Below are 55,943 nucleotides of genomic sequence, written 5' to 3' on the forward strand. Positions count from 1 at the left end.
GCCTACCAGGAGTCCCTCTACCAGCCCGAACAAGGCAACTGGCTGGACGTACGCATCGGCGCCGAGGAGGACTTCTTCACCAGTTGGTGCCACGGCAGCGCGGGGATCGGCATGGGCATGCTCGATCTCCACCGGCGTACGGGCGATCCGGCCCACCTCGATATGGCCCAGCGCGCCGCGCGCGCGTGCGCCGCCGAGGGCTTCGGCTGGAGCCACACCCTGTGCCACGGCGACCTCGGCCTCTGGGAGTTCCTCACGTCCCTGGGCTTCGGCAACGCCGACGACCTCGACGGCGAGATCCTCACCGGCCTCGAACAGCGCGGTCCGGTGGGGGGTTTGGCCCGCGAAGCGTTCTCCCCGAGCCTCATGTCCGGCCTCGCGGGAGTCCTGCACACCCTTCTGCGTATGCACCCCGAGGCCACCCTGCCGAATCCCCTCCTGCTGGACTGAAGGGGTTCGACAGCGGTGCGACGGCTCAGCCGATGTTGTTGCCGCAGATGTTGATGGGGATGTGGATGGGAATCTGGATCAGGTTTCCGGAGAGGAAGCCGGGGGAGTCGGAAACGGATCCCTCGGCGTGGGCGCCGGGGTCGTCGTGGGTGCACCCCGCCCCGCCGTCGTCGTCGTCGAAGTGGTGGCGGTCGCCGTAACCGTGGCCCGGCCCGTGGTCTGCCATGGCGGGCGCGGCGGAGCCGAGGGCGAGAGAAGTGCCGACAACCGCGGCGAGCAGGTACCTCTTGGTGTTGGTCATATGGACATGAAAACCGGTGGAGTCAAATCTCGCGCGCCGTGGGATCGCAGGTTCACTCGCTTGCCCGAAGCCGCTCGTCCGTAGCGGGGGGCAATAGCAAAGGCAAGGAGGTCACCGCCTCCTTGCCACTCTCAATGTATAGCGCACCAGGGGGCTTGCGGCAAGGCCCCCGTCATGCCGCAGAATCACTGGACGAAGCCAGGACCTGCGGAAATGGGAAAACTTTGATGATCGACGTGGTCATTGTCGGCGGTGGACCGACTGGCCTGATGCTCGCCGGTGAACTGCGACTGCACGGCGTGCAGGTGGTCGTGCTGGAGAGGTTGGCCGAGCCGACCAAGCAGTCCCGCGGGCAGGGCCTGCACGCGCGCAGCGTCGAGCTGATGGACCAGCGCGGCCTGTTGGACCGGTTCTCGGCGGTCAGTGAGAAGTTCCAGGTCGGCGGTCTCTTCGGCGGCATCGTGAAGCCGTGGCCGGACCGGTTGGACACGGCTCACGCGTACGGCCTCGCCCACCCGCAGCCCGTCACCGAGCGGCTGCTCAACGAGCGCGCCCTCGAACTCGGTACCGAGATCCGGCGCGGCTGCGAAGTGGTCGGGCTGAGCCAGGACGAAGAGGGAGTGACCGTCGAGCTGGCGGACGGCACGCACCTGCGCTCGCGCTACCTCGTCGGATGCGACGGCGGCCGCAGTACGGTGCGCAAGCTGCTCGGCGTCGATTTCCCCGGCGAGCCCGCCAGGGTCGAGACGCTGTTGGGCCAGATGGAGGTGACCGAGGATCAGGCGACGATCGCCGCCGTCGTCAAGGAAGTCAACAAGACCCAACTGCGATTCGGCGTCACCGCCCCCGACGAGCACGGGGTGTGCCGCGTTGTCCTGCCCGCCGACGGGGTGGCCGAGGACCGTACGACCGAGCCGACTCTCGACGAGTTCAAGCAGCAGCTGCGCGCCTACGCGGGCACCGACTTCGGTGTGCACTCGCCGCGCTGGCTGTCCCGGTTCGGCGACGCCACCAGGCAGGCCGAGCGCTACCGGGTCGGCCGGGCGTTCCTGGCCGGCGACGCGGCGCACATCCACCCGCCGACCGGCGGGCAGGGGATGAACCTCGGCCTGCAGGACGCCTTCAACCTCGGCTGGAAGCTGGCCGCCGCGGTCAACGGGTGGGCGCCGGAGGGGCTCCTCGACAGCTACCACGCCGAACGGCACCCGGTGGGCGCCGCCGTGCTGGACAACACCCGTGCGCAGATCACGCTGATGGGAACCGACCCGGGCCCGTCCGCGCTGCGCGAGCTGTTCTCGAAGCTGATGGACTTCGAGGAGGTGAACCGGTACGTGACCGGGATGATCACCGCGGTAGAGATCCGCTACGACCTTGGCGAGGGCCACGAACTGCTCGGCCGACGGCTGCGGGACGTGAAGCTGAAGCAGGGGCGCCTGTACGAGCTGATGCACGGCGGTCGCGGACTGCTGCTCGACCAGACCGGCAGGCTCTCGGCGGCGGGCTGGGCGGACCGGGTCGACCACGTCGTCGACGTCAGCGAGGAACTGGACGTGCCCGCCGTGCTGCTGCGGCCGGACGGCCATGTGGTGTGGGTCGGTGACGACCAGCAGGATCTGCTCGGCCAGTTGGGCAAGTGGTTCGGCGCCGCCGTCGGCTGAGCAGACCCTGCCCGGTGACCGGGACGCCGTTTTGCGCGGCGTCGGCCGGCCGGGGTGCGCGGTGTTGGCTCCGCGCGCCCCGGCCGGTCCGGTTACGGCAGGAAGTACATCGGGTTGGGGACCTTGTACGTCCTGTCGGCGTGGCCGCCCGCGAGGTCGGTGTACTGGTCGCCGAGGTTGGCGACGATGCGGTAGCCGAGGCTCTCGATGTGCTTGCGGGTGCCTGCCTTGTAGTCGACCGTGGAGCACGTCCAGGTGGGCTTGCCGCAGCTCAGGTAGGCCGGCGGGTTGGCCTTGTCCTTGAGGAAGAAGTGCGCGCTGTCGACCGGGACGGCGTAGCCCGCCTTGGTGAGGTTGGTGGCGCTCGCGTCGCGCTGCGAGGTGTCGCGGCCGGTGAGGAAGAAGACCGTGACACCCTTCTTGGCCGCGTAGTTGACCAGGTCGGGCATGCCGAACACGGCAATGGACCGCGCGCTCTGGACGTACGTGTTGAAGGCGGTGGCGTTGTACGCGAAGCCGTTCTTCTTCTCGTAGTCGTAGGTCAGCAGTGTCGTGTCGTCGACGTCGAGGACGATGGCGGGCTTACGGCCGTCCCGCCCCGGGTGCTCGGCGGCATGCGATATCTGGCGCTTGGCGCGTGCCTCGATCGCGGCGACCTGCTTGGCGTAGTTGCTGGTCGGGGAGGCCTGGTAGGCCCCGGTGGAGTCGGGAGCCCCGCCGTAATAGGCGTTGATCTTGTCCTCGACCTTGGTGATGTTGGGGATCTCCTTGTCGCTCTTCGGCGTGCTGTTCCCTGCGGTGGCCGCGCCGGCGCCGTAGAAGGCGGCGCCGGTGACGGCCAGGGCGGCGACGGTTGCTGCGGTTTTGGTGACAGTGCGCATGGGCAAGATCTACGCGCATCACATGCCGTCCCGCCAGGGTGTTTGATCAATTCTTTACCGCGAGGCGGTGCAAGAGTGATCACACCCCGCTGAGCGACAGCTTCGCGGCGAAGCCGAGGAAGAGGACGCCTGCCGCCGAGGTCGCGCCCGCCGACAGCCGCTTGCGGCGGCGGAAGGCGGCGGCCAGCCGGGTGCCGCTGAATATCAGCGTGGACAGATAGAGGAAGCTCGTCAGCTGGAGCAGCGTGCCGAGCACCAGGAACGACAGCGCCGGATAGGCGTACCCCGGGTCCACGAACTGCACGAAGAAGGAGATCAGGAACAAGATCGCCTTCGGGTTGAAGAGGCTGAGCATCAGCGCGCGCCGGTAGGGCCGCTCGACGGTGGCCTCCTGCTCGGGGGCGTCGGCCGCAGCGGGGCCGGCCGCGGTGTGGCGGTTGCGCCACATGCCGAGGGCCTGGCGCAGCATGCCGATCGCCATCCAGCAGAGATACCCGGCGCCGGCGTATTTGACGACATCGAACAGCAGCGGCGTCGTCTGGAGCAGAGACGCCGCGCCGAGCGCGGAGAGCGTCATCAGCACCGTGTCCCCGGTCCACACCCCTGCCGCGGCGACGTATCCCGTCCGCACACCGCGCCGGGCGGCGACGGAGAGTACGTACAGGGAGTTGGGCCCCGGCGCCAAAATGATCAGCACCAGGCCCACGAGGTATGTCGGAAGATCGGTTACACCCAGCATGCGGGGGAGTGTCGCACAAAAGTGCGAGATGGGGCCCGTGTGTTTCACGATGCGGCACGGGCGCCATCGCGTGGCGAGGTCGCGCGCATTCGCGCTGTTGCGTGGTCAGGTCGCGTACGCCCGCGCAACGCGGCGGAGGGGTTCGGTATGTCCGCCAGGGAGAGCTCGGAACAAGATCTGAAAGTTCTATTGCGCAATTTATCTTTCACATCTAGGTTCGGTACATGCGACCGAAGCGCGAGCCCGAGCAGATCACCGACCTGTCCCGGTTGAAGGCGTTCACCAACCCGCTGCGCATGCAGCTCTACCGGCTGCTGTACGCCGCGGGCACCGCGACCGCCTCCCAGCTCGCCGACCAGGTCGACCAGGCGCCTTCGCTGGTCAGTTACCACCTGCGCAAGCTGGCCGAGCACGGCTTCGTGACCGAGGCGAGCGGCCGCAGCGCCGACGGACGGGAGCGGTGGTGGCAGGTGGCCTCCGAGGAGGGCTGGGGCTTTCGCGACTCGGACTTCGCGGACACACCCGAAGGGGCAGCCGCCGTGGGCGCGGTGACCCGAGGCATCTTCGACACTCGCGTCGCCCAGTACCGCGCGTATCTCGACCGGACGGCCGCCTGGGGCAAGACGTGGACCGACGCGGCCTTCAGCTCCGAGTGGCTGGTCGATCTGACTCCGGCCGAACTCGCCGAGATGAACGACGAGCTCGAAGCGGTGACCCGGCGCTGGCGGGACCGGGGCAGAGCCGCCAAGGCGGCCGACGACATCGAAGGCCGCGAACACGTGTCCGTGCACCTCTACGGCTTCCCGTTCCGGCCCTGACCCAGCCGCACCTTCACTCACTGGAGCCCGCCATGGCCACCGCAGACACAGCCCTGCCCGAAAGCGCCACCGCGCCGGCCCACCGCGACGGCAACGTGCTGCGCTGGCTCGCCGCGTACACCGCCTCCCTCATCGGCGACAGCGTGTACTTCATCGCCCTGGGCTGGTCCGCCCAGAAAGCCGCAGGCCCCACCGAAGTCGGCCTCGTCATGGCCGCCGGGGCGCTGCCGCGAGCGGTACTCATGCTCGGCGGAGGCGTGGTGGCCGACCGCTTCGACCCCCGCCGGGTCATTCTCGGCAGCGACGCGCTGCGCTGTCTCCTCATCCTGGCGGTGGCCGGCTGCATCGCACTGTCCGCGCCGGCCCTGTGGATCCTGGTCGCGGTGGCGCTCGTCTTCGGTGCCATAGACGCACTGTTCGTACCCGCGATCGGGGCCCTCCCGCCACGGACCACCAGCCCCGAGCAACTGGCCCGGGTCACCGGTATGCGCTCGCTGTCGATGCGGCTCAGCCAGATCACGGGCCCGCCGATCGCCGGGCTGGCCATGGGGCTCGGAGGCGTCGCGGCCGCCTTCACCGTCGCGGGCCTGCTCTTCGCGCTGTCCCTGCCGCTCCTGCTGACGGTCCGGATGCGGCCCCTCGGGGCGCGTCACGAGGAGCGGCCCGAACTCGGCACCGCACGCGAGGACTTGCTCGACGGACTGCGCTACATCCGCCGCCACCGCCTCATCGGGCCACTCGTCGCCGCCGGCGCCCTGTGCGAGCTGGGCCTCACCGGCACCCTCAACGTCGGCATGGTGCTCCTCAACGCCGAGCGCGGCTGGGGGCCTTCCGGCTACGGCTGGATCGTCAGCAGCTTCGGCGCGGGAGCGGCGGCCAGCGCCGCGCTGCTCGCCGTCGCCGGCTGGCTGCCCCGCGCGGGTCTGATGCTGGCCGGAACCCTGCTCGTGGGCTGCGCGGGAGCGGCCGCCATCGCGCTGGTGCCGACCCTGTGGATGGCGGTGGTACTGGCCGGGGTCATCGGGCTGAGCGCGGGCGTCTTCGGCAGCCTGGACAACGCGCTGATACAGACAGCGGCGGACCCCGCCTATCTCGGCCGGGTCACGTCCGTCGTCATGGTCACCATGGTCGGGCTGGCGCCCCTCAGCTACCCGCTGGTCGGCGCCGCCGTCGGAGCCTGGGGCGCGGCCCCGGTGTTCGTCGGCTGCGGCGCCTTCGCCAGTCTGGGCGCGGTCATCGCCCTGGCCTCCGACGCGGTACGGCGCGCCGAACTGCCGCGTCAGCGGGCAGGTTTGACCACGTAGGCGTTCAGGTGGCGGTGCGCCGGAAGGTCGCGCGGTAGTCCCTCGGGCGTCGTCCGGTGTGTTTGGCGAAGAGGGCGGCGAAGGTCGCGGAGTCCTGGTAGCCGACCGCGGTGGAGATACCGGCGACGGTTCGGTCCGTGGTCTCCAGCAGATGACGGGCACGGCGGACGCGTGACGACTGCAGATATTCGAGCGGACTCTGGCCGGTCTCGTCGGCGAAGCGCCGCAGCAGCGTACGGGTGCTGACGTTGAAGGTGTCCGACAGCGCGGTGAGGTCGTATCGGGCGGCAAGGGTCTGGTCGAGGCGTCGCATCACGCGGTGGGAGAACTCGTTGCCGGGCCGCGGAAGCAGCCGTGCGTCGACGTAGGGGGTCTGGGACGATCGTGCGTCGTCGACGAGCGCGACCCGCGCGGTCGTCCGTGCCACGTCGGCGCCGCTGTGCCGACGGATCAGTTCCAGCGCGAAGTCGTACATCGCGCTGAAGGCCGCCGTCGTCGTCACCCCCTCGTCGGTGACGACCAGATGGTCGGGCCGGACATCGGCGTCCGGACAGCGGCGGGCCAATTCGTCCGCGAAGAGCCATGACGTGGTGGCCCGGCGCCGGTCGAGGAGTCCCGCCTCGGCGAGCAGGAACGCACCGACACAGATCGACACCACGGCGTTGCCCGCGGCGGTGTGTGACCGGATCGCCGCGATCTCGGGGGCGAGGAGGGCGAGCCTGGCGTCCATGTCCAGGCCCGGCACTAGCTCGAATCCGGGTACGACAAGGACGTCGACCTCGCGCAGGGGAGAGACGGCCAAGGCCGCGCCGCCCGAGGCAGTGACGCGACGGCGGGGCGAAATGATCGACACCTCGTACCCCGCGTGGTCCGGACCGGCGACGTGTGTGGCCATGGTCAGGAGATCGGGCACGCCGAACACCTCGGACGCGAAACAGCCCGGATAGGCCAGGACACCCACACGCAATGCGCTCACGCTCGCCTCCCACTGTCGGCCCATGGCGAGATTACCCTCACACATGGCGATCTGGCCCCTCATGGTGTGCGGTGGCATGAGGGCACGCTGTCCCCATGAGCGCTGCCAACGGCCGTCCTGACGACGCCATCACGGATTTCTCCCGCCGACTCGTGGACGTGGACGGGACGGTCAAGACGGTGTACGTCGCCGGTACCGGGCCGGCGGTCGTGCTGATGCCGGAGATGCCCGGCATCAGCCCCGACGTCCTTCGGCTGGCGCGGTGGGTGCGGGAGGCGGGCTTCACCGTCTACGTCCCCTCGCTCTTCGGGACCGACGGCGCCTACCCCACGGCCGAGGGCGGGAGTGAGGTCGTCCGCCGCGCGTGCGTCAGTGCCGAGTTCCGTGCGTTCGCCGGGGGCGGCACCAGCCCCGTCACCGCGTGGCTGCGCGGGCTCGCGCGCCAGGCACACGCCGAATGCGGCGGCCCGGGAGTCGGAGCGATCGGACTGTGCTTCACCGGCAACTTCGCCCTCACCATGGCACTTGAGCCGGCCGTCATCGCGCCCGTGGTCAACCACCCGTCCCTGCCGCTGGACGATCCCGCCGGACTTGAGATCAGCGACGAGGACGCGCGTGCGGTCCGCGACCGCATCGAGTGCGACGGACTGAAGGTTCTCGCCTACCGCTTCGACGACGACCGCTGGTGCACCGGCCAGCGCTTCGCCGCCTACCGCAAGCTTCTGGGCGACGCCTTCGACGGCCGCGTCCTCACGGGCAGTTCCGCCAACACCGACCCACCGCCGTTCTTCGCCGACGTGGTCGGGTCCCCCCACAGCGTGGTCACCGCCCACCTCGTGGACGAGGACGGACACCCCACCCTCAAGGCCAGGGACGAGATCCTCGCATTCCTGACCGACCGACTGAGCCGACACACCCCGTGACACCGGGGCAAGTCGTGGCGCGGCGGCTACGGGAATTCCTCGATACCGCCCGGCCCGGACGCGCCACGGGGGTGCGGGTCCGGGCCGGGCAGCTTCGTCGTCCGCGGTGGGCGCGGCAGCTGACGACATGTGAGTCGGGGCGGTACGGACGTATGCGTCGGGGCGATACGGACGTGCTTTACGGCTGAGTGATCACCCGGGGGTCCGCGTCGGACGGGTCCACCGGGTCCGTCGGTGTGGACGGTCGTTCGCTGATGCCCGGGGCGCGGGCGGGCGGCGCGGGAGCCGGGGCCAGCGGGCCGCCGGGCAGCACCAGCAGGCACACAGCCACCACGGCGGCAGCCGCACCAAGCGCAGTGAAAGCGACCCTGCGCACCCGGCGCACTCCCCAACTGCGCCCCTGCGGGGGTGCCTCGTGCTTCAGGTCGTGGTGGGTGACGAGCGACGCGCGGGCGGCAAGTGCGGCGCGCACCCGGTCCTCGGCCGCGGACCGGGGGTCTTCGGCAAGCGGCTTCATCGGTCCGCCTCCAGCTTCTTCTCCAGGACGTCCAGCGCACGGCTGGCGGTGGACTTCACCGTGCCCCGCGCCAGGCCGAGCGTGTGGGCGATCTGCGCCTCGGTCAGCTCCGACCAGTAGCGCAGTACCAGCACCTCCCGCTGACGCTGTGTCAACTGTGCCATCGCGTCGAGAACTTGGCGGTGTTCCTCGGCGAGCAGCAACCCCTCGTCGACGGGCGGCCCGTACCCCTGGTGGGGCGGGGTGTACGCGCGGGCGGTACGACGTCTGCGCAGCACGGAGCGGGCCGCGTTGACCACGGCGGTGTGCAGATAGGACGCGGGGTCGTCGAGCCCGTCCAGCGAGGTGCCGTATCTGCGGCAGAGGGCGGCGAAGGCGTCCTGGACGACGTCCTCGGCGGTGTGCAGATCGTCCACCAGGAAGAGCGCCAGCCGCACCATGTCGAGCCGCCGTGCCCGGTACAGCTCGGTGAGCGTGGGCGGCGGATCGTAGTCGTACCGTGTGCCGACTGCCCGCAGACCGTGCCGGCGTACGGGCACGTCCTCGGTCCGGGACATACGGGCGAGCAGCCGGGGCCACCAGGGCAGCGCTGCGGGTATGGCGTACTGCATGGGCCTCGATCCGTTACGGAGGAGCGGGCCGGCCTGCGAAGAGGCCGGCCCGCTTCATGGTGCGCTGCTGCTACTTCCGGACTCCGCTGCCCGGCTGGATCACCCGGGGAGCGTTCTCGGCCGGGGCGGACCCGGCGCCGGGCTTGGCGGCGGGCTTGGCCGCGGCGGCCGACTTGCCCGTCTCAGTGACCTTCGGCGTACCGGCGGCCTTCGAGACGCCGGGCTGCGACGCCGCCTGCGGGGCGGTGTCCCCGGTCGTGGCGACCTTCGGCGCGGCGGGGGCCGGCGTGGCGCCCGAGTCGGCGACGGCCTGCGCGGCGAAGCCGCCGCCCAGCAGCAGCGCTACTCCGGTGACGGCGCCCAGGACCCGGGGGCGGGGACGGTAGTTCCGCTTGGCGTGCGATGACATGGCATTCTCCCGAGGAAGTGAGAAACGTGGTCTGGTACATCAGCTGAAGGGCGCCTTCACCCCACCAGACGTGCGACTTCGCCGGAGGTTGCGACCACATCCGAGAAACTTCGCCGCTGTCTGCCCGTCGGCTTCTGCCGCTGAGGGGGCGTCGGATCCGGGAGGTCGTCCTGGACGTGGCGTCGCGCCGTGCGGGCCGCAGGGGGCTCGCGGCCGGGCGGATCGTGCGGGCTCTCACTCATTCGTATGCCTTGATCCATGCATAGCTGGACAAACAAGATAAAAAGATCTTGTTCCCATGCGGGGGACGGTGCTGGTTCGCAGCGCGCGAGGCGAAGGGCAGTTCCCCGAATGAGACGCTTCCCCGGACGTCGTGCAGGAGCTCAGCGTCGGCCGTGCCGGGTGGTGACCTTCCCGCTGGGCTGCGCCGTCGCCGTCAGCGCGGCCCTGCTCGGGCAGCCGTCCGCGACCGCGTCGGAGCGCCCGTCACCTTCTGCCACCCCGTCATCCCCTGGCATCCCGTCACCTTCTGCCACCCCGTCACCTTCCGCTCCGGCTTCGTCGGCGGCCCCACCGGCGACCACCACCTCGCCCTCGACGACGGCCTCGGCGTCAGCACCAACACCCACACCAACAGCTTCGGCATCCGCATCCGCCTCGCCACCCGTGCCCGCGCCGCCTTCGCCCACGGGCGTACACGGCGCCGGCGCCCAGGCCGATCTGGAGGTCCGGTCCTCCGCCGAGGGCCAGGACCAGGACCAGGACGAGCCGGAGGCTCGGGCCGCGGCCGGATCCGAGCGCGGGGCGGACGGCGTGTTCGACTACGTCATCACCGCCGTCAACCACGGCCCCTCACAGGCCGTCTCCGTAACCGTCACGGACGAGCTGCCCGCCTCGCTCGTCTACGTCTCGTCGCGCGACGGCTGCACGGCGAGCGGCCGCACCGTCCGCTGCGGTCCGCTCCCCCGGCTCGCCGTCGGCGAGTCCCACTCCTGGGCGGTGACCGTGCGGCTGGCCGACGACTACGACGGCGACGGCCAGGACATCGTGAACTCCGCGTCCGTCTCTTCCCCGACCTCCGACCCGCACCCGGAGAACAACACGACCTCGGTGACGGGCCTGCCCGTGCCCCCGGACCGGGGGCGGGCGGACCTGTCCCTGGACAAGACGGCGGTACTGGCCAAGGGTCAGCGCTGGGTCAGGCCCGGCGAGACGTTCGCCTACCGGATCACGGTGGACAACCGGGGTCCCGGTGCCGCCCGCCAGGTGCGGGTGAGCGATCCGCTTCCGGGCGAGCTGAGCTTCGTCGAGTCGGCGGACGGATGCGCCCCGGACGGGGACGGCGCACGGACGGTCGTCTGCCCCGTCCTGGACCGGCTGGAGCCGGGCGCGTCGGTCTCGTACGAGATCACGGTGAAGGTCGCCAAGTCGCTGCCCCGGCACCTGCGGCAGATCGACAACATCGCGTCCGTCACCTCCGCGACCAGGGACCCCGACGAGAGCAACAACCAGAACGCCGAGAACACCACCGGCCCCGACGGCGGCCCGCTCCACATCAAGCCGTGGCCGGATCCCGATCACTCGGACGGTGAGCTGCCCGACACCGGCAGCGACGTGCCGGACCGGCTGGGCTGGCTGGCCGGTTCGGCGGTCGCCGCCGGAGCCGTCCTGGTGGCAGCGGCACGCCGCCGCGTGACGTGCCGGGGGCGGAAGCGGTGACGGCCCGGCGGTGCGCCTTCGCACCCCGCCGCGCCCGGCGCACGGGTGCCGTCCTGCTGGCCCTGGCGGTCGTCCTGGGCCTTGGGGCCCTGCTCCAGCCCGCTTCGGCCGTCAACCACGCCCGGGCGCCCAGGGCCCTGAGCTTCCCCGTCCACGAGAGCTTCGACAACGGCAACGACCTGGGCACCGCCACGGGAAGCACCGCCTACGAGAGCGGCTGGCTGCGGCTGACGTCCGCATCCAACAACCAGGCCGGATCCTGGCAGATGAAGGACTCGTTCCCCACCAGTCTCGGGATCGTCGCGGAATTCACCTATGCCACCTACGGCGGCAAGGGCTTCGACGGCAAACGCGGTGACGGGATGGCGTTCTTCCTCGCCGACGGCAGCGCCGCCGCCGGGACGGGCGCCGCCGGCGGGGCACTGGGCTACGCCTGTGCCGGCTCGGTCCTGCGCTGTACGTCCAGCGGTGTGCCCGGCGGCTTCCTGGGGATCGGCCTGGACGAGTTCGGCAACTTCTCGGCCAACTCCACCGGAGCCAGCGGCCCGGGCACCCAGGCCAACAAGATCGTGCTGCGCGGTGGGGGCAGCGGGACCACCGGTTACCGCTTCGGCACGTCCGCCGACGGTCCCGGATCCACCGTGGAGACGGGCAGCCGGACCTCGTACCGCACCGTGCGGATCGCCGTGCAGCCCACCAACGGCAAGCTGCTGGTCTCGGTCTGGTCGGACTCCGGCCCGGGCACCGCGTCGACCAAGCTCATCACCGACTTCGACGTCTCCACCATCACCAACCAGCCGTCACTGCCGTCCACCCTGAGGGTGGGTTTCTCGGGCGGTACGGGCGGCGCGACCAACAACCACGAGGTCGGCGACCTGACCATCAACGTGCCGGCCAACCTCACCGTCGCCAAGTCGGGCAGGCCCGCCACGGTCGCGGCGGGGGCGGGCCCGGTCACGTACACCGTCAAGGTCACCAACAGCGATGCCAACGACGTGACGGGAGCGACCGTCAAGGACCCGGTGCCCGGACTCACCCAGGTGACCTGGAGGTGCACGGCCAGCACCGGCAGCACCTGCGGCAAAGCCTCCGGCGCGGGCGACCTCGACACCACGGCGGACCTCCTGCGCAACGGCACCGTCACGTACACCATCACCGGTACCGCGCCCGCCCAGCCGACCACGCTGCGCAACACGGCGGTGGTGACCGCGCCGGGCAACCGCACCGACACCGACCCCAGTGACAACTCCGCCACGGCCGAGACCACCGTGACCGCACTCGCCGACGTGGCGGTCACCAAGGAAGGTGTGGGGGCGGGGCCGGTACGTCCCGGTGAGGAGTTCGACTACCGGATCACCGCGCGCGACAACGGGCCGTCCGACACACGCAATGTGAAGGCCACCGACACCCTGCCCGCCGGGCTGACCTTCGTCTCGTCCGCCGACGGCTGCACCGCCGCGGGCTTCTTCGTGACCTGTCCCACTGTCGCCGCGCTGGAGGCGGGCTCCGCCGTGTCGTGGACCGTCCGGGTCAAGCTCAGGGCCACCTACCAAGGCGACGGTAGCGACCTGGGCAACGTCGCGAGGATCACCCACGATGTCACGGACCCGGACACCGCCAACAACACGAGCGGCGCCGCGTTTCCGCCGGGCGGGGTCACCCCTCCGGCGGCCGACCTCGTGACGGTGAAGAAGACAACGACCACCGCCCGGGTCGCGCCGGGGGAGACCTACGCGTACACGGTGACGGTCACCAACCGCGGCCCGTCCGTGGCCCGTGCCGTCCGCGTCCAGGACCCCCTGCCGACCCCCTTGACGTTTCTCTCCTCCGCCGACGCCTGTGCGGTGACCGACCGCACGGTCACCTGTGGGCCTGTCGCCACACTCGCCCCCGGTGCCTCGGTGTCCTGGACCTTCAGGGTCCGCCTGGACGCCGCCTACAGCGGCGACGGCACCGACGTGCACAACACCGCGACGGCCGGCGCCGACACGGCCGACCCCGACACCACCAACAACAGCGGCACCGCCACCGTGCCGGGCGGGTCACTCAAACCGCCGACCGCCGACCTGGAATTCGGCAAGCAGGCCGACGACACCCCCGCCTGACGCGGCCCCGCCCGCCCGGGTGGCACACCCCCCCCAACGTCCGTACAGCGGTGTACGGCAACCGGAGCACGAACGGAATCGATGCGAGATGAGAACGAGACGACATCGTCGGCGCCCCTGGGCGGGAGCGGCGCTCGCCGCACTGCTCGGCGCGCTGCCGCAGTGGTCCGGCCAGAGCCCGGCCGCCGCGGCCGACACTCCGCCCGGCGGCCTCATCACCTACACCCTCACGGCGAAGAACAACGGGCCGTCCGTGGCCCGCAACGCCACGGCGACCGACACACTGCCCGACGGCATCTCGTTCGTCTCCTCGGCCGACGGCTGCTCGGCCACCGGACAGACGGTCACCTGCGGCCCCGAAGGGCAGTTGGGTGTGGGACAGACCAAGAAGTGGACCTTCCTCGCCCGGCTGAGTCCCTCCTACGAGGGTGACGGATCGGATCTGGGCAACGCCGCAGTCGGCAAGTCGGACTCCACGGACCCGGATCCGGACAACAACAAGCCCAAGCCGGTGACACCCCCGGGCCCCTTCACACCCCAGTCCGACATCTCCGCGGTCAAGACGGCACTGGGCAGCGGACCGACGATTCCCGGTCAGGAGTACGAGTACGAGATCGACGCGTCCAACGCCGGACCGTCGGACGCCCGCAACGTCACGGCCACCGACACGCTCCCGGACGGCGTCACCTTCGTGTCGTCGGGGGACCCCTGCACGGCTTCCGGCCAGAAGGTGACCTGCGGTCCGCAGGCCAAGCTGGTCCCCGGGGCGACCACCAAGTGGACGTTCAAGGTGAAGCTCAGCGCCGCCTATCAGAGTGACGGCGCGGACCTGCACAACACCGCCACCGCCAGCTCGGATTCCAGGGACCCCGACCCCACGAACAACACCAGCACCGCGATCCTGCCGCCCGGCGGGGTCACGGCACCCCAGGCCGACCTGTGGGCGACGAAGCGGCCCGCGACCACCACCCCCATCGCACCGGGCGAGACCTTCGAGTACGAGGTCACCGCCCACAACGACGGCCCCTCACGCGCGCTGAAGGCGAAGGCGACGGACACCCTGCCCGCGGGGCTGACCTTCGTCGACTCGGCCGACGGCTGCACCGCCACCGGCCGGACCGTCAGCTGCGGCCCGCAGGCGATCCTGGAGCCGGGCGCGTCCAGGACCTGGAAGTTCCGCGTCAGGCTCGACTCCGAGTACACCGGCGACGGCAGCGACATCCGCAACACCGCCACCGTCTCCTCCGACACCAAGGACCCCGTCCCGGCCAACAACACCAGCTCCCCGGCCGGTCTGCCCGGCAGCACGGTCAACCGGCCCACGGCCGACCTGGCGGTGACCAAGACCGCGGTGGGGGACACCCCGCCGGCCCCCGGCACCACCTTCGACTACAAGATCACGGTGACGAACAACGGCCCGTCGGCCGACGCCTACAACGTGAAGCTCACCGACGACCTCCCCGAAGGCCTGTCCTACGTGGCGTCCTCCCCGGCCGGCTGCACGGTCTCCGGCCGCGCGGTCTCGTGCAAGCGCACGACCCCGCTCAAGGTGGGAGAGATCATCGAGTACCTGCTCACCGTGAAGGTCGACCCCGCCTACCACGGGGACGGCAGCGATCTGAAGAACACCGCCAGGGTCACCGCCGACAACATCGACCCGAGCAGCGAGAACGACAGCGACACCGCCACGCCTCCGGGCGGCACGGTCGCCGCGCCCTCCGCCGACCTGGCGATCGTCAAGAAGCCGGTCACGAACACGCCCGTCGCCCCTGGCGAGAGCTTCGAGTACGCGGTGACCGTCACCAACAAGGGCCCCTCCCAGGCGGAACAGGTCCAGGTCACCGACACCCTGCCCACTGCCCTGAGCTTCGTCTCCTCCGACGACACCTGCACCTCGGGCCGTGCCGTCACCTGCGGCCCGCAGGCCGCACTGGCGCCCGGTGCGTCGGTGACCTGGGTGTTCAAGGTGAAGCTCGCCGCCACGTACACGGGTGACGGTTCCGACATCCACAACACGGCCACGGTGTCGTCGGCGACCAAGGACCCGGTCACCGAAAACAACGCGAGCACCACGGGCCCGCCCGGCGGCAAGGTCAACAAGCCCACGGCCGACCTGGAGGTGTCGAAGCAGACACCCTGACCGACCACGGCGAGCGGGGCGGGCCGCACGACGGCCCGCCCCGCGACCGGCCATCGGCGCCCCCTGAAGCGGGGGCGCCGATGGCTCGTTCAGAAGCGCAGGGCCCAGGAGTCGACATAGCCGGTGTTCCCGGCGCGGGCGTCGAACACCCGCAGTCGCCACACCCCGTTGGCGGTCTCCGATGAGGCGTCGATCGCGTAGACCACGGTGAAGTCCGTGACGGCCCAGCCCTCCCATTCGTCCTTGATGGGATACGCGGTGCCGTCGGGGGCGATCACGTCGATCCGCAGGTCGCCGGAGTCCGGATGCTTGATGTCGATCTCGACGTCGAGGTCAGCCGGGGCACGGCCGGACACTCCGCTGACGGTCACGGGGGAGTTGACGGTCGCCAGGTCGGCCACCGGGTAGTCCGTGGTGTTGGCGAAGCGGCTGCCGGGCGGACGCTGTGGTGAACTGCCCACGTACAGCAGCCGGTTGACCGAACCGGCGCCCGGGTCGATGACGGATCCGGTCGTGGCCGAGGCGGTGAGGGCCGCACCGACCTGGGCCGGGGTGGCCGTGCGGTGCTCGGCGAGATGGAGCGCGGCCGCACCGGTGACGTGCGGCGTGGCCATCGAGGTGCCGGACATGGTCGTGTACCAGTCCTCGGACCAGTACGCGGCGGAGGTGATGGAGTCTCCCGGAGCGAACAGGTCCACCAGCGGCCCGTAGTTGGAGTAGGAGGCGCGGTGGTCGTGCTCGCCGACCGCCCCGACCGTCAGCGCGGTCTGGACGCGGGCGGGGGAGCGGCCCGCCGCGTCGATGTCCTGGTTGCCCGCGGCGACGGCGTAGGTGATGCCGGAGGCGATGGAGTTGCGGACGGCGGCATCCAGGACGTCGTCCGGGTCCCCGCCCAGGCTCATGTTCGCCACGGCCGGCTTGACCGCGTTGCGGGTCACCCAGTCGATGCCCGCCACCACCTGCTCGGTGGTGCCCTCGCCCGTGTAGTCGAGCACCCGCACCGCGACGATCTTCGCCTTCTTCGCCACCCCGTAGGTGGTGCCCGCGACCGTACCGGCGACGTGTGTGCCGTGGCCGTGGTCGTCCTGCGCGGTCATGTCGTCGTCGATGGCGTCGTAGCCGTAGGTGGCGCGGCCGCCGAAGTCCTCATGGGCGATGTTCACACCCGTGTCGATGACATACGCGGTCACCCCCTGCCCGGCCGAATCCGGGTACGTGTAGCCCCCGGCCATCGGCAGACGGCGCTGGTCGATGCGGGCCAGGCCCCAGGAAGGGGGATCCGGTTGGGTGGCATCGAGCCGCAGCGTCCGGTTCTGCGCCACCTCGGCGACCGCCGGATCGGCGGCGAGGCGCCGGGCCTGACGCTCCGACAGGTGGGCCGAGTAGCCGTTGAGCGCGGTGTCGTAGGTGCGGCGGATCCTGCCTCCGTACCGCTCGACGACGGCCCGGCCTCCCGGCGTCCGCGAGGCGGCGCGGGAGGGGTTGAGGACGACGAGGTAGCTGTCGGCGACGGCTCCCGGGGCGTCGGCGTACTGAACGACGCCTTCCGGCGGCCCGGCAGCGGATGCCTCCGTGGTCCCGACGAGTACGAGCGCTGCGGCGAGCGCGATCACGGCGCCGCAGCGCTGTCTTAAGCGCGGTGTGATGGCCATCCGGCCAGGGTGGCCGGTGCCGGTCACCCGCACAAGGGCGTGCCACAGCTGCTGGGGACGCTGGTGCGGATGAGGGGTGGGGCCGGCAAAGTGTGCCCGGTTGCGGCCTCCGTCTCAAGGTATCCGGCTGGAACGTGCCACCTGCCGGGTGCGAACCGGGCGTCGGGGGAGCGCCGTTGGAGGCCGTATCGGTTCGCGGAGGCGTTCGGGGCCCGGTTGGTCCGCGGCGTTACCGGCCGCCGCCGCGACCTCGGTGACTGGTCTTGACTGGTCTACCGCCCCGCCGGATCGCGGGTGGTCGGCAGCTGCCACACGTACTCGAACGAGGCGTGAACCATCTTGTAACCGTGTGCCCCGGAGCGGAAGAGGATCATCGGCAGGCCCACCGGGGCCTTGGGGGCGAGGAGGTTGGGTGAGTAGTAGCAGACGTGCGGGAAGATGACCGTCGTGCAGTAGGGGGCGGCCATGGCCAGTCTCAGGTCGACGTGCGGTCCCATCGTGGCCCGCAGGCCGGCGACGGTCACCCTCGTCGACTCGACGTCGCGCTCCAGCTGCGAGGTGTGCTCGGGGCTTCGTCCGACCTCTTCGATCGCGGCCCGGACGGGAACATCGGGGTTGGCCGGATCGCAGACGACCGCCCGGATCCGGACCCGGCCGCCGGTCTCCCGCAGCATCGTCTCGATGTCGCGGTAGAACGGTCCGAGGGGATTGAAGAACACCCGCAGAGAGACGCCCATCATGAGGATCTCGCCGTTCTCGAAGCTGCGGAACTCCTCCGACAGCCGTGTCTGCGCGTTGTCGCGGCGGGGCGATGTCTCGCGGTCCTTGTACACGCGGCTGATCCCGGCGTCGGACAGCTCGTTGAAGATGCGCCACACCTCGTCCCCGAGCCACTTCTCCTTGAGCCGGTCGTAGGAGAAGGACACCAGGATGGGAAAGAGCACGGCCGATCCCAGCGACTCCAGAACCACCGCCGACAGGGCCCACAGCCTGCTCTCGGTGAGGACGCCGACCGCGAGCCCCGAGACCAGTACGGCGAACCCGAGCGCGGCGCAGAGGTAGAGGAACTTCTGGTGCACGACGGACGGAGTCACGCGGGCTTCCCCTTCCCGGTTCCGCGTCCCAGGCGCTGCATCACGATCGTCCCGGGAGTGCCGCCACCCGTCACCTCCCCTATGTCGACGGCCAGAACGCCGTACTCGGCACAGCGGGCCTGGAACGTACGAGCCTGGTCGGGGGAGGCCGAGAGGAGCAGGCCGCCCGAGGTCTGCGGATCACACAGAGAGATGCGCCGCGCCACGGGCAGGTCCGCCCAGTCCACCCGGTCCTCCAGCGCGAAGTAGGTCCGCTCGGCGCTGTTGGCTACGATGCCGTGCTCCTCGGCGAGTTCGACCGCGTGCCGCAGCATCGGTACCGCGTCGGGGAACACCATGGCGGTGCAGGCCGAGGCGACCAGCATGGTGCGCAGATGGCCGATGAGTCCGTAGCCGGTGATGTCGGTGGCGGCGTCGATACCGGTGTCACGGGCCAGTCGACAGGCCGTGCGGTTGGAGGCGAGCATGACGCTCTCGGCCTCCAACACCGCGTCGGCGGAGGCCACTTCGGCCTTCTGTCCGGCGATGACGATGCCGGTGCCGAGCGGTTTGGTGAGGACGAGCCGGTGACCGGGGCGTGCGTTGCTCTGGAGCATGACGTGGCCGGGCTGGGTCGCGCCGATCACGCACAGGCCGAAGACGGGGGATTCGGAGACGATGGAGTGGCCTCCGGCGAGCTGCGTGGAACACTCGGCGAGTGCGCGGACGGCGCCCCGCATGAGCTGCGCCACCGTCTCGTGCGGCAGTTCGGGAGGCCAGCCGAGTATGCCGAGCGCGAGGAACGGTTCGGCGCCCATCGCGTAGATGTCGGACACCGCGTTCATCGCGGCGATGCGGCCCCAGGTCTCCGCGTCCTGTGAGACGGGTGTGCCGAAGTCGGTGGAGAAGGCGAGGGTGAGATCGGTGGTGAGCCTGTAGAGCGCCGCGTCGTCCCGTTGTGTGCCCGGCACGAGGTTGTCCGTGCGGCCGCCGAACGCGGCCGGGCGGGCCCCGAGAGACTCCAGCAGGGCTTCCATCCGGTCGAGGGGGATCTTGCACGCGCATCCCCCCGCCGCGGTCAAGTTGAGCAGGTTCGTCGAAGCCGCCGCACCTGGCATCCCGTCCCCCTTCGATGCCCGCCGTCTGCGCTGTGTGGCGCGCGGTGGTCCCACTATGACGGCGGCACCTGACGGAGACCAGAGCCCGGTACGGACCGCGAAGAGCAGGCCCGCAACGCACGTGTCCCGTACGGCACTTCACGCCTCGCCGGCACCGGTCTCCTCGGGCTTTTTCGGGCCCGAGCATCGAGGAATTACCGCCGATTCGGCGTCGGGAAGGGCGAATTCTGAAAGTAACGCGAAAGAAAATGGCGTGCGCGCCTGGGGCGCTGCTAGCGTCCGAACAGCGGGTTGGAGTCGATGGATTTCGACGCGCCGAATAGGACACTCTTGAAGGCCTGAGGAAAGGGCATGCGCATGCGAAATTCCAGGAACCTTGCCGAGGCGGCGATCGTCGCCGTCGGGATGGCGGGCATGTTGGCCGTCTGCGGACCGACGGCGCAGGCAGCACACGCGGCTCCGACAGGGAATGCTGCTGCGCAGCAGGTCGGCGGTAGTGCCGCGTCGACAGCGACTCAAACCGTGGGGTTCAGCGGAAAGGTCATCGAATTCAAAGACGGTCGCCTCCAGCTCGCCACCGCAAACGGGGATGTGACCTTCGAGCTCACCAAGGGAACGTACCGCTACGGCTCCCTTCAGCCGGGATTCCATGCCTATGTGGCGGCTTACGAGCAGAATGACACCTGGGTGGCAACCTCCATATTCACCTACCCGTAAATAGGCGACCGAACAGTGTTTCCCTCGGTGCTGCCGGTGGCACAGTGGTTCTATGTGTGGCCGTTACGTCTCCACCCGCAGCCCCGAGGACCTGGTCCAGCTCTTCCAGGTCACCGACTGGCATGCCCAGGAGCGGTTGGCGCCGAGCTGGAACGTCGCGCCGACCGACGAGGTGTGGGCCGTCCTGGAGCGCACCGCGCGCGGACATGACGATGCCGCGCCGCACGGCAGGCAGTTGCGGCCACTGCGCTGGGGGCTGGTGCCGTCGTGGGCGAAGGACGTGAAGGTGGGCGCCCGGATGATCAACGCGCGGGTGGAGACCGTGCACGAGAAGCCCGCCTTCCGCCGTGCGTTCCTCAAGCACCGCTGCCTGCTGCCGGCCGACGGCTTCTACGAGTGGGAGCAGGTCAAGGACCACGGCACCGGCAAAGTCCGTAAGCAGCCGTACTTCATCCGTCCCGAGGACGACCAGGTGATGGCGCTCGCCGGGCTGTACGAGTACTGGCGCGATCGCACGGTCAAGCAGGACGACGACCCCGCCGCCTGGTTGGTGACCTGCACGATCATCACCACCGAGGCCACGGACGCGGCCGGCCGCGTGCACCCGCGCATGCCCCTCGCGCTCACCGAGGACCATTACGACGCCTGGCTCGACCCCCACCACCAGGACCCCGACGAACTGCGCGCCCTGCTGACCCAGCCCGCGGGCGGCCACCTGGACGCCCGGCCGGTCTCCCCGGCCGTGAACAACGTACGCAACAACGGCCCCGAACTCCTGGAGGGGGCCGCTCCGTAGATCGACTGGAGTGCGACACCAGTACGGCGAGCCCACGCGAATGCGCCCAGCGGATCGAGGAGTTCCTCCCACGCCGCCCGAGCCCCACCGCCTTCACCCGCCTCCGCGCACGCTACGGCTTTGACGAGGCACTGGTAGGGGTGCCCCCATCGAGGCTCGGGGGACAGCCGTAGTGAATGGGGCGGCTGTTCCGCTTAGCGTCTGACGGTGTGAGACATATACGGAACAGGGTGACGAGATCCCCTTTTGGTAGGAGTCAACCAGCCGCGTCCGCAGGGCCGTTGCCCGGCACCTCAGCCGTCGTGGCGGTCGCCTTGGCCACGGCCGACGCGGCGCACACCGCACGCACTCCCGACCGCAACCCCCCCCCCGCACGCCGAGGAGACTTCGTGATCACCCCCAGCCCCACCCTGCGCCGCACTTCGGCCGTGGGCCTCGCCCTCGCCGCCTGCCTCGGCGCGGTACCCGCCGTGACGGCCACGGCGGCGACGCCCACCGCGTCGAAGTCCGGGGCCTCGCTCGACCGTTACTACGATCAGCGTCTGGGCTGGGGCAGCTGTGCCAAGGGGCCGGGCGACAGTATGGGCCGTGATCTCGACAAGGCCGGTGTGCAGTGCGCGGACGTCACCGTGCCGCTCGACTACGCCGCTCCCCGGGGCCGTACCATCACCGTCGCGATATCCCGGCTCAAGGCCACCGACACCCGCCACCGCATCGGGTCGATCCTGCTCAACAACGGTGGTCCCGGCGGGACGGCGCTTGAGTCCCCGCCGGAGTTCCATGCGTGGATGAAGAAGACCGGCCCGCGGTACGACATCGTCGGCTTCGACCCGCGCTTCGTCGGCCGTAGCACCCCGCTGGACTGCGGCTGGCCCGTCGGTACCAATCTCCTCTCGGCCGGTCTCAGCCGGGCGAGCTTCGAGCGCCAGGTCGCCCTGCAGAAGGATCTGGCCGCCAAGTGCCGTGCCGCCGGCGCCTCCGTGCTGCCGCACGTGACCACACGTAACACGGCCCGCGACATGGACGTCATCCGTGGCGCGCTCGGCGAGAAGAAGATCTCCTACTTCGGTTACTCGTACGGCACCTATCTGGGCACCGTCTACACCCAGATGTTCCCCGGCCGCACCGACCGCATGGTCCTGGACGGCGCCGTCGACCCCCGCAAGTTCGGCCCCCGACTGCTCCAGGCGGCCGTCGGCGAGAACGAGCAGGCGCTCGCCGACTGGGCCACATGGGCTGCCGCCCGCCACGATACCTACGGCCTCGGCCGCACCCGGGCCCAGGTCCTGGCCACCATCGACCACATCATCAAGACCTCCGCACGCGGCCCGCTGACCGTCGGCACGGCGCCCGAGACCTTCCAACTCGACGACACCCACATACCGTTCATCCTGCTCGCCGGGGTCGACAGCGACACCAACACGTCCCGGGCGACCCTCGCCGAGCAGGTGTCCGTGCTGAACAAGGCCGCGGCCGGACAGCCGACCCGGCTGTCGCCGATCTTCGCTGCGACCCTGCGGCTCGCGATGACCGGCGAGCAGTCGCACCACGGCAGTGTGCAGTCCGCGGTCATCTGCGGGGATAGGGCGGCTCCGCGCGACCCCGAGGTCTACTGGCGGGACATCGAGCGCAGCCGTGCCGCATACCCGCGCTTCGGCGCGCTGGCCAACAACATCGGCCCGTGCGCCTTCTGGGACCGGCCCCGCGAGGAGCCCACTCAGGTGAAGCACGACGCCAAGGTGCTGATCGTGTCCGCCACCGGCGACCCGCGCACCGCGCACAAGGGTGCCGTCGCTCTGCACGGCCTGCTGCCGAGCTCCAAGCTCATTACCCTCAAGGGCGCCAACCGGCACGCGATCTACGGCCTCTACGAGAATGCCTGCGTCGACAACAAGGTCAACCAGTACCTGGCCACCGGCAAGCTGCCCGCCAACGACCAGACCTGCTCCAAGCAGGCCGGCCGGCCCTAAGCGGCGGGGCTGACGGAGGGGCTGCCCGTCGCTGACCTCGGGAACGCGTCGTCCGTGAAGCGCTGCAGTGCCGCGCGGATCAGCGTGTTGACCGCGGCGGGCTGCTCCTGGTGAGCCATGTGCCCGGCCTGTTCGATCACATGGAAGGTGCCGTACGGGGTCAGCGCGGCCAGCGTACGGGACACCTCCAGCGGTATCTCGGTGTCGTACCGACCGTGCAGGTAGTCCACCGGGACGGCGATCCCGGTCAGCGCCTCGCGCGGATCGTGGGACATGGCCTCGGTGAACAACTCGTCGATGAAGTGCCCCGATTCGAGGATCTGGCGCACCGTCTGCCGTACGAGCCCGACCGGCGCGGTAGGACCGAACCACTTCGGGACCCAGTTGGCCACGGTTGCCGCACGGTCGGCGGCGAGGGAGGAGATCAGGGAGTGCAGGGCACTGGCCATGCCCTGGCTCGGCCAGTGTCCGGGCCCGCTGATCGACACCACACCGGCGACGTGCTCCGGTGCGCGAAGAGCCGTTTCCAGGGCGAAGGTGGCTCCGAGTGAACTGCCCACCAGCAACGGCTGTTGCAGGCCGAGGTGTTCGATGAGGGCGAGTATGTCTTCTACGTTGGCCCGTGTGGTGTTGCCGGTGGGTGGATGCTCCGAGCGTCCGCATCCCCGCCAGTCCATGGTGATCACGCGGTGGTCGGCGGCCAGGTCGGCGACTTGTGCGTCCCACACCCTGCCGCTGGTGCCCCAGCCGTGCAGGAACAGCACCGGGGCCCCGGCTCCGGTGTCCGTGTGGAAGAGTTCGACCCCGTTGACGGTCACGTACGGCATGAGTGGCTTTCCTCGCTGATTCGCTGATCCGCTGACTCACCACGCGGGAAACGTGGCGTTGTGCGGGCAAGTTCACCGCGCCAGTTCACCGCGTTGCAGAGCGACGACCAAGGTCCGGTTCGCTCGTACACTCATCAAGGATCATGATGAATTCGGGTGGCCGGAGGTAGGTAATGGAGCTGCGTCAGTTGCGGTACTTCGTGGCGGTCGCCGAGGAACTGCACTTCGGCCGGGCCGCCGAGCGTCTGCACATCGTCCAGCCCACTGTCAGCCAGCAGGTCCGGCGCCTGGAGCGCGAACTCCGACTGGACCTGTTCGACCGCACCACACGCAAGGTCACCCTCACCGCCGGGGGCGCCGCGTTCCTGCCTCACGCCCGGGCCGTCCTGACAGCCGAGCGCGCGGGCCTCGACGCCATGGCCGACCACCGCGCCGAGCGGAAGGCCGTCCTGCGTATCGGCACCAGTGTCGGCCTCGGGACCCGCCTCGAACACGTCCTGGCTTCGCTGGCGGAGAGTGCCCCTGACGTCGCCGTCGAACTGACGAGTTCCCCGACGGCCAACCGCCTCCAAGCCGTACGGGACGGTGAGTTGGACGCGGCCTTCGTACGCGGGGCGAGTCGCGGCCAAGGGCTGGACCTCGTCCCGGTCTGGAAGGATCCCCTGGTCGTGGCCCTTCCCGCAGCCCACCCCCTGGCCACCGGCACTGCCGTCCAGGTAGCCGACCTCGCCGCCCTGCCCCTGCGGATCGTGCCTCGTGAGCACAACCCCCACCTGGTGGACTTGGTGGTCGCGGCGTGCAACGACGCCGGGTTCGAGCCCCTTCTCGGCCCTGCCTTCACCACCGACCAGGACACCCTTGCCGCGATCGCCACCGGCGCCCCCAGCTGGACGGTCTTCTACGCCGCCCAGGCCGCCCGCCTCCCCGCCGGGCGCACCGTCTTCCGGCCCTTCGCTCCGCCCATCCCGATGGCCGAGACGTTTCTCGCCGTCCACCCCGCCACACCCGCGCGCCGCCTCACTCCTCTCCTCGCCGCCTGTCATGGATCGGAATTCGCGCGCGGCGGCGCCTGTGTGCGTGATAGGACAGTCGGCGATCATCGGGCTTGATTCCAGGGGGAGTTATGAGCAGCGGTCAGGCAGTCATGAGCGGCGAGCGCGGCGGACCGGTGACCCTCGTCACCGGCGGGGCGAGCGGGATCGGTGCGGCGACCGTGCGGCGGTTGGTCGCGGCCGGGCATCGGGTGGCCGTAACCGGCCGCGACCAGGGACGGCTCGACGGATTCGCCGCCGAACTCGGCGCCGGGGAGGTCGTGTTGCCCATAGCCGCCGACACCACCGACTTCGCGGCGGTCCAAGGTGCCGTCGACGCGACGGTCAAGACGTTCGGGCGCCTCGACCACGTCGTCGCCAACGCGGGGTTCTCCACTCACGACAACCTTGTCGACGGCGACCCCGAGGAGTGGCGAGAGATGCTCCTGGTGAACGTCCTCGGCCCGGCTCTCCTGGTGAAGGCGGCGCTCCCGGAGCTCACGGCCAACGGGGGTCGGATCATCCTGGTGGGCAGCACCGCGGGCATCAAGAACACCCCCGGCAACATGTACTCGGTCAGCAAGACCGCCCTCACCTCCCTCGCCGAGAACACCCGCGTCCTGGTCACCGGTGCCGGAGTCGGGTCACCCTGATCGCCCCCGGCCGGGTCGACACCCCGTTCTGGAGCAGCCACCCGCAGAGAGCCGCGCCCACAGGGCCGGTGATGACCGCGGAGAACGTCGCCGACGCCATCACCTGGGCGCTCGGCCAACCTGCAGGAGTCGACGTGAACACCGTGGTGGTCCGCCCCATCGGGCAGATCCACTGACTCGCGGGCGCACGCGGGGGCCCGTTCGTACAACTCCCGTATCGCACGATGACCTGGGAACCTGAGTCTGGACATCCGAGCCACGGGTGAGGGGGAGTGCTCGACCGGTTCGTGGAGACGCATCGCCTGCGGGGCGACCACCCGGGTGGGGGAGTGCGTTGGTTGGTATCCCCATTGCGGGGCATTCCAAGAGGATGCCCCTGACACCCGTGGGGGCCTGCACGTCAGGAGTTTTCATGACCGACTACGTCATCACCGTGCCGGGCACGTTCGTGCACGGCGTCACAGATGCCCAGCGTTCGGCGGTGGAGCGGAAGCTGCGTCCCCAGGACCCGGCGAACACCGACTTCGGGGAGAGCGAGGAGTTGAGCCTGTTGACCGTCCAGGACGGCAACATGTTCTCCGTCCGGCTCGAAGTGGAGGCCGCCAGCCGCATCGAGGCAGAGGCTAACGCGGTGCGGCTGGTCTCCGCTGCCCTGCGCGACAGCGGATTCACCGAGGAGGATGCCCCCTTGGGGCCTGCCGCGGTCACGGGGATCGACCGCGAATTCTGAACTTTGCCAGGGTGCTTCGCGTAATCGCGGCGTCCGGCCTTCGCGGGATTCCCAACTCGGTCTAGGCGTCTGTGAGTTGCTTGGATGCGGAAGCCTTCGGAATGACGACATGACGACGGACCAAGACGACGGACCAAGACGACGGACCATGACGACGGACTTCGATGCCTTGGGCGCGATGCGGTTGGCACTTGGTGTGGCCCGGGAAGCCGTGGTGCAGCTCAGGGTGTCAGGACAACCTTGCCGGTGGCGGTGCCGGACTCCGCCAGGCGCAGTGCCTCGGCGGCCTGGGCGAGCGGGAGTTGTGCGGCGATGCGGGCGCTCACGTCGCCCCGGGCGACGGCGGCGAACACCTCGGTGAGGTCGGCCCGGAGGCGGGCGCGGAACCGGTCCTTGCCGAGGGCGCGGCCGGCCCAGATGTTGTAGAAGTGGGCCCGGCGGCCGTTGGGCAGGGTGTTCCAGAGCCAGGTGCGGGCGAGGATCTTCAGTACGGGCCACTGCTTGGAGCCGGTGTCGTCGCGGGTGGAGGCGCTGCCGTAGGAGACGAGCGTGCCGCCGGGGGCGAGCAGGCGCCAGGAGTCGATCACGCTGCGCCCGCCGACGTGGTCGAACACCGCGTCCACCCCGCCCGGCGTCAGCTCCCGAACCCGGGAAGCCACGTTGCCCGCACGGTAGTCGACGGGGGTCACGCCGACCTCCCGAAGGGCGTCGTGGTGCCGTGGAGATGCCGTGCCGATCACCTCGGCGCCTGCCGCGCGCGCCAGCTGGACCAGGACGGAGCCCACCCCGCCGCCCGCGCCGTGCACCAGTACGGTCTGCCCGGCGCGAACCCGCGCCCGGCGGTGCAGCATCTGCCAGGCCGTGATGCCGTTGACCACCACGGTTTCCGCCTCCGCCGCCGTGAGGCCGTCCGGGACGAGTACGGCGTCGTCGGCGTCGACGACGACGTGACTGGCCCACCCGCCGACCTTCACCAGCGCGGCCACCCGCCGGCCGGTCAGTCCCGGGTCGACGCCCTCTCCGGTGCTCAGTACGCGGCCCACCAGGTCGTAGCCGGGCACGAACGGGAACGGCGGCTGGTCGTAGTACCGCCCTCGGCGCATCTGCTGCTCGGCGAAGGAGACCCCGCTCGCCTCCATGGCGATCAGGATCTGGCCCCGTCCGGCCTCCGGTACGGCTCCGTGGCGGATCTTGAGGCCCTCCGGAGCCACGATGCCCGGCAGGACGACCTCGGTCAGGCGCTCGCTGGTCATGACGGTCCCTCTCTGTAGACGCTCTGTGGAAGCTGTTGCGTTCGTTAGAAGTTATAACTGGCAGCTTCGGTGAGAGTCAAGAGGGAAAGTGATAGCCTCTAACTAGAGGTTGATGTTGTAGTCGTGAAGCCTGGAGGCGGACGTGGCGGAGTCGGACGCGAGGACACCCCGGGAGCGCTATCGCGCTCAGGTGCGGGAGGAGATCAAGAAACACGCCTGGGAGCAGATCGCCGACGCCGGGGCCTCCGCCCTGTCCCTCAACGCCATCGCCAAACAGATCGGTGTGAGCGGGCCCGCGCTCTACCGGTACTTCGCCAACCGCGACCAGCTGATCACCGAGCTCATCAGGGACGCCTACCGCAGCCTCGCCGACACCTTCCTGGCCCGCGCCACGGCCGGCGCCGACCTCGCCGAACTGGCGCACACCCTGCGCCGGTGGGCCCTGGACGACCCGCAGCGGTACTTCCTCGTCTACGGCACACCCGTGCCCGGATACCAGGCCCCCGAAGACACCACCCGGATCGCCTCCGAGATCATGGCCGTCCTCCTCGACGCCTGCGCCGTCGGCACACCGGAAGGCTCCCCGGCGGCTCCCCTGGACGACCACCTCGCCGAGCACCGGTCCTGGGCGCGCGAACACCAGGCCCCGCCCTCGGCGCTCAGCCGCGCCCTCCTCTTCTGGACCCGCCTCCATGGCGTACTGTCCCTCGAACTCGCGGGCCACTTCAGTGGTATGGGATTCGACCCCGCGGAGCTCTACACCGCCGAGACGCGAGCCCTCACCACCTCTTGACGGCCGAGTGCGGCGGCCCCCCGTCGGCCGCCGCACCACATCCGGGCTCTGTCCTTCACTCGCCCGGTCACTCGCCCAGTCGCTCGCTCAGCTCGAAGGAAATGTGCGGGGACAGGGCGCGGAGGAAGTCGGCCGCGTCGAAGAGCGCGCCGGCGGCGGCGACGCCGACCGTCCTCGTCCGCCCGGCGAGGATGCGGTGCACCGCTTCCACCGCGAGCGGCGCGCTGACGGCGTAGATGTCCCGGCCCCTCGCCACGGCGCGCCGCTCGCGACCGCCGGAGCGCACGACCACATCGACGAGGAAGGTCTGCGCCGACCGGCCCCGCTCATCGACGGCGGCCGGTGCCGGGGAGTCCGGGGCGAGCACGTCCTTGACCGCATCGACCGTCATGTAGGTGCTGAACTCGGAAACGGGCAGATGGGTGGGGGCGGTGACGACATCGGCCGTCAAGAACTCCCCGAAGACGGTCCTGGCGCCCACCGGATCCGGAAAGAGCCAGTCCACAGTGGGTGCGCTGTCGTCGCGGTACTCCATCTTCCCGTTGGCGAAACGCAGGCGCCGACCCCCGCGCCGCGCCCGTGAGACCGCGCCCGCCGCACGCGTCCCCGGCGTCGGGTGCCAACTGTCCAGCGCGTACGCGATGTGCGCCTCGTCGGCCTTCTCCCAGTCGCCCATCGCGGCGGTGGCCAGCAGGTCGCCGAGCCCGCCGTAGAAGGCCATCGCCGGGACGACCACCGCCCCGGCTTCGCGGGCGCGGTCCGCGAAGTGCGCGAACGTATCGACGGTGGCCTCGACTTCGCCCGCCACGTCCAGGTACGGGATACCGGCGCGCAGCGCCGCCTCGACCAGCGGTGCGGCCGTCGTGGCGAAGGGCCCCGCGCAGTTGATCACGGCTGCCGCACCCGCCAGCGCGCGGTCGAGCGCGGCCGGATCGTCGACCGGCGCCGGACGGATGTGCGGCTCGTCCGTGGACACCGCCAGCGACTTGAGCTTGTCGGCGTCGCGGCCGGAGAGGACCGGCACGAAACCGCGCTCCCTCAACTCCGCCACCATGAACCGGCCGGTGTGCCCGTATGCGCCGTACACCACGACCATCTGCCCCGCCACCATGGGTTTCTCCCCGCTTCATGTGCGTAGCCCGAGTCCCGGGCTGATCGACTGCGACCATCCTGGCGCGTTCGCACACTCCGCAGTGAGTGTCTGGAACGACATGACCCATACACTTCCGGACATGAATACTGTCGCGCTGGCCGTCACCGACGGGATGCTGCACTTCGAACTCTCCGTGGCGTACGAGGTCTTCGGCTCCGCCCCGGCCAGTGTGGACGTTCCCTGGTACGACCTCGAAGTCTGCGGGAGCGGCGCCGTGCGGCTCGGCCGGTTCGTGCTGGAGCCCGACCATGGACTGGAGCGGCTGCGCGAGGCCGACACCGTGATCGTCCCCGGCTGGGTCGACGTCGACGTGGAACCGCCCGCCGACCTGGTCGACGCGGTGCGTGCGGCCCACGAGGCGGGCGCGCGCGTGGCGTCCCTGTGCACCGGCGCGTTCGTACTGGCCGCGGCCGGACTCCTTGACGGGCGGCGCGCCACGACGCACTGGGCGCACACCGATGACCTGGCCGCGCGCTGGCCCCTGGCGGAGGTCGACCCGGACGTGCTCTACGTGGACAACGGCAGCGTGCTCACCTCGGCGGGCAAGGCCGCGGCGATGGACCTCTGCCTGCATATGGTCCGCCTCGACCACGGCTCGTCGATCGCCAACGCGGTCGCCCGCCGCCTGGTCGTGCCGCCCCACCGGTCCGGCGGCCAGGCCCAGTTCGTCACCACCGCGGTGCCCGCCCGGGACGACCACCCGCTCACGGCGCTGCTGCCGTGGGTGCTCGAACGGCTCGACCGGCCGCTGACGGTGGAGGACCTGGCGCGCCGTGCGCGGATGAGCTCGCGCAACCTGGGCCGCCACTTCCACGCGGCGACCGGCACCACACCGCTGCAGTGGCTGCTGACCCAGCGGATCCGCCGCGCCCAGGAGCTGCTGGAGAAGACCGACGACAGTGTCACCTCCATCGCGACGGCGACCGGTATGGGCACCGCCACGACGCTGCGGCGCCACTTCAACCGCACGGTGGGTGTGCCCCCCGACGCCTACCGCCGTACCTTCCGCTTGCGTACGGGTTCCCGCTGAGCCGTGCCGGGCCTTTCGGCAGACGGTGTCACAGCCATCCGTGGCGCTGTGCCTGCAGAGCCAGCTGGAAGCGGTTCGCGGCGCCCAGTTGGGCCATCAGGATCTGCAGGCGGCGGAACAGTGTGCGGCGGCTGAGCCCCAACTCGCGGGCGATGACGTCGTCGCTCGCGCCACCCGCGAGGAGCCACAGCAGACGGCGGTCGGCGGGTGGCACACCGCCGGGGCGGGCGGTGCTGCCGTGGAACGGCAGGGCGTTCTGCCAGGACTGCTCGAACAGTGCGATCAGCGCGGACAGCAGGCCGCAGGGCTGTACGACCAGCATGGTGTTGTGCACGTCGGCCTCTTTGATCGACAACGACACGAGCGCGTACGCCTCGTCGATGATCACGAGCTTGACCGGCACCGACGGCAGCACCCTGGCCTGTTCGCCGGCGTTGACGCACGGTTCGATGGCCTCCTTCAGATGGCCCGGGTACTCCAGTGACTCGCGCGAGTACACGACGCGCTGCGTCACACCGCGGGCGAGCGTGGCCAGCGCGTCGTCCGTGGCGCCGGGCAGGGTGAGGTACGGAGGCGACTCAAGCTGCCGGATCTGCTCGCGGGCGCTCGCCCAGGCCTGACGGATCCGGGGGCCGACGGCGTCGCCGGTGACGACCTCGACGAGGTTGTCGTTGTACGCGGCGAGCCGCTGACGCCGGAACGACTCGAACGCGCCCCCGACGGCGATGCGCGACTCCTCGACCTCCGCCGCCCGGTGCCGGGCCAGGATCTCCAGACCGGCGGCCGGCGGAACCGGGGCCACCACGTCCCCGCCCTCCTCGGCGGCACTGGCCAGACCGGCGTCGACCAGCGCGCCGTACGCCGCGGCGAGCTCCGCGCCGTCCAGAGCGGCCGCGGCCGCGATCGCGCTCAGCGGCGCGGGGGCCAGCTCCAGCAGCGCCAGATAGACCTGGCCCGCCGCGTGATCGATGCCCAGAAGCCGCAGGGCCTCGCCGAGTTTCGCGTTCGTCATAGGCCGCATTATCAACGACCGCACGGGAGCTGTGGCCGATCTGTGCCAGTGGCACTCTTCGGCACCGAGTGTGCGCGGCGCGGAGTACCGTCCGCCGAGGAAACGCACCCAGCAGACCCATCCAGAAGAAGGTGTACGCCGTGGCGAAAGGCCGGAAGAACGGTCTCTACTCAGGGATCTCCGAGGAACTGTCCGCGCTGATGCGGACGGGGTGGGCGGACACCGAGCGGCTCGACCTGCGGCCCGACGCGCAGGCCCCGTACGCCGCCGCCCGCCGCGCCGCGCTCTCCGCGCGCTTCCCGGGCGAACGCCTCGTGATCCCCTCGGGAAACCTCAAGACCCGCTCCAACGACGACAGTTACCCCTTCCGGTCGTACACGGGCTACGTCCACATGACCGGAGACCAGGCCCGGGACGGCGCGCTCGTCCTCGAACCCCGAGCGGACGGCGGCCACGACGCCTACTGCTACCAGCTGCCGCGGGACAGCAGGGACGACAACGAGTTCTGGACCGGGGCCACGGCGGAGCTGTGGATGGGCCGACGCCGCTCCCTCGCCGAGTCCGAGGTCGTACTCGGACTGCCCTGCCGCGACGTCCGCACGGCGGCCGACGACCTCGCCGCCGCCTCCGGTGCGCCGACCCGGATCGTCCGCGGCATCGACCCGTCGCTCGAATTCGCGGTCGCCACCGAGGAGGAGCGCGACGACGAACTGGAAGAGGCGCTCAGCGACCTCCGCCTGGTCAAGGACGAGTGGGAGGTGGCCGAGCTCCGCAAGGCCGTGGACTCCACCGTGCGCGGCTTCACCGACGTGATCGGTGAGCTCTCCCGGGCGATCGCGTCGTCCGAGCGGTGGATCGAGGGCACGTTCTTCCGCCGCGCACGCCTGGAGGGCAACGCCGTCGGCTACGGCACGATCTGCGCCGCGGGCGAGCACGCCACGATCATGCACTGGACGGACAACGACGGCCCGGTCCGCCCCGGGGACCTCCTCCTGCTCGACGCCGGCGTGGAGACGCACACCCTCTACACCGCCGACGTCACACGCACGCTTCCCATCAGCGGCACCTTCACGCCGCTGCAGCGCAAGGTCTACGACGCGGTGTACGAGGCCCAGGAAGCCGGCATGGCCGCCGTCAAGCCGGGCGCCGCCTACCGCGACTTCCACGAGGCGTCCCAGCGCCACCTGGCGGCCCGCCTCGTGGAGTGGGGCTTCATCGAAGGCCCGGCGGAGCGCGCGTACGAGCTCGGCCTCCAGCGCCGCTTCACCATGGCGGGCACCGGCCACATGCTCGGTCTGGACGTCCACGACTGCGCACACGCCCGGAACGAGGAGTACGTCGACGGCGCCCTTGAGGCGGGCATGGTGCTCACCGTCGAGCCCGGCCTGTACTTCCAGCCGGACGACCTCACCGTGCCCGAGGAGTGGCGCGGCATCGGTGTCCGGATCGAGGACGACCTGGTCGTCACCGCCGACGGCCACGAGAACCTGTCGGCGGGCCTGCCGCGCTCGGCGGACGAGGTCGAGGAGTGGATGGCCCGCCTCGCGGGCTGACCCTCCGGCTCCGGAGAGGCCGGAGGCCTGCTGAACCAGGGCCTCCCGCACCGTGTTCCAGGAAGGCTCCACGTTTCAGGAAGGCTCCGCGCCGAAACGCCACGCTTCGATGTCGCGGTAGTGGATCGGTCCCGGTCCGCGGCCGACGTTGCTGGCGACCAGGTGCAGGCGTTCGGCCCGCCATGGCCGGCCGACGAACGCGGCGAGTCCGGCGGCGGCCTCCACCACGCTGGACGCGTCGTCGCGGCGTGACCGGGCCAGCGTCAGATGGGGGCGCAGGGGGCGGTCCTCGAAGGCGACACCGCACCCTCTGATCACGTCGCGGACCTCTTTGGTGAGCAGGTGCAACCCTTCGAGGTTCCCCTCGACCCCGCTCCACAGCACCCGCTCGTCGAAGTGCCCGCCACCGCGCAGTGCCAGTCGCAGGGGTTGGTTCACTGCCGCGAGATCCGCGAGCGGCGGCTGGAGGAGCGGGACGGTTGCCACCGGGAGCTCACCGAGGAACGCGAGAGTGATGTGCCAGTCCTCGATGCGGTTCCACCGCAGACGGGGGTACGCGGAGTAGGCGTGCCGCAGTTCTCGCGCCAGCTCTTCCTTCGCGTCGTCGGGCGGAGCGAGCGCTATGAACACGCGCACGGTCGAGGGCTGAATCTGTTCGTTCACGAAGGACTTCGTACACCATCGGCCGCGGGAACGGGGAGCAGGCTCCGCCGTTACCGGGGCCGCCCGCTCGCGGCGCATCGCCGCGGCACGTCGCGGACCGGCTGCGGTCGGCAGCCGTTTCGAAGACCCCTTCCGGACCGTATGCCGCGCGGGCACGGGTCAGGCGGCAGCGGAAGTCACGCTGCCCCGGCCCGCCCGGCGGCTGTCCCAGGTCGTCCCACCCTGTCCCAACCCGTTGTCGGACAGACGGCGCGCTTCCTAGTCTCCCGGGACGACTTCAACGGCACGAGGAGGAACTCCATGCGCAGATCACGCACGGCTCCCGGCGCACGCCGGGGCAAGGTCCGCATCGGTGCGGCCGGTGCGATCGCCGCCGCCGCCCTCGCCACCACGTTCCTGGCGGCACCCGGCGCGAGCGCGGCCGGCGCCAACTGGAGCGGCTGGTCGGGAAGCTGCTTCGGCTGGACGACCTGGGACGCCAACCATGTCACCGGCCACACCTGGGACCACTCGTACGACACCTGCAAGGTCACCATCTACCAGTGGGACAGCGCCCACCCGAACCAGGGTTCTTCGAGCTCCGGCTATGTGGCGGCCCCGGACCGAGGAGCCAACACGGCCACCTACTGGCACGGCTTCGCCTCCTCGGGCGGACGGCTTGAGGACAACGTCTGCGTCGAGGACGTCACCACGGGCGCCGCCCAGGCGTGCAGCGGCTGGGTCTACAACTAGCCACCGCGACCGCTGAAAGACCTCCGGGGGCTGCCGGGTCCCGGCAGCCCCCCGGAGCTTGCGGCCGTGGCCGGAGAGACGCCCAGGCGCTGGGCGTGCCATGGGCCGGCGCTCCGGATGTCTCGTCATCCGGCCCACCCTGTTCGGCGATGAGCTGATCAGCTAGAAAGGGAGCGGCCCGGCTGCCGCTCGCAGGCGCTTCCGAGCCGTCGCGTTTCCCGTCGGCAATGCCCAGCTCAGAGGTCGTACGCACATGCCCGCAGCCGCAGCCCCCTGGCTGTTCCTCGCCGTCTTCTCCGGCACCCTGATAGCCCTCCAGGCCCGCATCACCGGCGAGCTCGCCGCCGGGCTCGGCGGCGACGGGTTCACGGCCGCGGTGATCTCGTTCGGCTCGGGGTTCGTGGTGCTGGCCCTCGGACTGCTCGTGCTGCGAAAGCCGCGCCGTGGGATCGGTCTGGTGCTGGCGGACGTACGCGGCGGGCGGCTCAAGTGGTGGCAGGTGCTCGGCGGCTTCGGGGGCGCGGCCTTTCTGCTCGCGCAGGGGCTGACCGTCGGGGCGCTCGGGGTCGCGCTGTTCACCGTCGCGATCGTGGCGGGCCAGGTCACCGGGGGACTGCTCTTCGACCGGATGGGGCTCGGCCCTGCCGGACCGCAGCGGCCGACGCGGCGCCGGGTCGTCGGCGCGGTGCTCGTGCTCGCGGCCGTGGGCCTGTCGATGGCGGACAAGCTGGGCGGGGGATTCCCGTATGCGATGTTGTTGCTCCCGCTGGTGGCGGGCGTGTGCGTGAGTTGGCAGCAGGCGGTCAACGGACATGTGAGGAACGCCTCCGGATCCGCCTACACGGGGACGCTCTTCAATTTCGTCGCCGGTACCGGCGCGCTGAGCGTGATCTTCCTGGTGCATGCCGTGGCGACGGGGCTGCCTGCTGGTCTGCCGTCCGAGCCGTACCTCTATCTCGGCGGTCTGGTCGGCATCTCCTTCATCACCATCGCGGTCGCCACGGTGCAGAAGCTCGGCGTCCTGGTGCTCGGACTGTGCACGATCAGTGGTCAGTTGGTCGGCTCCCTCGCCTTGGACCTGCTGCTGCCGCGCGGTGATACGCAGGTCACGGCGGCCACCGTCGCGGGCGTCGTGCTCGCCCTGGTGGCCATCGCGGTCGCGGCGCTCTCGGGTACGCGGGCGGGCCGGGTCGTCTCTTCGAGCGATGCGACCCGGCCCACCGCGCCGGAGCGAGTGAAGGGCTAGTCGCGCTTGGGCCAGACCGGGCCCTGGTCGGTCCAGATGACGCCCTTGTTGCGGCACAGGCAGAAGGGGTGGCCGATCGGGTCGGTGTAGACCTGCCAGCCGTAGCCGTTGGAGCCGATGGAGTCCTGCCTCAGCGTCGCGCCGAGGTCGAGGACGCGGCGCTGCTCGGACTCGATCTCGTCCACTTCGAAGTCGAGGTGGAACTGCTTGGGGTGCTCGCTGTCGGGCCACTGCGGAGCGCGGTAGTCGTCCACCCGGATGAATGCCAGCTCGATCTCGCCGAACTGGATGCCAGCCCACTCCTCGGAGCTGCCTTCCTTGATCGGACGGCCCGTCACCTCGGAGTAGAAAGCCGCCAGCTTCATCGTGTCCGGACAGTCGATAATGAAATCAGTGAGTCGCAACATCCCGCGATCTTGCCACAAGCTCACACCCGACTTCGGGACAGGCCCTGAGCAGCTCCGCCAAGGGCCTCGGCCACCACCCGTAACCCGGCCAGTGCGGCCGCCACACGGCGCTGAGGGCGACGCCCGAACACCCTCGATAACCGGGGGAGTGCTCAGGGTGAGGCGGTGGGGCGCCCCCCCGCCCGCACGGTCCGGCGCATCGCCGCTGGTCACGCCGCTGTGTCTGTAGCACCCTGGAGGAAGGGAAGTCGCGCGAGCAGAAAGCAACGCAAAGCGCCCCGGTTTTCCCTTTCCCCTGAGGTCGGGCCTCGCTCATGGCCGGACCGTGAGGGCGCGCCGGGACGGGTGAAGGCGGTGGCCTTCGCGAACGACGGCCGGCGGCTGCGTGAACACGGCCTTGGGCGGCGGCCAGGGAGAAGGAAAGCGGCCATGGATACCAACAGTGGCAATCCCCGTGTCGTGGTGGGTGTCGACGGCTCCGATGCGTCTTATGAGGCGCTGCGGTGGGCGGTGCGGCACGCCCGCCTCATCCGGGCGACGGTGGACGCAGTGGCGGCCTACGAAGTGCCCGGGGCGGCCGGGTGGTCCGCTCCGGCGGTGGACGCGGACCTCGATGAGGAACAGGCGAGAAAGGATCTTGCCGATGAGATTCGCACCGTGCTCGTACAGGCCGAAGACGTGGCACTGACCAGCCACGTGGCGCGGGGCAACCCGGCAGAGGTGCTGATCGCCGCGTCGGCCGACGCGGAGCTGCTGGTGGTGGGCAGCCGCGGCAGGGGAGGGTTCGCACGCCTCCTGCTCGGCTCGGTCAGCCTGCAATGCGCCCAGCATGCGTCGTGCCCGGTGGTCATCATCCGCCAGGGCACCGCGGACGACGTCGGCGTCGTCCACGAGACGTGAGGGTGTGGGCGCGCCGCGTGACCTACCCGTTTTCGACTGCGTCCCGAGGAGCACCATGGCGCGGCGAGTGACGGCGAAACACCTGTTGGAGGAGTACGGGAGGACCCACGCCGAGGAAGCGGGTATCCGGGCGGCGGAACACGTCGGCACCGCCGCTCGGCCGTGCGCACGGGCCCGCCACGCTGCGGGCGATCTAGGGCTTGTGAAGACAGCTGCGGGGCTGGCGCGTCTCGTCGCGGCCGAGGATCTGCCGAAGCCGGCAGCCGCCCTGGTGCGGGTCGAACTCTCCAGTGGGGCCGCCGATGCCCTGCGAGAGACGGGCTGAGAGCGGGCAACGTACGCGGTCGTCTCCCTGGGCCGGTCTTCAGCGGGCCGAGCGATCGGGTTACGGTTCCGCCTTCGAGCCGTCGGGTGGTGTCCGGTCGAGTTCGGCGGCCCAGCGCTCGGACCAGCGGTTCAGGCCGCGAAGTTCGTGGCAGGCGTCCTTGCCGAGAGGTGTCAGTCGGTAGCCGCCTTCGAGGTCGCGCTCGACGAGAAGGGTTTCCTGGAGTTCGGTGAGGCGTTGCTGAAGCACGCTGGACGACATGCCGTCGCACCGTTGTTGCAGCGGCCGGAATCCAAGGGCCTGGTCCCGGAGTTCCCACAGGATGCGCAAGGTCCAGCGTCGGCCGAACAGGTCGAGGGCCGCCATGATGGGACGCCCCGTGGAGGACCCGCGCACGGGACGCCGGGGTGCTGGTGCGGCGGTCATCGAGCCTGCCCTTCTCTTCTGCCCGGGATGGCGCTTCGGTTTCAGAGACAGTACCTTCTCTCCAGGTGCTTCTAAAAGAGAAGCAGTCGAGGGAGGCTCCATGACTGCCCGGATCTCACCTGTCGCTGCCCCGTACCCCGCTGACGTCGCATCAGTGCTGCGCGGCATGATGCCCACCGGAGAGGAGCCGATCGCCCTCTTCCGGACCTACGCGCGCAACCCGCCGCTGACGGAGGCGCTCCACGCCTGGGGCTCCTACCAGCTCAGCCGCCGACTCAGTCTCGGCCTGCGCGACCGGGAAATCGTCATCGACCGCACCTGCGCGCTGTGCGGGTGCGAGTACGAGTGGGGCGTGCACGTTCAACGCTTCGCACCACGCGCGGAGTTGAACGTTGCGCAGATCCGTTCACTCACGCGCGGAACGAGCACGGACGCATGCTGGGAAACCGAACGCGACCGGCTGCTCATCGAGGCGACCGACGCGCTGCACGCCCACCACGACATCGACGATGCGCTGTGGGGCCGACTGGCGACCGAGTTCAGCTCCGAGCAACTCCTGGACCTGCTGATGCTGTGCGGCTGGTACCACGCCATCAGCTACACCGCCCGCGCCACCCGGCTCCCCCCGGAGCCCGGCGCACCACGGTTCTCCGAGTTCTCGGGAAGTGTCTGACCCCGCAGGGTGACGCGTACAACGTCAGGACTGGCAGCACCTGGAGCCCTGATGACCGGTGGTGTCCCTTCGGCTCAGCCGGCCGGAGTGCCCTGGTGGAAGTACATTCGCCAGCCCTCTTCCGTCAGGCGCCACAAGGAACTCCGCCATGCCCTACGGCCTTGGTGGTCGGTGAGGTACGTCAGGTGCACGATGCCCGGGGCAAGGACGACGCCGGACATCTCGTCGACGTTGACCGGCGACTCCGGGGACACCGCGCCGTCACCCGTCACCGTGAGGATCGACGCCACGTCCCACCGGTTTCCAGATGCCCCGATCTCGGTGAACTCCGGATCAAGAAGCTCCAGGACACGGTCCGGGGAAGCACGCACCTCAGGATCGAGAAGCCGCAGCTCCCCCTCCATCGCCGCCTGTACGGCCCGCTCACTCTCATCCGCCATGCGGGAACCCTACGGACGCCGCGCCCCAGGTCAGAGCGAATTGTTCACGTGCGGTGGCCGGGGAGTGGGTCTGGGTCGTCGGCGGGCTGACGCAGCTCCAGGAGACCGCGGGCCGCGAGGTCGAGGAGGGTGGCCGCGGCGGCGCGGTCGACGGACCGCCACCGGTTGGCCAGCAGCGCGTCTTCGCGGTACTGCGCCAGCCCGACTGGGCGGTGACCACGGGCCCGGACGCGGACCACTCGCTGCGCCGCCCCGGGCTGCTGCTGAGCGCCGGATGGGTGGGCATCGCACTGCTCGGCGTCCTGGTGGCGGGCCGCTTCGGCCGCTGGACGCTGTTCGTGGCGTTCCTCGCGATGATGCCCGGCAACTTCGGCAGCGCCCACGGCTGGCTGAGCCACGCCATGGACCGCTCCGGGCCGCTGGTGGGGGAGACGGTCGCGATCGTCTGCTTCGGCGCGCTGGCCGCGTACTACGCGACGCTCGCCGTCCTGGAGCGGCGTGCTCCGCACACGGTCACGGGTGAGGTGTTGCGCATGGAGCCGCGCAGACGTGAAAGTGCGCCGCGCTTCTTGGCGCTGGACACGGGCGAGACGGACCGCACTCGCTTATGCGTACTCAGCCCGGCGTCCGCGCCATCAGCCTCAGGTCCTTGGCCGGGAGTCTGCCCGTGGTCAGGTAGAGCGTGGCGCTCGCGTCCGCGCGGGAGTTGGTGCCGTTGACGATGTGCCCCTCTCCGCCGAGGACGGTGACCATCCGGGAGCCGCGCAGGGCCTGGTGCATGGCCTGGCCGCTGGCCAGGGGCGTTGCCGGGTCCCACTCGTTCTGCAGGATGAGTGCGCGGACGTTGTTGTTCACGGTTGTCCCGGGCTCGCTGCCCGGCTTCCAGAAGGCGCACGGTTTGATGCTGGACGCGAAGTCGCCGGACAGTGGATAGCGGGCCTTGTCGCGGATCGCGTCGCGGCGGTACTGCTCGGGGTCGCGCGGCCACGACGCGCGGGTGTCGGCGCACAGGACAGCCCAGGCGCTCGCGGCTTCATTGTCCGAGGGAACAAGGTCATGGGCGGACGACGGAGGGAGGGGGCTGAGGGCCTGCCCGGGAGTGCCGGACGGGGTCGCCCTCCTGCCCTCGGCCGCCTTCTTCAGCTCGGCGACCCAGGTGGCGGCCTTCTGAACCCGGGAGAACGTGGCGCGCTGAGCACGGATGTCGTCACCGGTGAAGAGTGTTCCGCCGTAGTCGATGGGTGTGCGGTCGGCCCGGGCGATGAGGTCCCAGAAGGTCTTGCGGACCTCGGCCGGGGTATGGCCCAGTTCGTACGTCGTGTGTCGCTCGGCAGTCCATTGCGTCCATCGTGTGAAGGCGGGCTCGGCCCTCTCCGCCATCGCCTGGAACATGCCCCGCCCGTACCGCTCCGGGTCGGCCGCACTGTCCAGCACGAACCGGTCGGTGTGCCGGGGGAACATCTGCGTGTAGACGGCGCCGAGGTAGGTGCCGTAGGAGAACCCCAGGTAGGAGATCTTCCTTTCGCCCAGCACGGCGCGGATGACGTCCATGTCGCGAGCGGTGTTGCGGGTGGTGAGGTGGCGCAGCCTGTCACCTTCCTTGGCCTGGCACTTGTCGGCCACCGTACGGGCCCACTCCACGTCCTTGGCGAAGCTCTCGGCCCTGTACGGGCGTTCCAAGGCCTGTTCGTCGCCGGACAGACCGCAGCTGACGGGCGAGCTCTGCCCGATGCCCCTCGGGTCGAACCCGATGAGGTCGTACCGCCTCCTCACTTCCTCGGAGATGTTCACGTTCGGGTCGACGGGCAGGCTCAGGCCCGGCCCGCCGGGGCCGCCGGGGTTGAGCAGCAGAACGCCACGGCGTTCCTTTGCGCTGCTTGCCTTCAGCCGCGATATCGCGACGTCGACCTTCTTGCCGTCGGGATCGCTGTAGTCCAGCGGCACCTTGAGTGTCGTGCACTGAAAGGCGGCGGGGCTGTCCGCGCCGCAGCGCTGCCACTGGGGCTTCTGCTGCGTGTATTGCCGCAGAGGAGCCTTGGTCGCAGACGCCTCGGACGCGGCAAGGGCTGTTGTGGGTGTCTGCGCCGCGACGCACGTCGCTATGGCGCCGAGGGCCATGAGAGGTGTTGTTCGTGTGTTCCGCACGTTGATGCTCGTCCTCACTGGGGAGTGCCGTCTGTGTTGCCCGTCGCTGGTCGCCGGTCAGTTCCCGGCGAACTGCTGGTGGACGCACTGCTTGTACTGCTGGAAACTGTCCGGCTGGTAGCAGTCCTGCGTCGTGTTGGCGTACCAGACCGTGAAGACGGCGACCAGGATGGACACCACGATCGCGAGGGCCGACGTCACCACCGCGGTGATGGCCTTGCTCCGGCCGATGCCGGTCCGCTTGGTCGTCGGCAGGGCCGCGATGCCCAGGATCAGGCCGATGACACCGAGCGGGCCGCCGACGAAGACGATCGACGTGCTCAAGGCGATGACGCCCAGCACCACGGCGGCTCCGGCCAGACTGTTCTTGCCGCCCACAGGCCGTGTGTCGTGGCCGTGGCCCCGGGGGCCTGGGGAGTACGGGTCCGCTTCAGCGGCCCAATTCGATGCCGTGTGATGCGGCGACATCTCAGTCATTTCTGTCGCTTGCGTGTTCATCAGCGCGTCCTTCCGTTTCAACCGGGCAGGACACGATCATGGTTTCCGGGGGCTTGGGTACGCATCGCGTAATGGCGGGAGAATGTGCTCCCCCGATCGGGGGAGGTCGCCGGTGAGCTGCCCGGTCATACTGGGGCGATCATGATCAGGGGAATCCGGCCGCTGCTGCGCGGCTCCACGTATACGGGCATGCTGTTCGCCTATTGCGGCGCGTTGGCGAGTCTGCCACTGCTGCCATTCGCGCTGCTGCCGACGCTGGCGTGGCCATCCGCTCCCTATGGAGTGCAGGCCGTCCTGGTCCTCCTGGTCTGGGCGGCACTGATCGGCGCGGTCGGGCTGCCCCGCACCACGCGCCGGGCACTGATCGCGTGCGCCCGCCAACTGCTGAGGGTGCCGCTGCCGGCTCCTGTGACCGCCCGTCAGCGGGCACCCGAGCCCGGCACCGCGCCGACTCCTCCCGCGCCGACCCCGGCCGTGGCATCCGGCGCCGACCGTTGGCGGACTCCTCTCTGGCTGCTGTTGCACGTGGCGCTGGGGTGGACGGGTGCGCTGGTCAGCGGTGTGCTGATCCTCGCCGGCCTGGCCCTTTCGGCGATGGGTTGGTTCCGTGCCGAGGCGGGGCTGAGTCTGTTCGGCTGGTCGGTGCGGGCGGAGGCCGGCTGGCAGAGCTGGGTGGTGGCACTCGGCTGCGTGTTGCTGGCGGCGGCCGTGTGCGCGGTGGTGACGAATACCCTGCGGTGGTTGGCGCCCAGGTTGCTGGGGCCGTCGTCGGCCGAGCGCCTCGCGCTGGCGGCCGAGCGGGAGTTGCGACTGGCCGAACGCAACCGACTGGCCCACGAGTTGCACGACTCGATCGGACACACCCTGACGGCGACCACGATCCAGGCGGCGGTGGCGGGCGAAGTGCTCTCCGCCGACCCGGTGGCCGCGCGGGCCGCCCTGCGCAGCATCGAGGAGTCGACCCGTGCCGCGCTGGAGGACCTGGACTACGTACTGGGCGTGCTGCGCGAGCAGAAGGCGGAGACGGCTCCCACCCGGACCTTGGCCGACCTGCCCGAGCTGTTCGACCGGTTGCGGCTCGCGGGCGCGGTGGTGGAACCGCAGCTGTCGGGCGAGTTGACGCAGGTGCAGGGGACGCTCTCCCGGGCGGCCTACCGGATCCTGCAAGAGGGGCTGACGAACGCGTTGCGGCACGGGGCGGGCGGTCCGATCGAGGTTTGTGTGACGGCCGCGCCGGACGGGCTTGAGCTCAGTGTGGTCAACCGGGCCGGGGCGGCGACGGGCCCGGGCCCGGGCCTGGGGTCCTTCCCGACGTCCGGGCACGGCCTGCCCGGCCTGGCCGAACGTGTGCGGCTGCTGCACGGCGAGTTCGAGGCCGGCCCGGACGGGCCGCGGCACTGGCGGTTGGCGGTCCGGCTGCCGGTACGGTTGTCGGCATGACCGGCACTGACACGAGCGAAGCCGTCGTGGCCGACCCTGACACGAGAGCAGCCGCCATGACCGGCGTCGCCGCCACCATTCCTGCCGGCACCCCCGTCACACTCCTGATCGCGGACGACGACGAGGTGACCCGCAGCGGTCTGCGCACCTTGCTCGCGGCACAGCCGGGGATCGCGGTGGTCGGGGAGGCCGCCGACGGCGTCGAGGCGGTCGATCGGGCACTGCGGTTGCGGCCGGACGTGGTCCTGATGGACGTACGGATGCCGCGTCGCAACGGAATCGAGGCCACCCGGCAGTTGCTGGCCGAGTCGGCCCGGCCGCCGAAGGTCGTGGTGATCACCACGTTCGAGAACGACGACTACGTCACCGCCGCGCTCAGCGCCGGGGCCAGTGGGTTTGTGCTCAAGCGGCATCCGGTCCGCCAGATCGCGGAGGCGGTGCGGGTCGTGGCGGCGGGAGAGGCGATCCTCTTCCCGGCGGCGCTGCGCCGGATGGTCGCCGCCCGCCCGCTGGACTCCGCCGAGGCGCTGCCGAAGGCGGCGCTGACGGGGCGGGAGGAGGAGGTGCTGCGGCTGATGGCCACCGGCCTGTCCAACCCGGAGATCGCCGAGTCGCTCACAGTGAGCTTGGAGACGGTGAAGACCCACGTCGGAAACGTGCTGACCAAGCTCGGCGCGCAGAACAGGACCCACGCGGTAGTGATCGCGTACGAGTCCGGCCTGGTGGTACCGGGGTTTGGCGGTTGACGCGGCGGGAGTCGGTCGGCGAAGCCGTGTCGGCGCCGCCGGTGTGCACCGGTGCGCCGCTGCGGCGCCTGGTGATCCCCCCTGGCGCGGAGCCGACCCTACCGGCAGGGTGTGGCAGGGCGACGGCAGGTTCCCGCGTCCGGCGACTTGGCCTGGGCCTGGGCCTGGGTCTGGGCGATCGAGGTAGGGATGCGGTCCCCTGCGCGTGACGTACGAAAACCCGAGTGCGTCGGTTCGTACGGCTCTGGGATCATTCCCGGATGGTCCACCCTTTCGAACCCCTGGTCATCCGGCATACCCACCGCCTTCCCGCCCCCTGCGGACCCGCGGGGCAAGGCGACGTCGCGGCGCGGCAGTTGGACGCCGCGTTGATGTCGGTGGGTTTCAAGCTCTCGGCAGAGCTGCTGGGGCACCTGTCGGCGTTGTCCGAGGGGACGGTCGTCGACACCGCCGTACGGACGCTGGACACGGTCCGCGAGATGGTCGGTGACCACGTCCAGCACAACGCCTACTTCATCGACTTCCCGGCCAACGTGCCGGACACCCTCGACTTCTGGACGCAGTGCATCACCGAGGCACTCGTCGACGGCGCGTCGTGCGAGGGCACGCTCGCCCAGTTGCGCGAGGGCGTGCTCGACCTGCTGACCCTGCCGTCCTACGGCACCTATCAGCACACGTACGCCCAGATGCTCGCCGCGCACGACGAGCTGATCGCCGCGACGGGTGACCGCCTGACCGTCCTGCACCTGGGCGGCACCCCGAACGACGAGGTCACCGCCCTGTACCTGGCCCTGGCCGGGAGCACCACGCCGCTGGGCGACGAGGCGCTGCTCGACCTGGCCGTGCTCGCCGGGCACTGCGTGGGCGGGCCGCAGCCCGAGGAGATCCCGGTCCGGGAGAACCGTGCTGTCGTCAACCGCGCCCGGCTCGAAGCCGGTGCGGGCCTGCTCCTTGACACCGTCACCGATGTGCTCCGGCTGGCCTGCGGGCTGTCGGACGGTGACGTGACCCTCCTGGAGCCGACCCGGTTCCGGTCGCCGTCCCGCCCGGTGCGGCGTGCCCTGCTCGCCGGCCTCGACGCGGTCGTCGCGGCGTCCCCGGCCAAGCTCGCCGACGTGACCGCACACCGCGAGGCGTTCAAGCGCCTGGGCGAGCGGCTGCACGCGCACGAGTACGCGGCGCGCTGGCCGCACGCCGCCGACGTGTTCGCCGTCGCCCGGGGGGAGAAGGAGGCCCGGTCCTTCGACAGCCGCGCGGCGGAGCTGCTCGCCGCGCGCGACGTCACCGGGGCGACGCGGCTGCTGGAGTCCGCTCCGGGCAAGCTGTTCCGCTCGCTGGACCACCTGCTGCGCTCGTGCGGCACCCAGGACGAGCGCGACGTGGTGGTGGCCGCCGCCGAGCGGGTCGTCCCGCAGGTGTCCGGCCGGGTCCTGCTGTCGGTGCGCGAGCACCTGAACAACCGCGCACAAGAGGACGGCGAGCGCCGTGTCTTCGTCAACGGCCGCGGCCGTGCCTGGGTGAGCGACGACACCCGCCCGCCTGTGCCCGCGGCCGAGCGCGAGCGCCTGATCGCCGCCCTGGACGCCGAGATATGCCGCCGTCTGCCCGACCCCGGCCACCTGCTGATCGACCCGGACGTTCTGGACGTCGCACTCCCGCTCAGCGGCAAGGCGACGGCGGCCGGTCTCGGCGTGCTGCCCCGCGGCTCGCTCTCGCCGGTCGACGGTGAGCTGCTGCGGTTCTTCGTCCACTGGAAGCAGGCAAGCCGCAGTACCGACTTCGACCTGTCGGCGCTGATGCTGGACGCCTCGTACGAGACGGTGTCCTGGCTGTCGTACACCGCGCTCACCGGGATGGAGGGCGAGCACTCCGGCGACATCACCGACGCGGCCGATGGCGCTTCGGAGTTCATCAATCTGCGCCTGGGCGCCGTGCGCGGCACCTTCATCGTGCCGCAGGTCAACATCTTCTCGGGGGAGGGGTTCGAGGAGGTCGAGGAGTCGTTCTTCGGCTTCATGCTGCGCGAGGCCGAGCAGCAGGGCCGCCCCTTCGAGCCGCGTACGGTCCGTATGAAGTCGGAGTTGCGCGGCCCGGGCCGCGTCGCGCTGCCGCTGGCGTTCATACGCGGGGACGACGGCCGCTGGCGCGCCAAGTGGCTGCACCTGTACCTCAAGGGCAACCCGAACTCCAACCGCGTCGAGGGCAACCGGGTCTCGGTGGCCACGCTGCTGCGCGGCATCGTCGAGCGAGACCACCTCACGGTCCGCTACCTCACCGACCTGGTGGCCGACCGGGCGACGGCCACCACCCTGTGGGACGGTGTGTCGGTCCCGGACGGCCCCGTCACCTACATCGGTCTGGAACGCCCGGAGGGTCTGCACCCCGACTCCCGCGTCCTCACGCCGGAAAATCTGCGCGACCTGATCCCCGGCTGACTGCTACTGTTGGCCGGGCGAGGCCATGAACGGACTTCCTTCTCCACCTCACTGAAACTAGTCCCTTCGCTTTCCTCGCCTTCGACTTCGCGCCGGGGTGTCAACGACACCCCGGCGTCGTCGTGTCCGGGGCTCGCTCCCAGCCTCGGGGCGGTGGGCCGCGTACCGCCGGAGTTGACCTCCCGACAGCACTACCGCGCGCGGTCTACTGGAAGCTCAACCGTGCGTTGGATGACCGCTCGCGACGTGCTTTGTACCTTCGATGACGACCGCGACGCCCGGGCCGGGACCTGACCCCCCGGCAGACAGGGCGTGGCACGGCAGTCGAAACGGGAGGACCAAGTGCATTTGCGTGGAGCGGTGTTGTCGGTTGTGACGGCGCTGGCCGTCGCTGCCCCTGTGGCGCCGGCAGTGGCGGCCAGTAGTACGGCGAGCAGCTCGTCGTCCGGTCAGGTGAGTGTCCAGGCCCTGAAGTGTCATACGAACTGGCAGAACAGCACTTCGGCCAACGTGTGGTGTGACGGGCATGGGCCCGCCCGGTACGGGGCCAGCATTCTGTGCAAGAAGGGATCCTTGCAGAAGCAGCTGAACTACGGTCCCGGACCGTGGCAGGGTGACCGCCGTGGCATCAGCATGTACTGCCCGGACGGCGGCTTCAAGCGTGTGAAGCAGTGGGGCTGGCCCGGATAGTCAGCCCAGGCAGGTCCCTTGAGGCAGGTGGGGCAGCGATCGGTTCGCTGCCCCACCTGCCTTTGCGCGACGAGTCACGCCCAGCAGCCGGGAGACCGCCCACGCGCAGGCTCGCGACCTCGCCAAGAAGTTCTGATCGATCCGGAGCAGGCGCTGTGGGTGACGCCCTGGTGACGCCACTGCGAGCCAGCCAGAAAACAGACCCAAAAAAATTCTGGCGGCGATGTCGAGAACCCGTGGCTGGCTCCGTCCCCGTAGTGAAAGCGACCACAATGGGCCGCACCAGTACCGAGGAGAACACGATGGCCAAGTACCTGCTTCTCAAGCACTACCGCGGCGCTCCGGCTTCGGCCAACGACGTGCCCATGGACAAGTGGACGCCGGAGGAGATCTCGGCGCACGTCCAGTACATGCGGGACTTCGCGGACCGGCTTGAGGGAACCGGCGAGTTCGTCGACGGTCAGGCGCTCGCCCCCGAGGGGGCGTGGGTCCGGTACGACGGCGAGGGGCGGCCGCCGGTCACCGACGGCCCGTTCGCCGAGACGAAGGACCTCATCGCCGGCTGGATGGTGATCGACGTCGACAGCTACGACCGCGCCGTCGAGCTGGCCGGGGAACTGTCGGCCGCCCCCGGTGCGGGCGGGAAGCCGATCCACGAGTGGCTGGAACTGCGCCCGTTCCTGGCCGCGCCGCCCACCATCTCCGAGTGCCACTGAGGTGAATGAGGCCCTCCTACGGAGCCTCACGCCGAGCGTGCTCGGGATCCTCGTCCGCCGCGGAGCAGACTTCGCGGCGGCCGAGGACGCCGTGCAGGACGCGCTGGTCGAGGCGGTTCGCGTCTGGCCGACCGACCAGCCACGGGACCCCAAGGGCTGGCTGGTCACCGTGGCCTGGCGCCGGTTCCTCGACGCGACCCGGTCGGAAACCGCCCGCCGCCGGCGGGAGGATGTCGTCGACGAGGAACCGGCGCCCGGGCCCGCGCCCGCGGTGGACGACACGCTCCAGCTCTACTTCCTGTGCGCCCACCCGTCGCTGACGCCGTCGTCCGCGGTCGCGCTCACCCTGCGCGCCGTGGGCGGGCTGACCACCCGCCAGATCGCCCAGGCCTATCTGGTGCCCGAGGCGACCATGGCGCAGCGCATCAGCCGGGCCAAGCGCACCGTCTCCGGCATACGGTTCGACCAGCCCGGCGACGTCGCCACCGTGCTGCGTGTCCTCTACCTGGTCTTCAATGAGGGCTACTCCGGCGACGTGGACCTCGCCGCCGAAGCCATCCGGCTCACCCGGCAGCTCGCGGCCGCGATCGACCACCCCGAGGTGGCGGGGCTGCTCGCCCTCATGCTGCTCCACCACGCCCGGCGCGCCGCCCGCACCGCACCCGACGGCAGCCTGGTGCCGCTCGCCGAGCAGGACCGCGGCCGATGGGACACCAAGTCGATCGCCGACGGCGTCGAGATCCTGCAGGCGGCCCTCGCCCGCGACCGGCTTGGCGAGTTCCAGGCCCAGGCCGCCATCGCGGCGCTGCACGCCGACGCGCCCACCGCCGAGGAGACCGACTGGGTACAGATCGTCGAGTGGTACGACGAGCTCGCGCGCCTGACCGACAGCCCGGTCGTGCGGCTCAACCGCGCGGTGGCCGTCGGCGAGGCGGACGGACCGCGCGCCGGCCTGGCGGCACTCGCAGCTTTGGACGACTCCCTGCCCCGCCACACCGCGGTGGCCGCGTACCTCCACGAGCGCGACGGCGACCTGGCGACGGCGGCCCGGCTGTACGCCGAGGCGGCCCAGAAGGCCCCCAACCTCGCGGAACGCGACCACCTCACGCGGCAGGCCGCCCGGCTCAACGCCCGCCGGGGCCGCTGACGAAGCGACTCTCCTGCGCCGCTCGGCGCGGCCCGCGTGCACGTCGAGCCCGCGCTACCGGGGGACGGTGAGCAGGATGCGGCCGGGGCCGCCGGTGTCGACGCGGTCGTGGGCCTTGGCGATGTCCTCCAGGGGGAAGCGGTCGCCGACATCGACGGTGAGCGCGCCGACGGCGGCCGCCGCGGTGAGGTCACGGGCGGCCTGGCGCTTGGCCTCGGCCGGGAAGTCGTCGCTGCCGAAGAGCCGCAGGGTGACGTTGTTGAACAGGAGGGGCCAGAAAGGGATTTCGGTGCGGTCCGCGCGGGTGGCGTAGGCGGCGATGACGGCCTCGTTCGCGACGACGGCGTTGTCGAGGTCGGCGTTGTCGGACAGGGCGACCTCGATGATCCGGTCGACGCCCCGGGGTGCGTGGGCGCGGATCGCCGCCACCGGGTCGCCGGTGTCCAGGGCGACGGCGTGGGAGACGACGACGGGGTCGACCCGGTCGAGGTCCGCGGTGCGGCGGACGGTGGCGATCACTGTGGCGCCGGCCCAGTGGGCGAGCTGGGCGGCCAGGGAGCCGACACCGCCCAGGACTCCGTGCACCAGAACCAGTCGACCGTCGACCGGGCCGTCCGCGAAGACGGTGCGGTGGGCGGTGATCCCGGGGATGCCCAGGCTCGCGCCGAGTTCGTCGTCGAGGTGGTCGGGCAGGGGGACGGCCTGATGGTCGGGCACGACGGTGTACTGGGCGGCGGTGCCGAAGGGGCGGTAGGACTGAGCCCCGTACACCCACACCCGCTGCCCCACGCGCCGGGCGTCGACTCCATCGCCCACGGCGTCGACGACTCCGGCCGCGTCGCTGTGTGGGATCACCCTCGGGTACGGCATGGACGAACCGAGCCAGCCGCGCCGCTTCTTGGTGTCACCGGGGCTGATGCCCGAGACGGTGACGCGGACGCGGACCTCGCCGGGGCCCGGGGTGGGGTCGGGCAGTTCACCGACGCGTAGGACGTCGGCGGCCGGGCCCTGTTCGTCGTACCAGGACGCAAGCATGGGATACCTCCGTGTGCGGCAGCGGGACGCCATGTTCTCGCTGGTTCGACAGTGTTACGCCACAGTAATTCGATGGCGCGCGCGGGCCGGTGTGTCCACTCTGGTGATCGTGGAAGAACCCAAGTACCAGATCCGGGCCCAGTACACGGCCTCCACGGTCACCGTCTACCAGGCGTACGCACCGGAGATCGGCGTGCCCGCGGCCCGGGAGGGCCGGTTCCCAGCCGTATGGCAGCGGGACCGGATGACGTGGATCAAGCCGTCGTTCCTGTGGATGATGTACCGCTGCGGGTGGGGCACCAAGGAAGGCCAGGAGACCGTCCTGGCTGTCGAGATCACCCGCGAAGGCTTCGAGTGGGCACTGGCACACGCCTGCCTGTCCCACTACGAGCAGGGCCTCCACGCCGATCGCGCAGCGTGGAAGCGCCAGTTGAAGCGGGCTCCGGCCCGAGTGCAATGGGACCCCGAACGCGACCTGCGCCTCCAGCCCCTTCCCCGCCGTGCGCTCCAGCTCGGCCTCTCCGGCGAAGCCGCGCGTCTCTACGCCGACGAGTGGATCGCCTCCATCACCGACGTCACCCCGCTCGCCCGCACGATCCACGCCCACGTACGGGACGGAGACCTGGAAACCGCCCGGCAACTCCTGCCCGGCGAACGGCCCTACCCCATAGGCGAGGGGCTGCTTCGGGGCGAAGCCGGTGTGTTGGACAGCGCTGCTGAGCAGATCGGTTGAGCCGCGCTGATCGAGCGCGCGAGCGGGTGTTGACTGGCGTCTGCGCTCCACACAACGCGCTCGGACCTACCTCCCGCCAGTGGTGAGGCGGGCCTGCCACAGGTCGCGGAGCAGCGCGATCTCGGCCATGTGGTGGATGAATTCGAGGTTGGCCGACGCCAGCACGCCGACGTAGGGGTATTCGGAGTCGTTGCTGTACGGGTACTGCGAGAAGCCGACCGTGTCGAGCTGCTCGTCGGTCAGGGTGGCGACACTGTCGCGCCAGCGGTCGATCAGGGCCCAGAACCGCTCTTGTGCCACCGCGGCAGAGGGGGTGAAGTCGACCAGCAGCTTCGGTTCCTGCCGCCGTTCACCGAAGGTCCACTCCCATGCGCCCGCGAAGTGGAAGTGCAGGTGCGCCAGCCGCCACGCGATGGTCGTGATCGGCGTTTGGTCAGGCTCCGGTTCACCGGTGTGGGCAAGGATCTGCTCGACCCGCTCCACACTCACGCTCCAGTCATCGGCGATCTTGGCGACCGTCATGCCGTCGGCGGCCTGCCGGGCAACTTCGGCGTACTCGTTGGCCGGGATGTCGGGGGCGCCCAAGTCGAGCACCCACGCACCCGGCCCGAACGCCCGGGGCGTCACTGCCTCTTCCCGGCGCCGGATCGACCAGCTACCGGGTACCGGCTCCCACAGGTACTCCTCGTCGCCGAGAGCCGTCAGCCGTACCTGCGCCATCTCCCTGGCCCGATCGAACTGGTCGAGCAGTATGCCCAATCGGTCGGTCCGCATGCCCTCGATCTCCATGCACGGCTCCCTTCGCGGTCGTGTCTTCCACCTCACTGCGCTCTGGCGGAAGCTAACGGCTCACCTCACGGGGCGCCACCGATTTCCTCACCCGCGGAGGGGCGCGGCGCCGCCCGCACCACCGCGCGGTCGCCACCGCAAGCCATGCCGTGACCAGGAGGTCGGCCTCCGTTCAGGCCCGAGGCCTCCTGTTCCCGACACCTCGCCCGATGATGGCTCCGCGTACGAGCGCGCCTGCAGTGACCCGGAGGGGACGGGCGCATGATCTCAGCAGACGGAGCCGACCGGATTCGAACCGGCGTCCTCGCGATTTTGGAGACCGCGCGCGTCGACCTCTGCGCTACGGCTCCGCCTGCCCCCGCATCGTATCGGTGAAGCGTGTCGCAGGACGCTGTGGGGTGGAAGCCCGCCCGGTCGCCAACTCCTGCTCCCAGACCGGTAGATGCCCACCTCCCGGCCCCGCCCGATGCGCTGGTGCGCCGTGACGATTCCGTGACATGGAGCGGACTCGTCCGTCGCGCATGTCCCAATAGATTCACTCATACACCGCCACAACACACCGGCTCAGACCGAACGGTGGCGGTTCGTGTCCTTGCTCGCTCTCGCGGCCATCCGTACTTTCCGTACTTCCACGCACAGGAGTTGTCATGCGCTACACCCTTCGCACCGGCTTGGCTGTCGCCACGCTCGCCGGTTCCGTCCTCGTCCCGACGGCCGCGTTCGCGGGCACTTCCCATGGTGCTCGCAGCGCCTCAGCCGCAACGGCCGCTGACCAGTGCACCGTGGTCAAGAGCGACGGAGTCGGTGCGGGTCTCGGCGTCCGGATGACGATGAGCCCGCAGGGTCCCTCGGCCGTCTTCTTCGACGAGGCCGACGGCAGCGAGGTCAAGCGGTTCGGCACACTCGACCGCAGCCACCCGGCGCTGGCGCGGGATGCGGGTATCGAGGTGGAGATACTCAACCCGTATGGCTCGACCCCGCAGCTGTTGGCCAAGACCAACGGCGGCCGGGACGGCTACTACGGGATTCGGAACTTCCCCAAGTTGCCCAAGGGTTGCTCGCTCGACGAGGGAACGGTCGTCAAGCAATGCACCGTCTCCCACCAGGACGGCATCGGCGCCGGCCTCGACGCCCGGCTGACGATGAGCCCGAAGGGCCCCTCGGTCACCTTCATCGACGAGGCCGACGGCAGCCAGGTCACGCGCCTGGGCACGCTCAACCGCAGTCACCCCAAACTCCCCGCGTCGGCCGGTATTTACGCCGAGATCGTGCAGCCGTCCAGCTGGGACCCGCAGCTGAAGTCCAAGACCCAGGGCGGTCCCACGGAGTATGCCTTCACCGACTTCCCCAAGCTCCCCAAGGGCTGCCCGCTGTACTGACCCGCCTCTGCATCCGCACAGAAGTAGCCGCTCCGGCCGGGAGCCACCGTGATGCGGTGGCTCCCGGCCGGACCCGTTCCGCCCTGCCGTCTTCCGCCCACCCACAGTGTCAAGAGACCGTGCCGGTCGGTGCCCGGTGATATTGGTGGGTGGATGTGCCTAGAGCGGACGGGCCGCCGTCTGTTTCTATGACCTCTGGGAGACAACGGAGGAGGTGGCGGATACATGGTGTCCACGGAGAGCATTCTCGCGTTCGCGGCGATTTCGCTCTTGGTGATCGTGATTCCGGGGCCGAGCGTGCTGTTCGTGATCGGTAGAGCTCTCGCGCACGGCCGCCGTGTGGCGCTCGCGACGGTCGTCGGCAACCTGCTCGGTTCGTACCTCCTGGTGATCGCTGTGGCGTGGGGCCTCGGCGCGCTGGTGGAGAGCTCGGCGACGGTGTTCGTGGGGGTGAAGCTGGCAGGGGCGGTGTACCTCGTCCACCTCGGCGTGCAGGCGTTCCGGCACCGCAAGGAGATGCGCGCGGCGAACATGGCGGCCCCGGCAGGTGAGCGGCGTGGCGATCTGCGCACCGTCCTGGACGGTATTTTCGTGGGCGTCACCAACCCGAAGGGCCTCGTCTTCTTCGCGGCGGTGCTGCCGCAGTTCGTGAACCACTCGGCGGGCCATGTCCCCCTGCAAATGATGGTGTTGGGGCTGGTCCCGGTCGCCATCGGCATGATCACGGACACCCTTTGGGGCCTGGGCGCCTCGGCGGCCCGCTCCTGGTTCGCCCGCTCGGACCGCCGCCTGTCGATGGTCGGCGGAGCGGGCGGCATCGCGATGATCGGTCTGGGCGTGACCGTGGCAGCGACAGGCCGCGCCGACTAGCCGCAAGCTGGGCGAGCTCGACGACCCCGCCGGTTTCACGCGGGCACCGCGGAGCGTGAGGTGTCAGGCCTCCCGGCCCTGGAGGAATCGGGTGAGAGCGGCGACGTACTGCTGCGGATGTGTGGCGTGGGGGAGGTGCCCCGCCCCTTCAAACGTGTGGCGTTGCGCGTGCGGCAGTGCCGCGGCCAGTCGGTCGAGGACCGTCGTGAACCATGCCGGGCTCGTGGTGCCACGGGTGAGGAGTACGGGTGCGGTGCAGCGGGAGAGTGTGTCGACATCGAGCGTCGCCCATCCGGGGTCGGACTGCTCGTCCAGCCAGGTGGGGGCGTTGCGTACGAACGTGTCCTGAACGGGGCCGGGCAACTGGTCCCACATACCGGGGCCCAACGCGACCTCCTCCACGAACAACCGCGCGGCTTGTTGATGCTCGCCCTTGCGGAGAAGGGCGAGTGCGGCCTCGATCGAGGCCGCCGTCGGGCGCAGCTCCTCCATGGCGTCCGGGTCGTCGGCCACGATCGTGACCAGGGGTGGTTCATGCACCACGATGCTGCGGAACAGCTCCGGACGGCGTGCGGCCAGACCGAGCGTGATGATGGCGCCGAAGGAATTGCCCGCGACGTGCGCGGGCGCGGGTCCGAGCTGCTCGATCAGGGCCGCGAGATCGTCCTCGTCCTGCCTCCGAGTGCCCTGACCAGGCGCTGCCTCGCTCTGGCTGTGGCCACGGCGGTCGTAGCTGATCACCTGGAACGACGCGCGGATGTCCGCCTCGATCGCGGGCTGCCACGAGGTGTGGTCGGTCCACGAGCCGTGGACGAAGACGAGCGGTTCGCCTTCCCCGACGACCTCGTAGTACAGGGCGGTGCCTCCTGTACGAAGAAGCGGCATGGCGTGGCTCCTCAGAGGGTGTGGGGCGGGGCGGCAGTCCATAGCCAAGTGATAGCCGACTGTAGTCGCGGTGATGGCATGGTGCACCCTCTGTTACGCGGTGACGGTGGTGGCGGCGGTGTCGTCTGCGGCGAAGGGGCGGCATGTGGCATTTGCGGATGCGTACCCCAGGGGGCCGTTCGGGTGGTGGTGTCCACACTCAGTGGTTTGAGGAGTGATCATGACTGCGCGGCGGGGGAGTCACTTGGCGTTACCTGTGAAGGCGGCGAGGAGTCGGTGGATGCTCAGGCTCGCCCCGAGGTCGTCGGCCACGTGATCGGGCAACGGCTGCCGGTCGGGCGTCCACGGGAAACGGACGCTCCGGCCGGCAGACGCGACAGACAAGGTTGATGACTCACCTTGCCCATCTCAGCTCAGCGGCGTCCCTTGAAACGGTCCAACGCGCCTACGCCCACGGCAGCCAGCGCGACTTGGAGGGCGAGCTCGATCCAGTCGATGCCCTTGGTGTCAGCGACACCGAAGCCGGCTGCAATCGCCGTTCCCAGCAGTGCTGCGACGATACCGACCAGGATGGTCCACAGGACACCGATGCGCTGGCGGCCAGGGAGCACGAGCCGCCCCAGAACGCCGATGACGATACCGATCACGATCGCGCTGACAAGCCCCGAAATCCCCACGATGGCCTCCTTTGAGCCTGACCCTCTCGTTCAAGGTGTGCCCCGAGACAGCCTGCTCACGCTTCCTCTGAGCGCACGCCCGGCGCAGTGGTCAGGTCGAGCGCGCTCTGCGGCGAGCAGGGTGAAGGGACCGGTGAGGGTGGGAGCGATCCTGAGGCGCCCCTGAAGGGAAGTTTTGACGTCGATAGAAGGTGCCCAGAGGGCAAGAGGGCGGGCCCCTCAGCTGCACGTCCCGCTCGCGGCTCTGGAGATTGCCGGTGTCTGGAAGTGCTACTCGCGACGCCAAACCTCAAGGGCGCGAAGCCATCCGCGCCGGCCTCGCCTCATCTGCAACTCCGTCTGGCCAAACACCAGATGGGAGGCAGGGCCAGTTTCCTCCGCTTTCGTGAACGTGTGATCCTCGTGGCTCACTCCAGACGCACTACAACCGGCAGTTCGACGGATGACGCCCTCTGGGCGATCAACTCGCCGCGAAAATTGGACATTGGGCCGTGAGCGCGTTGCTGGAAACAAGCCGTGGTGTGAGACTCGGGGCGCCCGACCGGAGAATTTCGCTGACGTCTCCGGCGGGCAGGCTCAAGGCTCGCGGTGTTCGGGCACCTTCCTCTGCACGTACCGCGTGTCGTTGAGGCTCCAACATTCTCTAGCGAGAAACCTGGAGAGGACTCATGCCCAAGAGACGCAGCCTGCTCGCGCTGTTCACCGGGGTGTTGGCGATGCTGGTCATCGCCGTGATCGGCACACCTGCGCAGGCGGCAGGCTTCAGCCCGATCAACGTCTGGAACTCGACCCACTGCCTCGACAACGCCACCGAAAACTCCGCAAAGCTCCACATGTGGTCGTGCTCGGGTGGCTCCGAGCAGAAGTGGCTCGAAGGGTTCAACACGCAGACAGGCCTGTTCACCTTCACCAACCAGCGCACGGGACGGTGCATCACCGCACCGGCCTGGGGCTCGGGCACGGTCACGGTGGAGTTCTGCAACGCAGCCGCGCCCACCCAGCAGTGGCGCGTCTTCTTCGCGGACAACCCCAAC

57 protein-coding genes, 1 tRNA gene and 1 pseudogene (2 of these 59 running past the window's edge) are annotated in these 55,943 nt (G+C 70.2%); 32 read left to right on the plus strand and 27 right to left on the minus strand.

All coding sequences use genetic code 11. From position 1 onward, the window contains the following. Positions 1-450, plus strand: partial view of a type 2 lanthipeptide synthetase LanM family protein gene (locus OG965_RS36650; protein WP_371656386.1) — the end only. Its footprint begins 2,394 nt before the window's first position; the window shows 450 of its 2,844 coding nt (coding positions 2,395-2,844); its start codon lies off the left edge, out of view; its stop codon occupies positions 448-450. Between the two features lie 25 nt (positions 451-475). Here OG965_RS36650 and OG965_RS36655 read toward each other — a convergent pair whose 3' ends face one another. Further along, positions 476-751: a chaplin gene (locus tag OG965_RS36655; protein ID WP_371656387.1), complete on the minus strand. Its 276-nt coding sequence runs from the start codon at positions 749-751 to the stop codon at positions 476-478. A gap of 227 nt (positions 752-978) precedes the next feature. Here OG965_RS36655 and rox point away from each other — a divergent pair, with 227 nt between their 5' ends. Continuing rightward, a complete protein-coding gene (gene rox, locus OG965_RS36660; protein WP_371656388.1) occupies positions 979-2,409 on the plus strand; it encodes a rifampin monooxygenase in 1,431 nt (476 codons plus the stop codon). Between the two features lie 92 nt (positions 2,410-2,501). Here the strand turns inward: rox and OG965_RS36665 are convergent, their stop codons facing one another. Then, positions 2,502-3,290, minus strand: coding sequence for an HAD family acid phosphatase (locus OG965_RS36665; protein WP_371656389.1), 789 nt, complete (start codon positions 3,288-3,290; stop codon positions 2,502-2,504). 79 nt (positions 3,291-3,369) lie between these two features. Continuing rightward, complete coding sequence (gene leuE / locus OG965_RS36670; protein WP_371656390.1) at positions 3,370-4,029, minus strand: leucine efflux protein LeuE; 660 nt, start codon at positions 4,027-4,029, stop codon at positions 3,370-3,372. A gap of 224 nt (positions 4,030-4,253) precedes the next feature. Between leuE and OG965_RS36675 the strand changes: the two genes are divergently transcribed. Continuing rightward, a complete protein-coding gene (locus OG965_RS36675; RefSeq protein WP_371656391.1) occupies positions 4,254-4,847 on the plus strand; it encodes an ArsR/SmtB family transcription factor in 594 nt (197 codons plus the stop codon). 32 nt (positions 4,848-4,879) lie between these two features. Then, entirely contained in the window at positions 4,880-6,151 is a 1,272-nt protein-coding gene (locus OG965_RS36680; protein ID WP_371656392.1) for an MFS transporter, read from the plus strand. Positions 6,152-6,155: 4 nt separating this feature from the next. On the opposite strand, the gene OG965_RS36685 is transcribed toward OG965_RS36680, so the two are convergent. Then, on the minus strand, positions 6,156-7,127 hold the full coding sequence (locus OG965_RS36685; protein ID WP_371656393.1) for a GlxA family transcriptional regulator: 972 nt from the start codon (positions 7,125-7,127) through the stop codon (positions 6,156-6,158). Positions 7,128-7,222: 95 nt separating this feature from the next. Here OG965_RS36685 and OG965_RS36690 point away from each other — a divergent pair, with 95 nt between their 5' ends. Then, positions 7,223-8,050 carry a dienelactone hydrolase family protein gene (locus OG965_RS36690; protein ID WP_371656394.1) on the plus strand — a complete coding sequence of 276 codons (828 nt, stop codon included), beginning with the start codon at positions 7,223-7,225 and terminating at the stop codon, positions 8,048-8,050. A gap of 178 nt (positions 8,051-8,228) precedes the next feature. Here OG965_RS36690 and OG965_RS36695 read toward each other — a convergent pair whose 3' ends face one another. The 4 genes from OG965_RS36695 to OG965_RS36710 form a co-directional block, all read right to left on the minus strand. Next, positions 8,229-8,567 (minus strand): hypothetical protein, encoded by a 339-nt coding sequence (locus tag OG965_RS36695; RefSeq protein WP_371656395.1) that lies wholly within the window; start codon positions 8,565-8,567, stop codon positions 8,229-8,231. Beyond that, entirely contained in the window at positions 8,564-9,178 is a 615-nt protein-coding gene (locus tag OG965_RS36700; RefSeq protein WP_371656396.1) for a sigma-70 family RNA polymerase sigma factor, read from the minus strand. Before OG965_RS36700 ends, OG965_RS36695 begins: the two co-directional genes overlap by 4 nt. Positions 9,179-9,248: 70 nt before the next feature. After that, on the minus strand, positions 9,249-9,587 hold the full coding sequence (locus OG965_RS36705; protein WP_371656397.1) for a hypothetical protein: 339 nt from the start codon (positions 9,585-9,587) through the stop codon (positions 9,249-9,251). Between the two features lie 383 nt (positions 9,588-9,970). After that, positions 9,971-10,216: a hypothetical protein gene (locus OG965_RS36710; protein ID WP_371656398.1), complete on the minus strand. Its 246-nt coding sequence runs from the start codon at positions 10,214-10,216 to the stop codon at positions 9,971-9,973. Positions 10,217-10,253: 37 nt separating this feature from the next. Between OG965_RS36710 and OG965_RS36715 the strand changes: the two genes are divergently transcribed. The 3 genes from OG965_RS36715 to OG965_RS36725 all read left to right on the plus strand — a co-directional run bounded on the left by OG965_RS36715 (position 10,254) and on the right by OG965_RS36725 (position 15,551). Then, positions 10,254-11,306 (plus strand): DUF11 domain-containing protein, encoded by a 1,053-nt coding sequence (locus OG965_RS36715; protein ID WP_371656399.1) that lies wholly within the window; start codon positions 10,254-10,256, stop codon positions 11,304-11,306. After that, positions 11,303-13,411, plus strand: coding sequence for a hypothetical protein (locus tag OG965_RS36720; RefSeq protein ID WP_371656400.1), 2,109 nt, complete (start codon positions 11,303-11,305; stop codon positions 13,409-13,411). Before OG965_RS36715 ends, OG965_RS36720 begins: the two co-directional genes overlap by 4 nt. Before the next feature lie 88 nt (positions 13,412-13,499). Further along, positions 13,500-15,551 carry a hypothetical protein gene (locus OG965_RS36725; protein ID WP_371656401.1) on the plus strand — a complete coding sequence of 684 codons (2,052 nt, stop codon included), beginning with the start codon at positions 13,500-13,502 and terminating at the stop codon, positions 15,549-15,551. Between the two features lie 89 nt (positions 15,552-15,640). Here the strand turns inward: OG965_RS36725 and OG965_RS36730 are convergent, their stop codons facing one another. The 3 genes from OG965_RS36730 to selD form a co-directional block, all read right to left on the minus strand. Continuing rightward, the gene (locus OG965_RS36730) at positions 15,641-17,203 is read right to left on the minus strand and encodes a S8 family serine peptidase (RefSeq protein WP_371656402.1); all 1,563 of its coding nucleotides are present in this window, start codon (positions 17,201-17,203) and stop codon (positions 15,641-15,643) included. 272 nt (positions 17,204-17,475) lie between these two features. Continuing rightward, entirely contained in the window at positions 17,476-18,297 is an 822-nt protein-coding gene (locus OG965_RS36735) for a hypothetical protein (RefSeq protein ID WP_371656403.1), read from the minus strand. Beyond that, positions 18,294-19,394 carry a selenide, water dikinase SelD gene (selD, locus tag OG965_RS36740; protein WP_371656404.1) on the minus strand — a complete coding sequence of 367 codons (1,101 nt, stop codon included), beginning with the start codon at positions 19,392-19,394 and terminating at the stop codon, positions 18,294-18,296. The genes OG965_RS36735 and selD overlap by 4 nt, the downstream gene beginning before the upstream one ends. Before the next feature lie 351 nt (positions 19,395-19,745). Between selD and OG965_RS36745 the strand changes: the two genes are divergently transcribed. From OG965_RS36745 to OG965_RS36755, 3 genes are all read left to right on the plus strand, one after another. After that, positions 19,746-20,111 (plus strand): hypothetical protein, encoded by a 366-nt coding sequence (locus OG965_RS36745; RefSeq protein ID WP_371656405.1) that lies wholly within the window; start codon positions 19,746-19,748, stop codon positions 20,109-20,111. A gap of 52 nt (positions 20,112-20,163) precedes the next feature. After that, entirely contained in the window at positions 20,164-20,907 is a 744-nt protein-coding gene (locus OG965_RS36750; protein ID WP_371656406.1) for an SOS response-associated peptidase, read from the plus strand. 389 nt (positions 20,908-21,296) lie between these two features. Continuing rightward, positions 21,297-22,877: an alpha/beta hydrolase gene (locus OG965_RS36755; RefSeq protein ID WP_371656407.1), complete on the plus strand. Its 1,581-nt coding sequence runs from the start codon at positions 21,297-21,299 to the stop codon at positions 22,875-22,877. On the opposite strand, the gene OG965_RS36760 is transcribed toward OG965_RS36755, so the two are convergent. Next, entirely contained in the window at positions 22,874-23,704 is an 831-nt protein-coding gene (locus OG965_RS36760) for an alpha/beta fold hydrolase (RefSeq protein WP_371656408.1), read from the minus strand. The two genes, OG965_RS36755 and OG965_RS36760, sit on opposite strands and share 4 nt — an antisense overlap. Positions 23,705-23,877: 173 nt before the next feature. Here OG965_RS36760 and OG965_RS36765 point away from each other — a divergent pair, with 173 nt between their 5' ends. From OG965_RS36765 to OG965_RS36775, 3 genes and pseudogenes are all read left to right on the plus strand, one after another. Beyond that, complete coding sequence (locus OG965_RS36765; protein WP_371656409.1) at positions 23,878-24,813, plus strand: LysR substrate-binding domain-containing protein; 936 nt, start codon at positions 23,878-23,880, stop codon at positions 24,811-24,813. A 14-nt stretch (positions 24,814-24,827) separates the two neighbouring features. Next, positions 24,828-25,564 (plus strand): annotated as a pseudogene (locus tag OG965_RS36770) (SDR family oxidoreductase). Between the two features lie 236 nt (positions 25,565-25,800). Further along, positions 25,801-26,118: a hypothetical protein gene (locus tag OG965_RS36775; RefSeq protein ID WP_371656410.1), complete on the plus strand. Its 318-nt coding sequence runs from the start codon at positions 25,801-25,803 to the stop codon at positions 26,116-26,118. Positions 26,119-26,339: 221 nt separating this feature from the next. Here OG965_RS36775 and OG965_RS36780 read toward each other — a convergent pair whose 3' ends face one another. Beyond that, positions 26,340-27,371 (minus strand): medium chain dehydrogenase/reductase family protein, encoded by a 1,032-nt coding sequence (locus OG965_RS36780; RefSeq protein WP_371656411.1) that lies wholly within the window; start codon positions 27,369-27,371, stop codon positions 26,340-26,342. Between the two features lie 142 nt (positions 27,372-27,513). On the opposite strand from OG965_RS36780, the gene OG965_RS36785 reads away from it, so the two are divergent. Beyond that, positions 27,514-28,164, plus strand: a complete 651-nt coding sequence (locus OG965_RS36785) for a TetR/AcrR family transcriptional regulator (RefSeq protein ID WP_371656412.1) — start codon at positions 27,514-27,516, stop codon at positions 28,162-28,164. A gap of 67 nt (positions 28,165-28,231) precedes the next feature. Here the strand turns inward: OG965_RS36785 and OG965_RS36790 are convergent, their stop codons facing one another. Further along, positions 28,232-29,275 (minus strand): trans-acting enoyl reductase family protein, encoded by a 1,044-nt coding sequence (locus OG965_RS36790; protein ID WP_371656413.1) that lies wholly within the window; start codon positions 29,273-29,275, stop codon positions 28,232-28,234. A 121-nt stretch (positions 29,276-29,396) separates the two neighbouring features. Between OG965_RS36790 and OG965_RS36795 the strand changes: the two genes are divergently transcribed. Further along, positions 29,397-30,347: a helix-turn-helix domain-containing protein gene (locus OG965_RS36795; RefSeq protein WP_371656414.1), complete on the plus strand. Its 951-nt coding sequence runs from the start codon at positions 29,397-29,399 to the stop codon at positions 30,345-30,347. A gap of 28 nt (positions 30,348-30,375) precedes the next feature. Here OG965_RS36795 and OG965_RS36800 read toward each other — a convergent pair whose 3' ends face one another. Next, on the minus strand, positions 30,376-31,359 hold the full coding sequence (locus OG965_RS36800) for a LuxR family transcriptional regulator (protein WP_371656415.1): 984 nt from the start codon (positions 31,357-31,359) through the stop codon (positions 30,376-30,378). Between the two features lie 140 nt (positions 31,360-31,499). Between OG965_RS36800 and OG965_RS36805 the strand changes: the two genes are divergently transcribed. Beyond that, the gene (locus OG965_RS36805) at positions 31,500-32,912 is read left to right on the plus strand and encodes an aminopeptidase P family protein (protein WP_371656416.1); all 1,413 of its coding nucleotides are present in this window, start codon (positions 31,500-31,502) and stop codon (positions 32,910-32,912) included. A 75-nt stretch (positions 32,913-32,987) separates the two neighbouring features. On the opposite strand, the gene thpR is transcribed toward OG965_RS36805, so the two are convergent. Further along, the gene (gene thpR, locus OG965_RS36810; protein WP_371656417.1) at positions 32,988-33,575 is read right to left on the minus strand and encodes an RNA 2',3'-cyclic phosphodiesterase; all 588 of its coding nucleotides are present in this window, start codon (positions 33,573-33,575) and stop codon (positions 32,988-32,990) included. 300 nt (positions 33,576-33,875) lie between these two features. On the opposite strand from thpR, the gene OG965_RS36815 reads away from it, so the two are divergent. Both OG965_RS36815 and OG965_RS36820 read left to right on the plus strand, forming a co-directional pair. Then, positions 33,876-34,307, plus strand: coding sequence for a hypothetical protein (locus OG965_RS36815; RefSeq protein ID WP_371656418.1), 432 nt, complete (start codon positions 33,876-33,878; stop codon positions 34,305-34,307). A gap of 253 nt (positions 34,308-34,560) precedes the next feature. After that, positions 34,561-35,553, plus strand: a complete 993-nt coding sequence (locus tag OG965_RS36820; RefSeq protein ID WP_371656419.1) for a DMT family transporter — start codon at positions 34,561-34,563, stop codon at positions 35,551-35,553. On the opposite strand, the gene OG965_RS36825 is transcribed toward OG965_RS36820, so the two are convergent. Then, positions 35,550-35,960: a VOC family protein gene (locus OG965_RS36825; RefSeq protein ID WP_371656420.1), complete on the minus strand. Its 411-nt coding sequence runs from the start codon at positions 35,958-35,960 to the stop codon at positions 35,550-35,552. The genes OG965_RS36820 and OG965_RS36825 overlap by 4 nt on opposite strands. A 429-nt stretch (positions 35,961-36,389) precedes the next feature. Between OG965_RS36825 and OG965_RS36830 the strand changes: the two genes are divergently transcribed. Continuing rightward, complete coding sequence (locus OG965_RS36830) at positions 36,390-36,860, plus strand: universal stress protein (RefSeq protein WP_371656421.1); 471 nt, start codon at positions 36,390-36,392, stop codon at positions 36,858-36,860. Between the two features lie 202 nt (positions 36,861-37,062). Then, positions 37,063-37,185: a hypothetical protein gene (locus OG965_RS36835; protein ID WP_371656422.1), complete on the plus strand. Its 123-nt coding sequence runs from the start codon at positions 37,063-37,065 to the stop codon at positions 37,183-37,185. A 60-nt stretch (positions 37,186-37,245) separates the two neighbouring features. Here the strand turns inward: OG965_RS36835 and OG965_RS36840 are convergent, their stop codons facing one another. After that, entirely contained in the window at positions 37,246-37,551 is a 306-nt protein-coding gene (locus tag OG965_RS36840; RefSeq protein ID WP_371656423.1) for a winged helix-turn-helix transcriptional regulator, read from the minus strand. A 160-nt stretch (positions 37,552-37,711) separates the two neighbouring features. Here OG965_RS36840 and OG965_RS36845 point away from each other — a divergent pair, with 160 nt between their 5' ends. Beyond that, the gene (locus OG965_RS36845) at positions 37,712-38,284 is read left to right on the plus strand and encodes a carboxymuconolactone decarboxylase family protein (RefSeq protein ID WP_371656424.1); all 573 of its coding nucleotides are present in this window, start codon (positions 37,712-37,714) and stop codon (positions 38,282-38,284) included. Between the two features lie 74 nt (positions 38,285-38,358). On the opposite strand, the gene OG965_RS36850 is transcribed toward OG965_RS36845, so the two are convergent. After that, positions 38,359-38,724 carry a DUF4440 domain-containing protein gene (locus OG965_RS36850; protein WP_371656425.1) on the minus strand — a complete coding sequence of 122 codons (366 nt, stop codon included), beginning with the start codon at positions 38,722-38,724 and terminating at the stop codon, positions 38,359-38,361. Positions 38,725-38,777: 53 nt separating this feature from the next. Between OG965_RS36850 and OG965_RS36855 the strand changes: the two genes are divergently transcribed. Further along, positions 38,778-39,443 carry a hypothetical protein gene (locus OG965_RS36855; protein WP_371656426.1) on the plus strand — a complete coding sequence of 222 codons (666 nt, stop codon included), beginning with the start codon at positions 38,778-38,780 and terminating at the stop codon, positions 39,441-39,443. Here OG965_RS36855 and OG965_RS36860 read toward each other — a convergent pair. Both OG965_RS36860 and OG965_RS36865 read right to left on the minus strand, forming a co-directional pair. Continuing rightward, positions 39,340-40,842 (minus strand): alpha/beta hydrolase, encoded by a 1,503-nt coding sequence (locus tag OG965_RS36860; RefSeq protein WP_371656427.1) that lies wholly within the window; start codon positions 40,840-40,842, stop codon positions 39,340-39,342. The two genes, OG965_RS36855 and OG965_RS36860, sit on opposite strands and share 104 nt — an antisense overlap. Positions 40,843-40,926: 84 nt before the next feature. Next, entirely contained in the window at positions 40,927-41,247 is a 321-nt protein-coding gene (locus tag OG965_RS36865) for a DUF4190 domain-containing protein (protein WP_371656428.1), read from the minus strand. A gap of 261 nt (positions 41,248-41,508) precedes the next feature. Here OG965_RS36865 and OG965_RS36870 point away from each other — a divergent pair, with 261 nt between their 5' ends. From OG965_RS36870 to OG965_RS36890, 5 genes are all read left to right on the plus strand, one after another. Continuing rightward, positions 41,509-42,807 carry a sensor histidine kinase gene (locus tag OG965_RS36870; protein ID WP_371656429.1) on the plus strand — a complete coding sequence of 433 codons (1,299 nt, stop codon included), beginning with the start codon at positions 41,509-41,511 and terminating at the stop codon, positions 42,805-42,807. 56 nt (positions 42,808-42,863) lie between these two features. After that, entirely contained in the window at positions 42,864-43,553 is a 690-nt protein-coding gene (locus OG965_RS36875; protein ID WP_371657159.1) for a response regulator, read from the plus strand. A 260-nt stretch (positions 43,554-43,813) separates the two neighbouring features. Then, positions 43,814-45,988 (plus strand): hypothetical protein, encoded by a 2,175-nt coding sequence (locus OG965_RS36880; RefSeq protein WP_371656430.1) that lies wholly within the window; start codon positions 43,814-43,816, stop codon positions 45,986-45,988. Positions 45,989-46,980: 992 nt separating this feature from the next. Then, entirely contained in the window at positions 46,981-47,394 is a 414-nt protein-coding gene (locus OG965_RS36885; protein ID WP_371656431.1) for a YciI family protein, read from the plus strand. Between the two features lies 1 nt (position 47,395). Further along, positions 47,396-48,541: an RNA polymerase sigma factor gene (locus tag OG965_RS36890; protein ID WP_371656432.1), complete on the plus strand. Its 1,146-nt coding sequence runs from the start codon at positions 47,396-47,398 to the stop codon at positions 48,539-48,541. A 54-nt stretch (positions 48,542-48,595) separates the two neighbouring features. On the opposite strand, the gene OG965_RS36895 is transcribed toward OG965_RS36890, so the two are convergent. After that, on the minus strand, positions 48,596-49,576 hold the full coding sequence (locus tag OG965_RS36895; RefSeq protein ID WP_371656433.1) for an NADPH:quinone reductase: 981 nt from the start codon (positions 49,574-49,576) through the stop codon (positions 48,596-48,598). Positions 49,577-49,685: 109 nt separating this feature from the next. Between OG965_RS36895 and OG965_RS36900 the strand changes: the two genes are divergently transcribed. Beyond that, entirely contained in the window at positions 49,686-50,309 is a 624-nt protein-coding gene (locus OG965_RS36900; protein ID WP_371656434.1) for a DUF4291 domain-containing protein, read from the plus strand. A gap of 66 nt (positions 50,310-50,375) precedes the next feature. Here the strand turns inward: OG965_RS36900 and OG965_RS36905 are convergent, their stop codons facing one another. Both OG965_RS36905 and OG965_RS36910 read right to left on the minus strand, forming a co-directional pair. After that, positions 50,376-51,098 (minus strand): DinB family protein, encoded by a 723-nt coding sequence (locus OG965_RS36905; protein WP_371656435.1) that lies wholly within the window; start codon positions 51,096-51,098, stop codon positions 50,376-50,378. Between the two features lie 275 nt (positions 51,099-51,373). Further along, a tRNA-Trp gene (locus tag OG965_RS36910) sits at positions 51,374-51,448 on the minus strand. A 297-nt stretch (positions 51,449-51,745) separates the two neighbouring features. Here OG965_RS36910 and OG965_RS36915 point away from each other — a divergent pair. Both OG965_RS36915 and OG965_RS36920 read left to right on the plus strand, forming a co-directional pair. Beyond that, positions 51,746-52,477, plus strand: coding sequence for a hypothetical protein (locus OG965_RS36915; RefSeq protein ID WP_371656436.1), 732 nt, complete (start codon positions 51,746-51,748; stop codon positions 52,475-52,477). 225 nt (positions 52,478-52,702) lie between these two features. Continuing rightward, positions 52,703-53,347, plus strand: coding sequence for a LysE family translocator (locus OG965_RS36920; protein ID WP_371656437.1), 645 nt, complete (start codon positions 52,703-52,705; stop codon positions 53,345-53,347). 63 nt (positions 53,348-53,410) lie between these two features. Here OG965_RS36920 and OG965_RS36925 read toward each other — a convergent pair whose 3' ends face one another. From OG965_RS36925 to OG965_RS36935, 3 genes are all read right to left on the minus strand, one after another. Then, the gene (locus OG965_RS36925) at positions 53,411-54,232 is read right to left on the minus strand and encodes an alpha/beta fold hydrolase (RefSeq protein WP_371656438.1); all 822 of its coding nucleotides are present in this window, start codon (positions 54,230-54,232) and stop codon (positions 53,411-53,413) included. Between the two features lie 240 nt (positions 54,233-54,472). After that, positions 54,473-54,616 (minus strand): hypothetical protein, encoded by a 144-nt coding sequence (locus OG965_RS36930; RefSeq protein WP_371656439.1) that lies wholly within the window; start codon positions 54,614-54,616, stop codon positions 54,473-54,475. 29 nt (positions 54,617-54,645) lie between these two features. Continuing rightward, positions 54,646-54,909, minus strand: a complete 264-nt coding sequence (locus OG965_RS36935; RefSeq protein ID WP_371656440.1) for a GlsB/YeaQ/YmgE family stress response membrane protein — start codon at positions 54,907-54,909, stop codon at positions 54,646-54,648. Positions 54,910-55,577: 668 nt separating this feature from the next. On the opposite strand from OG965_RS36935, the gene OG965_RS36940 reads away from it, so the two are divergent. After that, positions 55,578-55,943: the 5' portion of a ricin-type beta-trefoil lectin domain protein gene (locus OG965_RS36940; protein WP_371656441.1), read on the plus strand. The gene runs 144 nt beyond the window's last position; the window shows 366 of its 510 coding nt (coding positions 1-366); it begins with the start codon at positions 55,578-55,580; its stop codon lies off the right edge, out of view.

It is taken from the genome of Streptomyces sp. NBC_00224, from assembly GCF_041435195.1.
Lineage (GTDB): Bacteria > Actinomycetota > Actinomycetes > Streptomycetales > Streptomycetaceae > Streptomyces.

Coding starts and splice junctions, on each gene's coding strand:
- OG965_RS36680 (WP_371656392.1), top strand. CDS start 4,880: ATGGCCACCGCAGACACAGCCCTGCCCGAAAGCGCCACCGCGCCGGCC.
- OG965_RS36780 (WP_371656411.1), bottom strand. CDS start 27,371: ATGACCAGCGAGCGCCTGACCGAGGTCGTCCTGCCGGGCATCGTGGCT.
- OG965_RS36905 (WP_371656435.1), bottom strand. CDS start 51,098: ATGGAGATCGAGGGCATGCGGACCGACCGATTGGGCATACTGCTCGAC.
- OG965_RS36825 (WP_371656420.1), bottom strand. CDS start 35,960: ATGTTGCGACTCACTGATTTCATTATCGACTGTCCGGACACGATGAAG.
- OG965_RS36830 (WP_371656421.1), top strand. CDS start 36,390: ATGGATACCAACAGTGGCAATCCCCGTGTCGTGGTGGGTGTCGACGGC.
- OG965_RS36925 (WP_371656438.1), bottom strand. CDS start 54,232: ATGCCGCTTCTTCGTACAGGAGGCACCGCCCTGTACTACGAGGTCGTC.
- OG965_RS36700 (WP_371656396.1), bottom strand. CDS start 9,178: ATGCAGTACGCCATACCCGCAGCGCTGCCCTGGTGGCCCCGGCTGCTC.
- OG965_RS36860 (WP_371656427.1), bottom strand. CDS start 40,842: ATGGCCCTCGGCGCCATAGCGACGTGCGTCGCGGCGCAGACACCCACA.
- OG965_RS36885 (WP_371656431.1), top strand. CDS start 46,981: ATGGCCAAGTACCTGCTTCTCAAGCACTACCGCGGCGCTCCGGCTTCG.
- OG965_RS36675 (WP_371656391.1), top strand. CDS start 4,254: ATGCGACCGAAGCGCGAGCCCGAGCAGATCACCGACCTGTCCCGGTTG.
- OG965_RS36880 (WP_371656430.1), top strand. CDS start 43,814: ATGGTCCACCCTTTCGAACCCCTGGTCATCCGGCATACCCACCGCCTT.
- OG965_RS36745 (WP_371656405.1), top strand. CDS start 19,746: ATGCGCATGCGAAATTCCAGGAACCTTGCCGAGGCGGCGATCGTCGCC.
- OG965_RS36870 (WP_371656429.1), top strand. CDS start 41,509: ATGATCAGGGGAATCCGGCCGCTGCTGCGCGGCTCCACGTATACGGGC.
- OG965_RS36690 (WP_371656394.1), top strand. CDS start 7,223: ATGAGCGCTGCCAACGGCCGTCCTGACGACGCCATCACGGATTTCTCC.
- OG965_RS36875 (WP_371657159.1), top strand. CDS start 42,864: ATGACCGGCGTCGCCGCCACCATTCCTGCCGGCACCCCCGTCACACTC.
- OG965_RS36795 (WP_371656414.1), top strand. CDS start 29,397: ATGAATACTGTCGCGCTGGCCGTCACCGACGGGATGCTGCACTTCGAA.
- OG965_RS36840 (WP_371656423.1), bottom strand. CDS start 37,551: ATGGCGGCCCTCGACCTGTTCGGCCGACGCTGGACCTTGCGCATCCTG.
- OG965_RS36725 (WP_371656401.1), top strand. CDS start 13,500: ATGAGAACGAGACGACATCGTCGGCGCCCCTGGGCGGGAGCGGCGCTC.
- OG965_RS36820 (WP_371656419.1), top strand. CDS start 34,561: ATGCCCGCAGCCGCAGCCCCCTGGCTGTTCCTCGCCGTCTTCTCCGGC.
- leuE (WP_371656390.1), bottom strand. CDS start 4,029: ATGCTGGGTGTAACCGATCTTCCGACATACCTCGTGGGCCTGGTGCTG.
- OG965_RS36665 (WP_371656389.1), bottom strand. CDS start 3,290: ATGCGCACTGTCACCAAAACCGCAGCAACCGTCGCCGCCCTGGCCGTC.
- OG965_RS36790 (WP_371656413.1), bottom strand. CDS start 29,275: ATGGTGGCGGGGCAGATGGTCGTGGTGTACGGCGCATACGGGCACACC.
- OG965_RS36765 (WP_371656409.1), top strand. CDS start 23,878: ATGGAGCTGCGTCAGTTGCGGTACTTCGTGGCGGTCGCCGAGGAACTG.
- OG965_RS36850 (WP_371656425.1), bottom strand. CDS start 38,724: ATGGCGGATGAGAGTGAGCGGGCCGTACAGGCGGCGATGGAGGGGGAG.
- rox (WP_371656388.1), top strand. CDS start 979: ATGATCGACGTGGTCATTGTCGGCGGTGGACCGACTGGCCTGATGCTC.
- OG965_RS36845 (WP_371656424.1), top strand. CDS start 37,712: ATGACTGCCCGGATCTCACCTGTCGCTGCCCCGTACCCCGCTGACGTC.
- OG965_RS36775 (WP_371656410.1), top strand. CDS start 25,801: ATGACCGACTACGTCATCACCGTGCCGGGCACGTTCGTGCACGGCGTC.
- OG965_RS36655 (WP_371656387.1), bottom strand. CDS start 751: ATGACCAACACCAAGAGGTACCTGCTCGCCGCGGTTGTCGGCACTTCT.
- OG965_RS36915 (WP_371656436.1), top strand. CDS start 51,746: ATGCGCTACACCCTTCGCACCGGCTTGGCTGTCGCCACGCTCGCCGGT.
- OG965_RS36815 (WP_371656418.1), top strand. CDS start 33,876: ATGCGCAGATCACGCACGGCTCCCGGCGCACGCCGGGGCAAGGTCCGC.
- OG965_RS36760 (WP_371656408.1), bottom strand. CDS start 23,704: ATGCCGTACGTGACCGTCAACGGGGTCGAACTCTTCCACACGGACACC.
- OG965_RS36730 (WP_371656402.1), bottom strand. CDS start 17,203: ATGGCCATCACACCGCGCTTAAGACAGCGCTGCGGCGCCGTGATCGCG.
- OG965_RS36895 (WP_371656433.1), bottom strand. CDS start 49,576: ATGCTTGCGTCCTGGTACGACGAACAGGGCCCGGCCGCCGACGTCCTA.
- OG965_RS36750 (WP_371656406.1), top strand. CDS start 20,164: ATGTGTGGCCGTTACGTCTCCACCCGCAGCCCCGAGGACCTGGTCCAG.
- OG965_RS36920 (WP_371656437.1), top strand. CDS start 52,703: ATGGTGTCCACGGAGAGCATTCTCGCGTTCGCGGCGATTTCGCTCTTG.
- OG965_RS36695 (WP_371656395.1), bottom strand. CDS start 8,567: ATGAAGCCGCTTGCCGAAGACCCCCGGTCCGCGGCCGAGGACCGGGTG.
- OG965_RS36800 (WP_371656415.1), bottom strand. CDS start 31,359: ATGACGAACGCGAAACTCGGCGAGGCCCTGCGGCTTCTGGGCATCGAT.
- selD (WP_371656404.1), bottom strand. CDS start 19,394: ATGCCAGGTGCGGCGGCTTCGACGAACCTGCTCAACTTGACCGCGGCG.
- OG965_RS36705 (WP_371656397.1), bottom strand. CDS start 9,587: ATGTCATCGCACGCCAAGCGGAACTACCGTCCCCGCCCCCGGGTCCTG.